The organism is Bradyrhizobium sp. BRP20, assembly GCF_020194215.1.
GTDB lineage: Bacteria > Pseudomonadota > Alphaproteobacteria > Rhizobiales > Xanthobacteraceae > Bradyrhizobium > Bradyrhizobium yuanmingense.
Map to the genome: position 1 here is coordinate 591,007 of NZ_JADYVY010000001.1, position 56,237 is coordinate 647,243.

The 56,237-nt window shown below is 64.7% G+C and carries 52 protein-coding genes (2 of these 52 only partly in view); 18 read left to right on the forward strand and 34 right to left on the reverse strand.

All coding sequences use genetic code 11. From position 1 onward, the window contains the following. The 3 genes from I6F33_RS02835 to I6F33_RS02845 all read right to left on the reverse strand — a co-directional run. Window positions 1-263, reverse strand: partial view of a glyoxalase superfamily protein gene (locus tag I6F33_RS02835; protein WP_249789814.1) — the 5' end (the start) only. Its footprint begins 595 nt before the window's first position; the window shows 263 of its 858 coding nt (coding positions 1-263); its start codon is at window positions 261-263; its stop codon lies off the left edge, out of view. A 207-nt stretch (window positions 264-470) separates the two neighbouring features. Then, window positions 471-947 (reverse strand): NUDIX hydrolase, encoded by a 477-nt coding sequence (locus tag I6F33_RS02840; protein ID WP_057028200.1) that lies wholly within the window; start codon window positions 945-947, stop codon window positions 471-473. 80 nt (window positions 948-1,027) lie between these two features. Next, a complete protein-coding gene (locus tag I6F33_RS02845; protein WP_225140999.1) occupies window positions 1,028-2,119 on the reverse strand; it encodes an enolase C-terminal domain-like protein in 1,092 nt (363 codons plus the stop codon). 192 nt (window positions 2,120-2,311) lie between these two features. Between I6F33_RS02845 and I6F33_RS02850 the strand changes: the two genes are divergently transcribed. Continuing rightward, window positions 2,312-3,874, forward strand: a complete 1,563-nt coding sequence (locus I6F33_RS02850) for an adenylate/guanylate cyclase domain-containing protein (protein ID WP_035997835.1) — start codon at window positions 2,312-2,314, stop codon at window positions 3,872-3,874. A gap of 201 nt (window positions 3,875-4,075) precedes the next feature. On the opposite strand, the gene I6F33_RS02855 is transcribed toward I6F33_RS02850, so the two are convergent. From I6F33_RS02855 to I6F33_RS02865, 3 genes are all read right to left on the reverse strand, one after another. Continuing rightward, entirely contained in the window at window positions 4,076-5,302 is a 1,227-nt protein-coding gene (locus I6F33_RS02855) for an ABC transporter substrate-binding protein (protein WP_225141001.1), read from the reverse strand. Between the two features lie 134 nt (window positions 5,303-5,436). Next, window positions 5,437-6,366 carry an alpha/beta hydrolase gene (locus tag I6F33_RS02860; RefSeq protein ID WP_225141003.1) on the reverse strand — a complete coding sequence of 310 codons (930 nt, stop codon included), beginning with the start codon at window positions 6,364-6,366 and terminating at the stop codon, window positions 5,437-5,439. Between the two features lie 229 nt (window positions 6,367-6,595). Beyond that, complete coding sequence (locus I6F33_RS02865; protein WP_074447687.1) at window positions 6,596-7,165, reverse strand: alpha-ketoglutarate-dependent dioxygenase AlkB; 570 nt, start codon at window positions 7,163-7,165, stop codon at window positions 6,596-6,598. A 79-nt stretch (window positions 7,166-7,244) separates the two neighbouring features. Between I6F33_RS02865 and I6F33_RS02870 the strand changes: the two genes are divergently transcribed. Further along, the gene (locus tag I6F33_RS02870) at window positions 7,245-7,385 is read left to right on the forward strand and encodes a hypothetical protein (RefSeq protein WP_167361649.1); all 141 of its coding nucleotides are present in this window, start codon (window positions 7,245-7,247) and stop codon (window positions 7,383-7,385) included. On the opposite strand, the gene I6F33_RS02875 is transcribed toward I6F33_RS02870, so the two are convergent. The 3 genes from I6F33_RS02875 to I6F33_RS02885 are packed head-to-tail and all read right to left on the reverse strand — an operon-like array spanning window position 7,382 to window position 11,194. Continuing rightward, window positions 7,382-8,968 carry an ATP-binding protein gene (locus I6F33_RS02875; RefSeq protein ID WP_225141006.1) on the reverse strand — a complete coding sequence of 529 codons (1,587 nt, stop codon included), beginning with the start codon at window positions 8,966-8,968 and terminating at the stop codon, window positions 7,382-7,384. The genes I6F33_RS02870 and I6F33_RS02875 overlap by 4 nt on opposite strands. Then, on the reverse strand, window positions 8,965-9,669 hold the full coding sequence (locus I6F33_RS02880; protein ID WP_225141008.1) for a response regulator: 705 nt from the start codon (window positions 9,667-9,669) through the stop codon (window positions 8,965-8,967). Before I6F33_RS02880 ends, I6F33_RS02875 begins: the two co-directional genes overlap by 4 nt. Before the next feature lie 19 nt (window positions 9,670-9,688). Next, window positions 9,689-11,194, reverse strand: a complete 1,506-nt coding sequence (locus I6F33_RS02885; protein WP_225141011.1) for a DUF4153 domain-containing protein — start codon at window positions 11,192-11,194, stop codon at window positions 9,689-9,691. 188 nt (window positions 11,195-11,382) lie between these two features. On the opposite strand from I6F33_RS02885, the gene I6F33_RS02890 reads away from it, so the two are divergent. Further along, window positions 11,383-12,726, forward strand: a complete 1,344-nt coding sequence (locus I6F33_RS02890; RefSeq protein WP_225141013.1) for a glycoside hydrolase family 3 N-terminal domain-containing protein — start codon at window positions 11,383-11,385, stop codon at window positions 12,724-12,726. Here I6F33_RS02890 and I6F33_RS02895 read toward each other — a convergent pair. From I6F33_RS02895 to I6F33_RS02910, 4 genes are all read right to left on the reverse strand, one after another. Then, window positions 12,723-14,345: an ABC transporter substrate-binding protein gene (locus I6F33_RS02895; RefSeq protein WP_225141015.1), complete on the reverse strand. Its 1,623-nt coding sequence runs from the start codon at window positions 14,343-14,345 to the stop codon at window positions 12,723-12,725. The genes I6F33_RS02890 and I6F33_RS02895 overlap by 4 nt on opposite strands. A gap of 127 nt (window positions 14,346-14,472) precedes the next feature. Further along, complete coding sequence (locus I6F33_RS02900; protein ID WP_225141017.1) at window positions 14,473-15,744, reverse strand: DUF892 family protein; 1,272 nt, start codon at window positions 15,742-15,744, stop codon at window positions 14,473-14,475. A 120-nt stretch (window positions 15,745-15,864) separates the two neighbouring features. Continuing rightward, window positions 15,865-17,319 carry a dihydropyrimidinase gene (gene hydA / locus I6F33_RS02905; protein WP_225141019.1) on the reverse strand — a complete coding sequence of 485 codons (1,455 nt, stop codon included), beginning with the start codon at window positions 17,317-17,319 and terminating at the stop codon, window positions 15,865-15,867. 70 nt (window positions 17,320-17,389) lie between these two features. Then, window positions 17,390-18,019 carry a TetR/AcrR family transcriptional regulator gene (locus I6F33_RS02910; RefSeq protein WP_074447688.1) on the reverse strand — a complete coding sequence of 210 codons (630 nt, stop codon included), beginning with the start codon at window positions 18,017-18,019 and terminating at the stop codon, window positions 17,390-17,392. 103 nt (window positions 18,020-18,122) lie between these two features. Here I6F33_RS02910 and I6F33_RS02915 point away from each other — a divergent pair, with 103 nt between their 5' ends. From I6F33_RS02915 to I6F33_RS02925, 3 genes are all read left to right on the forward strand, one after another. Then, window positions 18,123-18,818 carry a PspA/IM30 family protein gene (locus I6F33_RS02915; protein WP_225141021.1) on the forward strand — a complete coding sequence of 232 codons (696 nt, stop codon included), beginning with the start codon at window positions 18,123-18,125 and terminating at the stop codon, window positions 18,816-18,818. Between the two features lie 52 nt (window positions 18,819-18,870). Next, complete coding sequence (locus I6F33_RS02920; RefSeq protein ID WP_035997898.1) at window positions 18,871-19,146, forward strand: YiaA/YiaB family inner membrane protein; 276 nt, start codon at window positions 18,871-18,873, stop codon at window positions 19,144-19,146. A 119-nt stretch (window positions 19,147-19,265) separates the two neighbouring features. Beyond that, window positions 19,266-19,472, forward strand: a complete 207-nt coding sequence (locus I6F33_RS02925; protein WP_025033895.1) for a hypothetical protein — start codon at window positions 19,266-19,268, stop codon at window positions 19,470-19,472. Window positions 19,473-19,555: 83 nt separating this feature from the next. Here the strand turns inward: I6F33_RS02925 and I6F33_RS02930 are convergent, their stop codons facing one another. The 4 genes from I6F33_RS02930 to I6F33_RS02945 form a co-directional block, all read right to left on the reverse strand. Further along, a complete protein-coding gene (locus I6F33_RS02930) occupies window positions 19,556-20,017 on the reverse strand; it encodes a DUF3237 domain-containing protein (RefSeq protein ID WP_035997901.1) in 462 nt (153 codons plus the stop codon). A gap of 203 nt (window positions 20,018-20,220) precedes the next feature. Beyond that, entirely contained in the window at window positions 20,221-21,540 is a 1,320-nt protein-coding gene (locus tag I6F33_RS02935) for a TRAP transporter large permease (RefSeq protein ID WP_035997903.1), read from the reverse strand. A 2-nt stretch (window positions 21,541-21,542) separates the two neighbouring features. Next, entirely contained in the window at window positions 21,543-22,052 is a 510-nt protein-coding gene (locus I6F33_RS02940) for a TRAP transporter small permease (protein ID WP_036021501.1), read from the reverse strand. Between the two features lie 280 nt (window positions 22,053-22,332). After that, the gene (locus I6F33_RS02945; RefSeq protein ID WP_225141024.1) at window positions 22,333-23,349 is read right to left on the reverse strand and encodes a TRAP transporter substrate-binding protein; all 1,017 of its coding nucleotides are present in this window, start codon (window positions 23,347-23,349) and stop codon (window positions 22,333-22,335) included. Window positions 23,350-23,764: 415 nt separating this feature from the next. On the opposite strand from I6F33_RS02945, the gene I6F33_RS02950 reads away from it, so the two are divergent. Continuing rightward, window positions 23,765-24,184 (forward strand): PaaI family thioesterase, encoded by a 420-nt coding sequence (locus I6F33_RS02950; RefSeq protein ID WP_035997915.1) that lies wholly within the window; start codon window positions 23,765-23,767, stop codon window positions 24,182-24,184. Between the two features lie 55 nt (window positions 24,185-24,239). Here the strand turns inward: I6F33_RS02950 and I6F33_RS02955 are convergent, their stop codons facing one another. Then, complete coding sequence (locus I6F33_RS02955; protein WP_225141304.1) at window positions 24,240-25,124, reverse strand: LysR family transcriptional regulator; 885 nt, start codon at window positions 25,122-25,124, stop codon at window positions 24,240-24,242. Window positions 25,125-25,245: 121 nt separating this feature from the next. On the opposite strand from I6F33_RS02955, the gene I6F33_RS02960 reads away from it, so the two are divergent. Beyond that, on the forward strand, window positions 25,246-25,854 hold the full coding sequence (locus tag I6F33_RS02960; protein WP_225141026.1) for a pyridoxamine 5'-phosphate oxidase family protein: 609 nt from the start codon (window positions 25,246-25,248) through the stop codon (window positions 25,852-25,854). A 206-nt stretch (window positions 25,855-26,060) separates the two neighbouring features. Here the strand turns inward: I6F33_RS02960 and I6F33_RS02965 are convergent, their stop codons facing one another. The 3 genes from I6F33_RS02965 to I6F33_RS02975 are packed head-to-tail and all read right to left on the reverse strand — an operon-like array spanning window position 26,061 to window position 29,604. Further along, window positions 26,061-26,792, reverse strand: a complete 732-nt coding sequence (locus tag I6F33_RS02965) for an ABC transporter ATP-binding protein (protein WP_225141028.1) — start codon at window positions 26,790-26,792, stop codon at window positions 26,061-26,063. Beyond that, window positions 26,789-28,558, reverse strand: coding sequence for an ATP-binding cassette domain-containing protein (locus I6F33_RS02970; RefSeq protein WP_128264314.1), 1,770 nt, complete (start codon window positions 28,556-28,558; stop codon window positions 26,789-26,791). Before I6F33_RS02970 ends, I6F33_RS02965 begins: the two co-directional genes overlap by 4 nt. Window positions 28,559-28,563: 5 nt before the next feature. Continuing rightward, the gene (locus I6F33_RS02975) at window positions 28,564-29,604 is read right to left on the reverse strand and encodes a branched-chain amino acid ABC transporter permease (protein WP_225111654.1); all 1,041 of its coding nucleotides are present in this window, start codon (window positions 29,602-29,604) and stop codon (window positions 28,564-28,566) included. A gap of 173 nt (window positions 29,605-29,777) precedes the next feature. Between I6F33_RS02975 and I6F33_RS02980 the strand changes: the two genes are divergently transcribed. Further along, window positions 29,778-30,299, forward strand: coding sequence for a MarR family winged helix-turn-helix transcriptional regulator (locus tag I6F33_RS02980; protein ID WP_035997926.1), 522 nt, complete (start codon window positions 29,778-29,780; stop codon window positions 30,297-30,299). Between the two features lie 31 nt (window positions 30,300-30,330). On the opposite strand, the gene I6F33_RS02985 is transcribed toward I6F33_RS02980, so the two are convergent. From I6F33_RS02985 to I6F33_RS03030, 10 genes are all read right to left on the reverse strand, one after another. After that, the gene (locus tag I6F33_RS02985; RefSeq protein WP_225141030.1) at window positions 30,331-31,614 is read right to left on the reverse strand and encodes a glycerate kinase; all 1,284 of its coding nucleotides are present in this window, start codon (window positions 31,612-31,614) and stop codon (window positions 30,331-30,333) included. Window positions 31,615-31,803: 189 nt separating this feature from the next. Next, window positions 31,804-33,033: an ABC transporter substrate-binding protein gene (locus tag I6F33_RS02990; protein WP_035997932.1), complete on the reverse strand. Its 1,230-nt coding sequence runs from the start codon at window positions 33,031-33,033 to the stop codon at window positions 31,804-31,806. Window positions 33,034-33,211: 178 nt separating this feature from the next. Continuing rightward, window positions 33,212-34,441, reverse strand: a complete 1,230-nt coding sequence (locus I6F33_RS02995; protein WP_035997935.1) for an ABC transporter substrate-binding protein — start codon at window positions 34,439-34,441, stop codon at window positions 33,212-33,214. 248 nt (window positions 34,442-34,689) lie between these two features. After that, window positions 34,690-35,916, reverse strand: coding sequence for an ABC transporter substrate-binding protein (locus I6F33_RS03000; protein WP_109142407.1), 1,227 nt, complete (start codon window positions 35,914-35,916; stop codon window positions 34,690-34,692). A gap of 116 nt (window positions 35,917-36,032) precedes the next feature. Continuing rightward, complete coding sequence (locus I6F33_RS03005) at window positions 36,033-37,268, reverse strand: ABC transporter substrate-binding protein (protein ID WP_109142408.1); 1,236 nt, start codon at window positions 37,266-37,268, stop codon at window positions 36,033-36,035. Window positions 37,269-37,298: 30 nt separating this feature from the next. Further along, window positions 37,299-38,318, reverse strand: a complete 1,020-nt coding sequence (locus I6F33_RS03010; protein WP_036021517.1) for a branched-chain amino acid ABC transporter permease — start codon at window positions 38,316-38,318, stop codon at window positions 37,299-37,301. Window positions 38,319-38,320: 2 nt separating this feature from the next. Next, complete coding sequence (locus I6F33_RS03015; protein WP_035997949.1) at window positions 38,321-39,199, reverse strand: branched-chain amino acid ABC transporter permease; 879 nt, start codon at window positions 39,197-39,199, stop codon at window positions 38,321-38,323. 13 nt (window positions 39,200-39,212) lie between these two features. After that, the gene (locus tag I6F33_RS03020) at window positions 39,213-39,926 is read right to left on the reverse strand and encodes an ABC transporter ATP-binding protein (protein WP_035997952.1); all 714 of its coding nucleotides are present in this window, start codon (window positions 39,924-39,926) and stop codon (window positions 39,213-39,215) included. Then, window positions 39,923-40,720, reverse strand: coding sequence for an ABC transporter ATP-binding protein (locus I6F33_RS03025; protein ID WP_225141032.1), 798 nt, complete (start codon window positions 40,718-40,720; stop codon window positions 39,923-39,925). Before I6F33_RS03025 ends, I6F33_RS03020 begins: the two co-directional genes overlap by 4 nt. 66 nt (window positions 40,721-40,786) lie before the next feature. Beyond that, the gene (locus I6F33_RS03030) at window positions 40,787-41,653 is read right to left on the reverse strand and encodes an IclR family transcriptional regulator (RefSeq protein ID WP_035997958.1); all 867 of its coding nucleotides are present in this window, start codon (window positions 41,651-41,653) and stop codon (window positions 40,787-40,789) included. 130 nt (window positions 41,654-41,783) lie between these two features. Between I6F33_RS03030 and I6F33_RS03035 the strand changes: the two genes are divergently transcribed. From I6F33_RS03035 to I6F33_RS03065, 7 genes are all read left to right on the forward strand, one after another. Continuing rightward, window positions 41,784-43,880 (forward strand): 3-hydroxyacyl-CoA dehydrogenase NAD-binding domain-containing protein, encoded by a 2,097-nt coding sequence (locus I6F33_RS03035; RefSeq protein ID WP_225141034.1) that lies wholly within the window; start codon window positions 41,784-41,786, stop codon window positions 43,878-43,880. Between the two features lie 158 nt (window positions 43,881-44,038). Further along, entirely contained in the window at window positions 44,039-45,733 is a 1,695-nt protein-coding gene (gene pimA, locus I6F33_RS03040; RefSeq protein ID WP_225141036.1) for a dicarboxylate--CoA ligase PimA, read from the forward strand. A gap of 19 nt (window positions 45,734-45,752) precedes the next feature. Continuing rightward, a complete protein-coding gene (gene pimC, locus I6F33_RS03045; protein ID WP_035997966.1) occupies window positions 45,753-46,943 on the forward strand; it encodes a pimeloyl-CoA dehydrogenase large subunit in 1,191 nt (396 codons plus the stop codon). A gap of 183 nt (window positions 46,944-47,126) precedes the next feature. Further along, window positions 47,127-48,269, forward strand: coding sequence for a pimeloyl-CoA dehydrogenase small subunit (gene pimD, locus I6F33_RS03050; protein ID WP_225141038.1), 1,143 nt, complete (start codon window positions 47,127-47,129; stop codon window positions 48,267-48,269). A gap of 143 nt (window positions 48,270-48,412) precedes the next feature. After that, window positions 48,413-49,186, forward strand: a complete 774-nt coding sequence (locus I6F33_RS03055) for an SDR family NAD(P)-dependent oxidoreductase (RefSeq protein ID WP_225141039.1) — start codon at window positions 48,413-48,415, stop codon at window positions 49,184-49,186. A 275-nt stretch (window positions 49,187-49,461) separates the two neighbouring features. Beyond that, window positions 49,462-50,967 carry a glycerol kinase GlpK gene (gene glpK / locus I6F33_RS03060; RefSeq protein WP_035997987.1) on the forward strand — a complete coding sequence of 502 codons (1,506 nt, stop codon included), beginning with the start codon at window positions 49,462-49,464 and terminating at the stop codon, window positions 50,965-50,967. Window positions 50,968-51,229: 262 nt separating this feature from the next. Then, window positions 51,230-51,823 carry an N-acetyltransferase gene (locus tag I6F33_RS03065; protein WP_225141041.1) on the forward strand — a complete coding sequence of 198 codons (594 nt, stop codon included), beginning with the start codon at window positions 51,230-51,232 and terminating at the stop codon, window positions 51,821-51,823. A 132-nt stretch (window positions 51,824-51,955) separates the two neighbouring features. On the opposite strand, the gene I6F33_RS03070 is transcribed toward I6F33_RS03065, so the two are convergent. Both I6F33_RS03070 and I6F33_RS03075 read right to left on the reverse strand, forming a co-directional pair. After that, on the reverse strand, window positions 51,956-52,348 hold the full coding sequence (locus I6F33_RS03070; RefSeq protein WP_225141043.1) for a DUF6636 domain-containing protein: 393 nt from the start codon (window positions 52,346-52,348) through the stop codon (window positions 51,956-51,958). Between the two features lie 38 nt (window positions 52,349-52,386). Further along, entirely contained in the window at window positions 52,387-53,370 is a 984-nt protein-coding gene (locus I6F33_RS03075) for a threonine/serine dehydratase (protein WP_225141045.1), read from the reverse strand. Between the two features lie 27 nt (window positions 53,371-53,397). Between I6F33_RS03075 and I6F33_RS03080 the strand changes: the two genes are divergently transcribed. Then, window positions 53,398-53,700, forward strand: a complete 303-nt coding sequence (locus I6F33_RS03080; RefSeq protein ID WP_036021541.1) for a helix-turn-helix transcriptional regulator — start codon at window positions 53,398-53,400, stop codon at window positions 53,698-53,700. Between the two features lie 132 nt (window positions 53,701-53,832). Further along, entirely contained in the window at window positions 53,833-54,462 is a 630-nt protein-coding gene (locus I6F33_RS03085) for a glutathione S-transferase family protein (protein ID WP_225141047.1), read from the forward strand. A gap of 283 nt (window positions 54,463-54,745) precedes the next feature. On the opposite strand, the gene metH is transcribed toward I6F33_RS03085, so the two are convergent. After that, a protein-coding gene (gene metH, locus I6F33_RS03090) for a methionine synthase (protein ID WP_225141048.1) crosses the window boundary here: on the reverse strand, window positions 54,746-56,237 show its 3' end. Its footprint extends 2,351 nt past the window's final position; only the last 1,492 of its 3,843 coding nucleotides appear in the window; its start codon lies off the right edge, out of view — the gene reads right to left on this strand; it ends in the stop codon at window positions 54,746-54,748.

The following is a 56,237-nucleotide window of genomic DNA, read 5'->3' on the forward strand; positions in this document are numbered from 1 at the left end:
AGCACCGCCTGCGGCAACTGAATTTCTTTGGCTCTCGAGCGGAGCTGATCCGCAGCATCGGTCTTGGCACTTTCCTCGTTGCTGCGGCCCGAGCGGGCCTGCTCCGCGGAACGGATTCGGGCCGCCAGGACATTCCAATCGGCCAACCCGAACAACCTCGCGACGAGTTCGAGGCTCTCACTGACCGTGAGGGAGACCGATCGGGCGTTCAGGGAGTCGCGGAGCGTCTGCGCCATGGCTTTGGCGTCGCGGAAATCGCGCATACTCTGTTCCTTTGCAATATGAACGGAGAATGTCAGGGCTTGCGTTACTGACCCGTTCGCGTGAGCAAAGGAAGCGGGCGGCGGTCCGATACACTTCACCATACCCCGAAGGGCGCAAGCGGCCGGCGGTATCAACCTTTCGAAAAGTTGCTTGAGAGCGCCATGCTTGTCAACCGACGTCGTCGGCGTCTCGACAAGGATCACGCATCATTCTTCCGTTGATGCACGACGCGCAGGCTGCAGCAGCAAGTCCTTCAGCCCCGTCGGATAGAGCTTCGGCCCGCCGTCCAGGTCGAGATCGGCAAGGTCGAACCACCGCGCGACGATCTGCTCTCCATTGTCCTCGCGGAAGTCGATGCGCTCCCGGCCGGCGAATGCGCCATCCGGAAACGCGACCTCCGCGATGTACATCACCTCGTGCCCGGTCGATCCCTCGTGCACAAAGATGTTCTCCAGCATCAAGGGCTCACCCACGATGCCGACGTCGATGCCGAGCTCTTCGTTGAATTCCCGCACCAAGGCCGCGCGCCAGCTCTCGCCGAACTCGATCTCGCCGCCGAGCGGGCGCACGCCCTTGATCCGCCCCGCATCGTCGCGCACCTCGGCCGCCAGCAGCCGCCCGCCGCGCCAGTGCAGGCCGATCGCGACGACGCGGATGCGGGGATGTGGGCGCCATGTGGTCATGGCGGATCGTTAATCCGTGTCGCATGCTTTCGCAACGAGGGAGGAGATCGTGTGCTTGCGATGGCGAGATGAGAGACCCGTCACTCCACCAGATACTTTTTCACCGCCGCCTCGTCCCACGCGATCCCGTTGCCCGGCTCCTCGCTCGGCAGCGCAAAGCCGTCCTTGATCTGCAGCCGCGTTGCCAGCACCGCGTCGGCCCAGTCGACATATTCCAGCCAATGCGCGGTCGGCGTCACGCAGAGCAGATGCGCGCTGACTTCAGAGAACAGGTGCGACGACATCTCGATGCCGGCAGCATGGGCAAGCGAAGCGGCGCGGAGCCAGCCGGTGACGCCGCCGATGCGCTGGACATCAGGCATCACGTAGTCGCAGGCCTCTGCCGAGAGCGCGGCTTGCATGGAAAACGCGCTGTCAAAATTCTCGCCGATCTGGACCGGCGTCTGCAGCGCGTCGGCAATGCGGGCGCAGCCGGCATGATCGTCGTGGCGGATCGGCTCCTCGATCCAGCTGAGGCCCTCGTCGTCGAGCATCTCACCGCGGCGGATCGCTTCGGTGACCGTCAGCGCCTGGTTGTAGTCGCACATCAGCGTGACCTCGTCGCCGACGGCTTTGCGCACCGCGCGCACCACGGCGAGGTCCTCCCGCGCATCGCTTCTGCCGATGCGGATCTTTGCGGCGTGAAACCCCTCGGCCAGCAGCTTGTGGGCTTCCTCCACCGCGGCGCCCGCCGGCATGATGCCGAGCCCCTTCGAATTGTAGGCGCGCACCGGCTTCGGCGTGCCGCCGAGCAGGCGGGCGAGCGGCAGGCCGCGCGAGCGCGCCAGCGCGTCCCATGCCGCCATGTCGATGCCGGATTGCGCCAGCCGCTGCAGGCCGGCGAGGCCCAGCAGCGTGAAGCGCTGGCTCAGCTTGCGCTCGATCTCGAACGGCAGCAGCTCGTCGCCGGCGACGAGGTCCGACATTTCCGTGACCATCGCCGCCAGCGGCTTCAAGGCCGAGGGCGTGAGCGAGAACAGATAGGAATGACCTACCGCGCCGTGGTCGGTCTCGCAGTCGATCAGCACCAGCGGTGCCTTGGCGACCGCCCCGGTCGCGGTCTGGAGCGGCAGGTTCATCGGCACGATCACGGGACGTGCCTGGAAGCGCTTGATGCGGACGGTCTCGGTCATGGCTCTCTCCCGGCGGAGCGGATGCAGGTCGGCGCCGATCTTAAGCATCCGTGATCAAACGAAAAGGCGCTTGCTGCGACCACCATAAAATGGGGTTGCGCCGGCCGGCAATTCTTGGCTCTGTGCCGCCGCATGCATTGTCTCGGATTCTGGAAGGATTTGCGACAAAATCGCACAGAACGGAGCCACAGGGTGAAACAAGAGATCTCCGAACAACAGCGCAAGAGTGGCATTCTCACCGGCGCCGTGATCGTCTTCCTCCTGCTCGCCCTGCCGGTCGCGGTGTGGCTGGACCTGACCGAGCTCAGCAAGACGGCGCTGCGCCGGCAGGCGATCGATCTCAACTCGGTGATCACGAGCGTGCGCAGCTACTACGCCTCCAACGTGGTCGGCCGCGTGCTGGCCAATCCGAACGGCAGCACCAAGGTCGTTCACAACTACGAATCCGTGCCCGGCGCGATCCCGATCCCGGCGACGCTGTCGCTGGAGCTCGGCCGGGTGATCGGCGCCCAGCAGGAGAACATCACCTATCGCTTCGTCTCGGACTTCCCGTTCCAGAACCGCGCTCCGCACCAGCTCGACAAGTTCGAGAAGGACGCGCTCGATGCGCTGCGCCGGGATCCCGAGCAGAAGATCGTGGAGACCGAGACCTCGCTGTTCAACGACAAGGTCCGCCTGGTTGCGCCCGTCACGATGGGTCCGGCCTGCGTCAGCTGCCACAACAGCCACCCCGAGAGCCCGAAGAAGGACTGGAAGGTGGGGGATGTCCGCGGCATCCAGGAGGTGATCATCGCCCAGCCGATCGCCGCCAACATCTTCTCGTTCAAGTTCCTGCTGGCCTATTTCGTGATCGCCGCCGGGAGCGGACTGGCGTTCCTGTCATTGCAGCGACGTCAGGCGCGCCGCATCAAGAACATGAACAAGGAGCTCGAATCCGCCAACGACTTCCTGGCCTCGCTGTCGATGAAGATCTCGCGCTACATCCCGCCGCAGGTCTACAAGAGCATCTTCTCGGGCCAGAAGGACGTCACCATCCACACTGAGCGCAAGAAGCTCACCATCTTCTTCTCCGACATCCAGAACTTCACCGCCACCGCCGAGCGGCTGCAGCCGGAGCAGCTGACCCAGCTCCTCAACGAATATTTCACGGAAATGTCGGCGATCGCCCACGAATATGGCGGCACCATCGACAAGTTCATTGGCGATGCCATGCTGATCTTCTTCGGCGACCCCGAGACCAAGGGCGATCGCGCCGATGCACAGGCCTGTCTGCAGATGGCCTGGCGCATGCAGCAGCGCCTTGCCGAGCTCAATGCGAAATGGCGGGCGTCCGGCATCGAGCAGCCGTTCCGCTCGCGCATGGGCATCAACTCGGGCTATTGCAATGTCGGCAATTTCGGGAGCGCCGACCGTATGGACTACACCATCATCGGTGCGGAGGCGAACCTCGCCGCGCGCCTGCAATCGATCGCTGAGCCCGGCGGCATCGTCTTGAGCTACGAGACCTTCGCCCTCGTCAGCGACATCGTCCGCGCGCATGCGCTGCCGGCGATCACGATGAAGGGCATCAGCCGCGAGGTGATCCCCTATTCGGTGGATGCACTGAGCGACAAAGCTGCGGAGAACAGCGGCATCATCACCGAACGCGCGCCGGGCCTCGAGCTCTATCTCGATCCCGCCGTGGTGAAATCAGGCGACGCCGCACGCGTGCGCTCGCTGCTGGAGAACGCGCTGGCCTCGCTCAAGCCGGCGTGAGGGGAGCTTCTTACCCTCCCTGGAAGGGGAGGGTCGATCGCGCGTAGCGCGAGCGGGGTGGGGTGATCTCTCCCCTCGGGCGGTGTCGGATGTGGAGACACCGTCACCCCACCCCGCTACGCATTCCGCTTCGCTACATGCGTAGCGACCTACGGGCGAGCTACGCTCGTCCCGGACCCCTCCAGGGGAGGGTAAGTGACCTCACCTTGCCGCCCCTTCCGTGAACGCCGTCTCGATCACATCCCCAAACGGCTGCCACGACCGCCCGTCGAACTGCACCAGCCGCATCTGCCGGATCGGCAGGTAGCGACTGGGCGAGGTGTTCATCCTGATGTTGGGCAATGCGACCGAAGGCTGATAGTCCCTGAGCGAAGCCGCCTGGCGCATGATGTTGTCGCGTGAAAAATCGTCGCCGCATTGCTTCAGCACCTGCGTCAGCGCCTCGGCCGCGGCGTAGCCATAGACGGCCGCACTGTTGTTGGTGCTTTCGACCCGATGGTATTTGTCCATGAAGGCGAACCAGTCCTTCATGCCGGGATCGTCCTTCCAGGCGGGATCGCTCGGATCCTTCAAAAAGGCCGCCGAAATCACCCCGGCAGAGTTTTCCAGCCCCGCGGGCGCCATCGCGTTGGCGATCGAGGCGGAGGCATCGTTGACGATGAAGACCGGACGCCAATTCAGGGACGCTGCCAGCTTGATCACCTTGGATGCGGTCGAGGGCACGCCGAGGAAGACGAAGATGTCGGCGCCGGCGCGCTTGAGGATCGAGACGTGCCCGTCGAGATGCTCGTCGGCAAGGTCGAAGGCGATGTCGACCAGGACGTGACGGTTGAGATCGCCGAGGCCCTCCTGGATACCCTTGTAGAGCATGCGCCCGAACTGGTCGTTCTGCCAGAGCACGACGATCTTCTTCCTCGGGTAAGAGGCCTGGATGTAGTTGGCATAGATGCGCCCCTCCGACCGGAACGACGGCTGCCAGCCCATGGTCCAGGGAAACGCGCTCGGCTGGCTCAGCTCCTCGTCGCCGGAGGCGACGAACAGTTGCGGGATCTTCTTCTCGTTCAGGTACGAGCGCGTGACGAGATTACCGGGCGTGCCGAACGAGCCGAACATCAGGTGCACGCCGTCCTTCTCGACCAGCTTGCGCGTCAGCTCCAGCGCGGTCGCCGGATCGGAATTGTCGTCGCGGGTGATGAAGCGGATCTTGCGGCCATTGATGCCGCCGCGCGCGTTGACCATGTCGAAATAGGCCGCTTCCGCCTGGCCGATCGCGCCGAATTCCGAGAGCGGCCCCGAATACGGCATAACATTGCCGATGCGGATTTCCTGGTCGCTTGTGGGTTGATCCGAGTGCTGCTGCCGCGACATCGCGCCCAGCGATGCGATGGCAATCACGGAAACGAACAGCATCCTGCCGATGACGCGCATGTTCGATGCCTTGTGGTTGGCCCCCAACGAGGTCGGCTCAATCCCCACCAAGGCCGCTTGATCTAGGTCAAGCGTTTGGCAATCGTGTGGCTGTCGCGCTTCGATGAAAGCGGCAGGCGTGCTGCCGCAACGCGTTACGGCAACCCTCGCGCTTCCAGCTGACGCACCAGCAGCAGCGTCGGCTCCGCGAGGCTGTCGCCGGAACCATCGAGGCCGAAGGCGTTCGCGATGCCGTCGCGGCTGCGCAGCAGCGTGCTGCGCGGGCAATGGCCGGCGCCGCACAGCGTCTTCTTCAGCGTCTCGCCCTGCGTCACGAGGCCGGCGGAATCGTCCGCGGCCCAGGCCAGCACGATCGGCACGTCGACATTGAGGATGCCGGGGAATACCGAGCGCTTGTCGTACTGGGTGGCATCGCCGCCGAGATAGGCCTTCTCGCTGTCGCTCGCGTCCTTGCCGACGCGGTAGATCCCGGACACCAGCACCACACCCGCGACGTCGGCGCCCGCGGTCTGCAGCTCGGGATGCGCCAGCATGGTCGCGACGTGGAAGGCGCCGGCGCCGTAGCCGACCGCGACGATCTCGCGGGCATCGCCGTTGAAGAGGTCGATATTGCCATGAACCCAGGACAGCGCCGCGGCCACATCGGACGCGCCGGCCGGCCAGGTCGCCGCAGGCGCCAGGCGATAATTGACGCGGACCCCGATCATGCCGTTGCGCGCGGCAAAGCACATCGCCTGGTCCTGGATCTGGCGCGCCAGCTCCGGCGCTCCGCGGTCGCCGGTGAAGGTATCCCCCGTCACGAACAGCAGCACCGGCCGCGGCGTATCGGCCTTGGTCGCGCTGGCCGCGACATCGAGCACATTGGCCTCGCTCTCGCCATAACGCAGGCCGCGCGAGAAGGTGACCTGCTCGCATAGCCGTGCGGTGCCGCCTGCGGTGGTGTCGGAATCGGTGAGGCCCGCCTGCACGAGACCCGAGGGCGGCGGGAGCCGGCCCGGCACGGGTCCGTGCGCGAAGGCCGTGGTCATGGTCAGAAACAGGAAAAATGTCAGATAATTCTTCATGGATGTGGCGGCCTTGCGGGGCTCCATATCGGCTCGCTGATCTGGCCCGTCTTTTCAATTCATCTCATTAGTCAGCCGGCCTTGAGGCGAATTCGCGGCACCTTGGATGCGCAGCCGCCGTTTATCCCGATCCGTCAGGCCGTTGTCCAGCGCCGCCGAGGCTCGCGCCTGAAACGGCTTTCTACTGTGCATGGGGTTGTTTTCGCACCTTTTGTTTTGGCCTGGTCCGTCAGGCCCGCTTCATCGTCCGGAAGGTGATGGAATAGCGCCGCGCCGCGACCGGGGGGATGCTGTGCTCCCACTGCGACCGCGCCTCGCCGTCCATCATGTAGAGCGAGCGCGGCAGGGCGGTGAGCGTATGGCGCTCCCACTTGGCGCCGTTGCGGCGGCGGAAACGGAAAGCGCACGGCGAGCCCAGCGACAGGCCGAGCACCTTGTCGAAATGCGGCTTGTCGCGATGCCAGCCGATGCCGACGCCGACCTCGTATTCGGTGCACAGTACCTGCCGGACGCCGGCCTCCGGCAGCCCGGCCCAGGCCTCGACCTGGCGCGCGACCGGCCGCACCCAGTCCGGGATCGGATCGGCCTCGGCGAGACGCTGCAGCGTGTAGTCATAGCGATAGCCGAACGACGCCACCCGGCGGTTGCCCTCGAACGCGCCGAACTGAAAGCGCTGGAGCGGCAATGCTGCGATGCGGCCGATCAGATCCTGCTCGGCGGCATGATCGATAAAATCGTCCGTGTAGTGAAGGCCGGTCGGGCCTTCCTGCGGGTCGGCGAACAAACTTAGCTGCGTCATGCCTCGCATTTCCGTGATGGAACCTGTTGGCGGCTGATGCGACTTATCTATGACGCGGGAAGAAACGTGCGAGGCTGTCATGGCAGAGAAGCATACCGCCGATCCGGTTGAGATCATGCGGGCGACCGGTCATCCTGAGTTGGAATACGCCGCCGGTTGGACCATCGCCGGTCTCGCCACCATCGGCACCATCGTCGCCGTCTGGGTCTTTGCGATCTAGGCAACCGGAAACTGGAGCTCGAAGGCTGCGCCCTCGTCGGTCGGCTTAAGCCTGATCGAGCCGCCATGGCTCGCCATCACCGCGCGCGCGATCGCCAGCCCCATCCCGGTGCCGCCCTGATCGCGGCGCGTGGTGAAGAACGCATCGAAGATCCTGTCGCGGTTCGGCGCCGAGATCGGCTCGCCGTCATTGCTGACCGTCACGAGCACGGTCGTCCGTGCGTCGACCGCCTCCAGCCTGATTGTCCCGGCCTTGTGCCGCACCGCATTGTCGGCGATGTGCGACAGCACGATCAGCGCCTTCTCCGAGGACATTCCGATCGCCCGGTCGAGGCTGCCGCTGGCCTCGATCGCGCTTGCCGGAAACCGGCTTCTGAGATCGGCGATCACGGGCGCCAGCTCGGTGCGCTCGTTCTGCGGCAGGCTCTCGGCGCGGGCGAGCTCCCGCAGCCGCTGCGCCATCGCCTCCAGCCGCTGGGTATCCGACAGGATGTTGGCGATGAAGGTGTTCTGCTCGGCCGGCGTCAGGCCCTCGGCCTTGCCTTGCACCGAATCCTGCAACAGCTCGGCTGCGCCCTTGATCGAGGTCAGCGGCGATTTCAGCTCGTGGGTGAGATGGGCCGAAAAGGTCGCGATATAGTCGGAGCGCCGCGCCAGCTGCTCGGCCATGCCGAGGAAGCTGTGCGAGAGCTGGGCGAACTCGCGCGTGCCGTAATGCTTCAGCGGCTGGAACGCCTCCCGGTCGCCGCGGCCGATTCGGGCGGCGCGGTCGATCAGCTCGCGCATCGGCAGCGTGATGGTGCGTGAGAACACGAGGCCGATCGCGATGGTGCCGAGGATGACGGCAAGGCCGGCCAGCACGAACTTGGCCCGCTCCTGGTAAAGATGGTCGAAAATGTTGCTCGGCGTGCGCGTCGTGTAGATCACGCCGGCGACGCGGTTGTTGACGATGACGGGCATCGCCGAAAACACGTGCACGCCGAGGCCGCGGCTGAAGGAATAGATCGGCGGCGGCGGCTTGTCCGGCACGCGGTTGCGTAAAGTCGCGCGGTATTGCCCGTGCAGGGCGTCCGCGACTTCCTCGATATGGGCGAGCGACTGCCCGACCTCCTGCCGCCCGGCAATCACCACGCCTTGCGGATCGAGGATGCGAAAGCCGGCCAGCGTCACCTTCTGGGTCTCGCGGATGATCGGCGTCAGCCTGGCGCCGATCTCGACATAGGCTGGCTGCGGTGCTTGCGGCGCGGGCAACGCGTCGGGTCGCCGCCGCAGGAGATCGTTCGCGGTGAGGTCGAGCGCGGGGCGGATCGGCGTGACCTGGTCACCGGGATCGGGCAGCACGCCCGGCGGCACCTCGGCGCCGAGCACGAGGCCGCTGTCGAGCCGGGCCGTCACCTCCTGCGCATAGATCGTCGCCAGCACGCGGCTCTGTGCGATCAGCTCGGCCTGGGTCTGGCGGATCAGCTGGTTGTCGTAGAGACGGAAGAAGAATAGGCCGACCAGCGGCAATATGCCGACCGTCGCCAGCACCGTGAAGATCACGAGGGTGAGCGACGGCCGCCATTTGTCGGGCGCGGCGCTCATGCCTCTTTCTCGCAGCGGCCGAGCTTGAAGCCGACGCCGTGGATGGTCTCGATCACGTTGTCGCAAGCAAGCGCCGCCAGCTTGGCGCGGATGTTGCGGATATGGCTGTCGATGGTGCGGTCGGAGACCTGGATGTTGAGCTGGTAGGCCGCGCGCATCAGCTGCTCGCGGTTGAACACCAATGTCGGCCGGGTCAGGAACGCGCGCAGGATGCCGAACTCGATCGCGGTCAGCTTCAGCGGCGTGCCGGCAAAGGACGCGACATGCTGTTCGGGATCGATCAGCAGCCCGCCTTGCGTCAGCGCGGTGGGCCCGGCCTTGGCCTCGCCGTTGCGCGGGCTAAGGCGGCGCAGGATGACATTGACCCGCGCCACCAGCTCGCGCGGGCTGAACGGCTTCGTCACGTAGTCGTCGCCGCCGATCTCGAGGCCGAGGATGCGGTCGATCTCCTCGTCGCGCGCCGACAGGAACAGGATCGGCACGTCGGAGCCTTTGCGTATCTCGCGGCAGACGTCAAGGCCGTCGAACTCGGGCATGCCGATGTCCAGCACGATGAGATCGGGCCTGTCGGCGGCAAAGCGGAGAAGCGCCTCCTTGCCGTCGCGGGCCTCGATCACGTCCATGCCGGCCTTCTTCAGGGCGACGCGGATGACCTCGCGGATGTGGCCTTCGTCGTCGACGATGAGAATGCGATGCGCCAAGAAACTCTCCGTGTCCTCGTCAACTCGCCGGCTGGCTGCCGGCCTGAGCTTTCGCCTCGGCGTCCAGCCTGCGCTGGAGTCGCCAGTTGCGAAAGCCCCAGCTTCGCCAGGCCAGGTCCTGACGCTGCTGTTCTACAAGGCGGTCGCGGCGTGACACAAGGCAGCCCTCTTTGACGGCGGGCCGTAGCGCGATCGCCTTGTCGATGGCTGGCACCGCCTGCGGCCCGAGCATCAGGAGATAGTCGATGTCGATCTGCACGCCTTTTCCCGAAACTTCCCGGCTGTGGACGACATTGTAGTCGGCGATGAAGGCGTCGAAGTTCACGAGCGAGCAGCCATAGAGCACGATAGCCAATGCGGCGAGATTGGCGCCGATCAGCCATTGATTGGACCTGTCGAGCACGATGCGCGCGACGATCAGGATCAGGCCGATCGCTACCAGTCCCATCCAGACGAACGCTGCAATCCGCCAATAGGTCAGCATGTAGATGTCGACATAGAGATCGAGCCGGCGGATGGAGGAGACGACCAGCAGCACGTTCTGTCCGACCCAGAGATAGACCAGCGGCCGGATCACCTTCGATTTCTCGGCCGGCCCGCCCGGACGCATCGCCACCAGCACGAAGGCAGCGGCGAGGAGGGCGGTCGCGATCAGCGGATAGGCGCCGCGATGGGCGTAGGCCGCATAGGTCATGTTGTCGGGCAGCGCCGCGTGGCCCCAGAGATAGATGCCGTCGAGAATGGACTGTGCCGCGAACAGCAGGTTGAACAGGATCAGCGAGCGCAGGATGGTGGAGGCGCCGAGAAATTCCGCCGAGACCAGGGGCGGCTGCGGTGACACGGGGCCCTCGGCCACGGCGGCGGCGAAGATCGCCCTGCGCCGCCAGCGCACATGGATGAACGGCCAAACCAGAGCCAGCATCAAGGTCCAGAACAGGACGCGCCACATATTGACATGGTTGAAGATGACCTTGGGATTGAGCAGGGACACCCATTGCTCGATCACCGGATTGGCGGCGGCGAACAATGCGATGAAGAGGGTGCTGAGCGCAGCGGGCATCAGCCAGAGCGCGATGCCGCGGGTGAACGCCGACATGTTGAACATCTGGGGCGCCTCGAGGAAGAGCCTGAAGGGACCGACCAGGAGGAAATTGCACAGCGCGCGGGCGCGGTCGGTGACCCCGGTCGTATCAGGATTGGTCGCAAGCAACAGCGCAATCGTCAGCGACGCGACGAGGATCAGGAAGGACAGCGTGTTGAGCTCCTCCACGGCCGGCGCGAGGCCGGCGGCGACGATGGCCCCGCTGATCATCGCGCGCCGCCAGTCCAGGGCCGCGTGATTGAACAGCAACGAAACGCAGGCGGTCGCGATCGCAAACAGCGCCAGCGACAGCCCGATCCGCTGACCGTAGAACAGCCAGTCGGCGAGCCCGGCCAGCAGCAGCGCCATTGCGAGCTTGGCCGACAGTGCAGAAGGCCTGATCGGTTGGATGTCCGTCGTCGACGTCGAAGCCAGGCTCGTCATGTCCAGAAAGTCTCCGTGAATGGTGGCATCACGAACTCTGAACGGTGCTTGCGCAGAAGCCGCGGCCATCGTCTGCACGGTTTCAGGAGTCTTTTGCAGTTTTCGTGCAGGCGCGCTTTTGCCTCTCGCGCGGCGCGATTCGCCTTGCTAGGTGCGAAACATTCATCGCCCATCGCACCTGGTGCATCATGCAATTGCTCAACCGCATCGGTCTCGCCCTGCTCTGGCTCGCCGCGCCGCTCGCTGCATTTGTCGCCGCGAACAAGAACGATCCCTATCTGCTCGTGCTGCGTGGCGCCGGAAACATTTCCCTTGTCGTCGCAAGCATCGCAATCGTCGCTCTTCTGCTGCGCGGAGGTCACTGGCGCACCTTCGCCGGCAAGGCGCTCGTCGTGCTCTGGTGCGTGCCGCCTGTCTTGATGTCCGCCGCGCATCTGAAGTTCGAGCTGCGCAAGCATGACGTTCTCGGCGCCGGCGCCGCCGAAGCGCGGCAGCTCGGGCCGCACTTCATGGTCGGCTATTCCTCCTTTCCCGAGGTCGCGCGTCTCGCCAGGCAGGGCCTGATCGGCGGCGTCTATGTCACCCGGCACAACATCCGCGGCCGCGCCATCGAAACGTTGCGGGCCGAGATCGCGGCGCTGCAGGATCTCAGGCGCGCAGCCGGCCTGCCGCCACTGATCGTCGCCGCCGATCAGGAGGGCGGCATCGTCGGGCATCTTGCGCCGCCGCTGACGAAAGTGCCGGCGCTGGCGACGCTCACGGGACTGGCTTCCGATGAGCAGCAGGCCAAGGCCGAGGAGTTCGGCCGCATCCACGGCCGCGAGCTCGCCCACGTCGGCGTCAACCTCAATCTCGCGCCGGTGCTCGACCTCAAGCCGCCGGCGCGGCGCAACCGCCTCGATTTCCACACGCTGATCGGCCAGCGCGCGATTGCGAGCGATCCCGCCGTCGTCAGCACCATCGCGAGCGCCTATGTGCGCGGGCTGGAAGAGACGGGCGTCGGCGCCACGCTCAAGCATTTTCCCGGCATTGGCCGCGTGCGCGCCGACACGCATCACTTCAGCGCCAATCTCGACACGCCGGTGAAGGAGCTGGAGGCAACCGACTGGCTCCCGTTCCGCGAGGTGCTGTCGCATTCGCGCAGCGCCCTCATGGTCGGCCACGTCACGCTCACAGCCGTCGATCCCGATCGCGCCGCCTCGCATTCGAAGCGCGTCGTCGATGGGATCATTCGTGGGACGTGGGGTTACCAGGGCGTGGTGATGACCGACGACCTCATCATGGGCGCGATCTACCAGAACGACGTCTGCAAGGCCGTGGTCGAGGCGATCAATGCCGGCGTCGATCTGCTGCTGGTCGCCTATGACGGCGCGCAGTTCTACCGTGTCTTTACCTGCGCCCTGGAAGGATCGCGACAGGGCAGGCTCGACGCGGCGATGCTGCATGCGAGCAGCGCGCGCCTGGAGCGCGGCTTTTCGACCATGCAGGCACGAGCTGCCTCACGCGCCATCAGCGTCGCCCGGCAGAACTAGCCCTTCGCGAACTGGCGGTAGTCCGGTTCACGGTGAAACCAGAATTCGTAGCCGGAGATGCCCTTTTGCATGGCAACGTCGTGGATCGGCTGGTTGAGCGGAACCACGGGGACGTCGCGCATACAGAGCGCGATGAAATCCTTCACCGTCCTGTCGTATTCGGCGGCATCGGTGGTGAAGCGCGCCTTGTCGATCAGGGCGTCCATCTCCTTGTTCTTGTATGAGGAGATGTTGAAGATCGAGTTGTTGCCGTGGAAATTCCAGTAGAAGTAATATTCGGGATAATCGAGCCAGCCGCTGAAGCGGTTGAGCGCGAGCGGCAGCTCCTTCTTGTTCAGCGTCGTGCGCCAGTTCGCGCCGGGAATCTTTTCGATTGCCGCCTTGATGCCGATCTTGGCGAGATTCTCCTGGATCAGGATCGCGGTCGGCTCGCCGACGGTGGCGGTGCCTGTGTCCAGCGACAGCGTCGTCTCCAGGCCGGCTTCGAAGCCCGCTTCCTTCAGCAGAGCCTTGGCCTTGTCGAGATCGGTGACGTAAGGAAACGGTTGCGGCCACACCGGCTTTGAGACTTCGGCGGTGCCGCCATACATGGGAACGGCGCGGCCGAAGAAGGCGCTGGTCTGAATCTGCTCGTACGGCATGGCCCAGGCGATGGCCTGGCGCAGCTTGACATTGTCGAACGGCGGCTTGGCGGTGTTCAGCGCGACGTACCACAGCGCGTTCGGGATCGGCACGCCCGAGACCTTGACCTTGCCCTCCTTGATGATCTGCTCGAAATCGCGCGGGGCAAAGCCGCTGGAAATATCCGCATCGCCCCGCTCCAGCATGGCACGCCGCGTGCCGGCGGAGGGAACGTCGCGCGCGATCACGCGCTTGACCTTCGGCAGCGGCCCGCTCTTCCAGTCGTCGAAGCGCGTCAGCACGGTCTCGCTGCCTGGCTTCCAGCTCTCGATCTTGTAGGCGCCGCCGCCGGCCTCGTTGTTCTTCAGCCAGGCCAGCGCCCACGGGTCTTCCGGCGTCGCGTTCTTCCTGGCGAGCTCGGAATTGATGATGAAGGGCACGACGACGGCCACGTTGAACAGCAGCATCTTGTCCTTGCGGACATAGTCGATACGGAAAGTGTGGTCGTCGACCACCACGAACTGCTCCGGCTTTTCCAGCGATCCCGCCGACATCTGGAAGGTCGGAAAGCCGCCGACCTTCACGGCGCGGTCAAACGACCATTTGACGTCCTTGGCGGTCACAGGCGTGCCGTCGTGGAATTTTGCGTCCTTGCGAAGCTTGAAGGTGCAGGACATGCCGTCGGCGGCGACCTCCCAGCTCTCGGCGAGCTCGGGCGCGAGCTTCTCGCGGTCATACGACAACGTGCCGTCCGGCAGTGTCTTGGAGGCGTAGGTGAGCAGGCGGTCGTAGCAATTCCAGGACAGGCCGTTCACGGTCTGGTTGGAGCCGACGCCCTGCATGTCCAGCGAATTCGGCCCCAGCTCCTGCACCACCAGCAACGTCTCGCTGCGTCCCTGCGCCCAGGCAAGACGCGGCGCAAAGGCTGCCGTACCGGCGACACCGAGGCCGCCGAGCATGACGCTCCGGCGGTTCAAATCGAGGGGTGAAATGCTCAAGAGTGCCTCCCGTTCCGGAATTGTCCGGCATCGAGAGGCAAGCTGTATGCCAGAGCCAAGAAGCCCCAAGCCGCCCCGCGACAAGGCGAGGCGGCTTGGATCGATAGGTGTTGCGCGTCGGCGCGGACTACTCGGCCTGCTCCAGCGCGGCGGGCATCTTCGCCACCGACATCAGCGATCGCGCGATCTGGTTGAGCAGGAGATCGGCATTCTCTTCTTCCGCAAGGGATTTGGAGAGCAGGGCGACGATCGCGCTGTGGCGCAGCTGCTGCGCCAGGTTGCGCGCGGTGGTGTAGCCGGACATCTCGTAATGCTCGACGCGTTGCGCCGCAGAGATCAGCGCGAGGTCGGCGGCTGCATCCTCCTTCTCTTGGCTTTCCTTCATGACCTCCTGGCCTTCCTCGATCAGGCCCATCATGCCCTTGCAAGGCTTGGCGCGCGCGTTCTCGCCGAGCAGCTCGAAGCACTCGTTGATGCGCTCGACCTGATTTTCGGTCTCGGCCAGATGCTGCTCGAACAGTTCCCGCAACTGGTCGAAGCGGGCGGACTGCGCCATCTTCGGGAGCGCCTTGGTCAGCTGCTTCTCGGCATGGAGGATGTCACGCAGCTCATGGAGCAGCAGATCGGTCAGGCCGGCCTCGTCGACAGGCGGCGAGCTCTCCGTGACGATCGGGGTGGCAGCGCCGGGATCGGCGGATTGCAGCGCAGGCGATTCCGTGAACACCCAGTCCTCGCCCTCGTTCCACGGGCCGCGGGTGTCGATTTCGCCGTGGTCGCCGCTGCCGGTGGAATCGTTGAAGTACTGGTTCACGAGGCCGGGCGTCGGGGCAATCCGGCCGATGCTGAAGGCCGGCTTCGACAGGCTCTCGAGTGCGCGCGCGAACGCCTTCATATGCGTGATCTCGCGTGTCATCAGGAATTGCAGCGCGTCCTTGCTGCCGGCATCGTCGCAAAAATTGATCAGGCGCTCGTAGACGATCTTGGCACGCGCTTCGGCGGCGATGTTGCTGCGGAGATCGACGTCGAGCTCGCCCGTGATCTTGAGATAATCGGCGGTCCAGGGATTGCCTTGCGAGTTGAACAGATTGACGCCGCCTCCGCCGGCAATCGCGATCAGAGGATCGGCCTCCGCCGCCTGGCGGTCATTCCGCGAGGGCGCAAGATGCATCCGGGCGAGGCAACCGACGACCTCGAGATGGCTGAGCTCTTCGGTGCCGATATCCATCAAGAGGTCCTTGCGGTCGGGATCCTCGCAATTCAGTCCCTGAATCGAATATTGCATCGCAGCCGCAAGTTCGCCGTTGGCGCCGCCGAACTGCTCGAGGAGCATATTGCCGAAGCGCGGATCGGGTTCGTCGACGCGCACGGTGAACATCAGCTTCTTGACGTGGTGATACATGGGGAGACTCGCGTGCTGGAGAGAAACTACGCGACAACGAGGCCTCCAGCCGTTCGTTCCTAAGTCTCTCCAGGATCGAGGCTGTCGTTGCCCCGGACCTCTGCCAGGGAGCGCGATGGCTTACGGCGTCACCGCACTGCGCGCGACGGCGCGCGGGGCCGTCAGTTCCTTCCAGGTCGAATTTGCCACATGCACCGGCGAGAAGGCGGGACGTTCGACGTATCGCCCATCGCCGGCCTCGGCGCGCAGGTCGCCATCCGTCCAGACGATACGGCCGCGCGACAGGGTCGCGGCCGCACCGCCGGTGCAGGCAAAGCCCTCGAACACGTTGTAATCGATCCGGCTCATCTGCCGTTTGGCACTGATGGTCTTGCTCTGCTTGGGATCCCACACCACGATGTCGGCATCCGAGCCTATGACGACCGCGCCCTTGCGCGGATAGATGTTGAGGATGCGGGCGATGTTCGCCGAGGTCACCGCGACGAATTCCTCTTTGGTCAGCCGCCCCGTGGCGACGCCCGCGGTCCAGAGCAGCGCCAGGCGATCTTCGAGGCCGCCGGTGCCGTTCGGGATCTTCCTGAAATCGCCGCGCCCGAACCGCTTCTGCTCGGTGGTGAAGGCGCAATGATCGGTCGCAACCACCTGGAGCGAGCCGGCTTGCAGGCCGGCCCAGAGGCTGTCCTGATGCTGTTTGTCGCGGAACGGCGGCGACATCACGCGCTGTGCGGCATGATCCCAGTCCTTGTTCTGATATTCACGCTCATCCAGCAGCAGATGCTGGATCAGCGGCTCGCCATAGACGCGCTTGCCGGCGGCGCGTGCCCGCGCGATGGCCTCATGCGCCTCGCGGCAGCTGGTGTGCACGATATAGACCGGCGTGCCTGTCATATCGGCGATCATGATGGCGCGGTTGGTGGCTTCGCCCTCGACCTCCGGCGGCCGTGAATAGGCGTGGCCTTCCGGGCCCGTGACGCCGCGCGCGATCAGGGCGTCCTGCATCAGGGCGACGACGTCGCCGTTCTCAGCATGGACAACCGGCATGGCGCCGAGATGGGCGCAGCGCGCGAACGAATTGTAGAGCTCGTCGTCGTTCACCATCAGCGCGCCCTTGTAGGCCATGAAATGCTTGAAGGTGTTGATGCCGTAGGTTTTGACCACAATCTCCATCTCGTCATGGATCTGCTTCGACCATGACGTCACCGCCATGTGGAAGCCGTAGTCGCTGGCCGCCTTCTCGGATTTGTGCCGCCACTCCTGATATGCCGCGAGCATGGATTGGCCGGGATCGGGCAGGCAGAAATCCACCACCATCGTGGTGCCGCCGCTCAGCGCCGCCTTGGTTCCGGATTCGAAGTCGTCGGCGGTGACGGTGCCCATGAACGGCATTTCGAGATGGGTGTGCGGATCGATCCCGCCCGGGATGACGTAGGCGCCGCCTGCATCGATGACCTCGCTACCTGTCGGCGCATCGAGCGCTGCGCCGATCGCGACGATGGTCTCGCCGTCGATCAGCACGTCCGCGCGGCGCGAATGATCGTGATTGACGACGGTGCCGCCGCGGATGAGGAGGGGCATGAGGTGCTCCGAGAGGTGAAGGGACGGCTCGAAGGCTAAGCGCGCGACTGGCGATGCGACAGGTGAAATTTTAGTCAGCCGCCGCCGCTCCTTTCACGTCGTGCGCGATCAGCCCGTCGATCATCGCGCGCACGAGGCCCGTGATCTCCTTGCGCAGCGCCGGCAGCGGCACGGCCACCAGCTTCCGCTCCAGCCCGAGCGCCGCCATGCCATGCACGGCCGAGAACAGGCTGCGTGCGGTGATGCCGAGTTCCTCCGGGCTGCGCCCAGGAAACAGTGCGGCCAGCGGCTGGTAGATATGACGGAACAGCTGCATCTGGTCGTGCACGGACCAATCCGGCACCAGCTTGCCCGTCTCCATCCGGTGCTCGAACAGCGCGCGCCAGAGCTGGAGGTTTTCGGCGGCGAAATCGCAATAGGCGAGGGCGATGCGGACCAGGGATTCCCGTGGCGATGGCTCGCCGGCATTTGTTGCGAGAGTCAGCGTCTCGTCGAGCCGGAGCAGCGTGCGCGAGCCGACCCGCAGGATCAGTTCGTCGACATCAGCCACGAGATTGTAGACCGCGCCATTGGCGCAGCCGATCTCGCGGGCCAAATCGCGGGTCTTGAGACCCGCCAGCCCCCGCTCGGCGATCATCTGTTCGGCCGCCTGGATCAGGGCCGCACGCAATTTCTCTCGCCGTTCCAGGGCCTTAGTCATTCTTAACCAAATTCTTGAGCGTCGCTCAAAATAATATTGAACGATGTTCAAGGTTCCTGCTACAAACCATCTGTGAGCAACGCTCATAGACAGGGAGCAACCAATGTTCAAGACCGTCGTGACCCTCTTCCGCGGCAGCGTCGCCGCTGCGGGCGAGGGACTGGAAGATCGCACCGCCCTTCTGATCCTGGATCAGCAGATGCGCGATGCAGCCGCAGCCGTCGAGCGCAGCAAGCGCACGCTGGCGCTGGCGATCGCGCAGGACCAGCAGGAAGGCCGCAAGCTCGAGGCAACGAATGCGCGCATCGCCGATCTCGAGACCCGTGCCGTTGCGGCGCTGGATGGCGGCCGCGAGGACCTCGCCAAGGAGGCCGCCGAAGCCATTGCGGCGCTGGAGGCCGATCGCGATGCGGCCATGACGGCGCGCGCGCTGTTCGCGACCGAGATCATCAGGCTGAAGCGCCACGTCGCCAACGCGCAGGCCCGCATCACCGAGCTCGATCGCGGTCGCCGGATCGCCCGCGCCTCGGAAGCGGTGCGCTCGCTTCGCCGCAGCGGCATCGAGGCCGCGCGCCCCTATGAATCGACATTGCCGGAGGCGGAGGGGACGCTGAGGCGTCTGCGCGAGCGGCAGATGGAGGCTCAGGCGGCCGACGATGCCCTGGTCGAGCTCGACGCGGCCACCGGCCCGCTCGCCACCGCCGAACGACTCGCCGAGCAGGGCTTCGGCCCGCGGCTCAAGACGACCGCCGACGATGTGCTGGCGCGCTTGAAGTCCAGGCGCATGCCGGCGGCCTGATCTCAAGTTCCAATCCGAACGCAATCATCATTCCAATCGACAGGAGACCATCATGAACCAGAATGGCCAGCCCCACAGCGGCGCCTGGGTGAGCTTCACCTACGCGTCCTTCGCAGCTTCCGCCTTCCTCGTCGCCATCGGCATCTTCTTCCTGCCGATCGACCTCTGGATGAAGGGTTATCTCACCATGGGCATCGTGATGATGATCCAGACCTGCGTCACCCTGACCAAGACCGTGCGCGACAATCATGAGAGCAGCCGCCTCGTGAACCGCATCGAGGATGCCAAGGCCGAGCGGCTGCTGATGGAGGTCTCCAAGGCGGCGTAAGGCGAACGGTCGCAGCGCGCGCTCTGGGGCGACAGGGGCGCGCGCGGCAGGCAGGGTGCATTGTGCTTCGCGTGCAGGTGCGATATGGCTCTCGCGCTTTCCAGAGGCGGAGACGAGCTTTGTCGAAACAATCCCTGCGCGAGGAGGCCGAGCGCCTGATCCGCGAATCGATGGAAAAGAAGACCATCGTGGTCAAGCAGGGCACGACCCGCATCGAGGCTGTCTGCGGCAAGTGCGGAGCGCCGAACCGGGTGCAGGCGGAGAAGGGCCAGACCCGCGTCAAGTTCGCCTGCAAGAACTGCGGGCATAAGCAAGAGACGTTGTAGGCGTCTTCACCTCATCCGGGTCGCCCCCGGCGATGCGCAGCATCGTCCGGCGCGATCCGGCTAGAGGCCCTACGGCCTCTCCCTCACATCACCTGATGCACGTCGATCACGACGCGATCCGCATGGCGCGCCGCTGACGCCACGAAGATGTGCTCCATCAGCCAGCGGTACGTCTCGTGCCCGGTCTCGAACTTCGGCACGGTGCGGAAATAGATCAGCTTCGGATCGACCGGCTCGCCGCGCTTGAGCTTGTGCAACAGCTCGACCGGACCGAAGCGCATACCCTTGTTCTCGACGTAGACGGTCGCACCGTCGTCGGTCTCGAAGGCGTATTTCGCTTCGAGATCGATCAACTCGTTGGGCCGGATGGTCTGGAAGTCGGCGCCGAAGGGGAGCACCTTTCCGCTGACCGCGCCCGTCACCTCGCCGCCGATGATCGGAATGATGCGGCGGACGCCGATCCCGGTCTCGCCCGCGGTCACGACGTCGCCGATCCGCGCGGTGATGGTGAAAACGTATCTTGTTTCGAGGGTCGGGGTGGTCATGTCTGCCTCCAATCATCGACGAGCCTTCCCTTCTCCCCTTGTGGGAGAAGGTGGCGCGAAGCGCCGGATGAGGGGTCTATCTCCACAAGCGTGCTCGCGGAGAGAGATCCCTCACCCGTCTCGCCGCTATCGCGGCGAGCCACCCTTTCCCACAAGGGGAGAGGGGAAGCAGCCACGCCGTGCGGCATTCAATCTTGTCACCTCTAATGCGCCATCATCCGCGTCGGCAGCCAGGTTGCCAGCAGCGGGAAGGCGATCAGGATCACGAGGCGCACGAGGTCCGTTGCCACGAACGGGCTTACGCCCTTGAAGATGGTGGAGAAGGAGACGTCCTTCACCACGCTTTTTATGACGAAGACGTTCATGCCCACGGGCGGAGTGATCAGGCCGAGCTCGACGGTCACGACGATGATGATGCCGAACCAGATCGGATCGAACCCCAGATGCATGATCACCGGGAAGATGATCGGCACGGTCAGGATGATCATCGCCATGGCATCCATCAGGCAGCCGAGCACGAGATACATCACCATGATCAGCGCCAGCACGCCGTAGGGGCCGAGGCCGAGCCCGGTGAGGAATTCCGTCACCTTCTGCGGCGTCTGCGTCACCGTGAGGAAATAGCCGAAGATCAGCGCGCCGATCAGCACGGTGAACACCGCAGCCGCGGTGCGCGTCGCCTGCAGCAGCGAGGCCAGCACCTTCTCGCGGTCGAGCCGGCCGGTCAGCACGCCGATGATGAAGGCCCCGGTCGCGCCGACGCCGCCGGCCTCGGTCGGCGTGAAGCGCGGCAGGAAGGGCAGGCCGTAGAGGCCGCCGATGACGAAGATGAACAGCAGCACCGGTGCCCAGATCTCCTTCAATCCGGCAAAGCGCTCGCGCCACGGCGTCACCTTGCCCTTGGGCAGGAACTCGGGGCGGAAATAGCCGATCAGGGAGATCGTGATCATGTACATGGTCATCGCGAGCAGGCCCGGGATGATGCCGGCGATGAACAGCTTGCCGATGTCCTGCTCGGTGATGATGCCGTAGACCGCAAGAACAGTGGATGGCGGCAGCATCGCGCCCAGCGTGCCGCCGGCCGCGATCACGCCGGTGGCGAAGGATTGCGGATAGCCGAAGCGCCGCATCTCGGGATAGGCGACGGCGGAGAAGGTCGCCGCGGTCGCGACCGAGGAGCCGCAGATCGCGGCAAAGCCGCCGCAGGCGCCAACGGTGGCAATGCCGAGTCCGCCGCGCAAATGTCCGACGAAGCCGTTGGCGGCGCGGAATAGCTCGCGGCTCATGCCGGAATTGCTGACGAAGGAGCCCATCAGCAGGAACATCGGGATGACGCCGAAGGTGTAGTCGGTCACGGTGCGCATGGTGACCTGACCGACCATCTTCAGGGCCGGTGTCGAGCCCACGAGATAGCTGAAGCCGCACACGCCGACGAGGCCCATGGCCATGCCGACCGGCACGCGCAGCAGCATCAGGGCGAACAGGGCGACGAAGCCGATAACGGCGACGGCGTCGGTACTCATGGTTACTCCGTCACCTTGATGTTGGGTTCATGCATGTCTTCGGGGTGGAAGATCAGCCGGTACGTGCGGATCGCGATCAGCAGCACGGCGCAGACGTCGCCGATCCACGCGACGAGGAAGAACGGCCATGTCGGCATGTGCAGGTCGAAGGTCTGAACGTTGTCGTTGTAGGTCAGCCGGACCTTGTCGAACAGCGTCCAGGTCTGCACGGTGACGACGAACAGCAGCACCAGGGTCGCGAACACGTCGATCCAGCGCTGATGGCGCGGCCCGACATTGCCCCAGACCAGGTCGACGGTGATGTGGGTGCCGCGATAGGAGGTTGCCGCGATGCCCCAGAAAATGAGGATGCCGAGCAGCATTCGGCCGATGTCGAAGCTGTCGGGGATCGAATAGTTCAGCGTGTTGCGCAAGAGCACCGACAGGAAGATGTCGAGCGCGACGATGCCGACGAAGCCGGCCGCGATCCATTCGATCGAGTCGATCACGCGATCCATCCAGGAGCGCTTCATGGGTGTTTCCTAAGCACTGCTATTCTCATTCTCGGCTCTGGCGGCGGCACTTCGCCTCTCCCCGCTTGCGGGGAGAGGCCGACACGCGAAGCGTGGCGGGTGAGGGGGACTATCCACGCGTCCGATTGTCACCGTCCCTGCGGAGACTCCCCCCCACCCCAACCCTCTCCCCGCAAGCGGGGAGAGGGGGAAGAGACACGGTGCGCTCCTCACCTGCTCTCAGCTTGCAAGGCAACGGCGGCAGGACCAATCCCGCCGCCGCGTTTCCTTCGCCACCGCGTCACTCCGCCAGCGCGTTGTACTTCTTCAGCGAGGCCTTGAGCTCCGCGAGCGCCGCATCCGGTTCGGCGCCGGCCTTCTTGGCGCCGTCGCCCCAGGTCTTGACCAGCGGCTCGGCGGCCTTCTTCCAGGCGGCGATCTGCTCGGGCGTCAGCTTGTAGACCTCATGGCTGGATTCCGCCTTTACCTTGGCGATGCCGGCGTCCTCGAACTTGCCCCAATGCTCGCCGACCGCGCCTGCCATCTCGACCGTGCAGTTCTTGTCGATCGCGGCCTTCTGCTTGTCGGACATCGCATTGTACTTGGCCTTGTTGATCACGAACACGAAGGTCGTGGTGTAGAGCGGCGCCTCCATGTCGTATTTGGTCACCTTGTCGATGCCGAACAGCACCAGTGAGCCCCAGGGGAAGGTGACGCCGTCGGCGACGCCGCGCTCGATGATGTCGCGCACTTCCGGCGCCGAGGACTGCACATTGGTGCCGCCAAGCGAGGTGACGAAGTTCGCCATGGTAGCGTGCGCCGGGCGGATCTTCATGCCCTTCACGTCCTCGGGGTTGACGATCTTCTTGGTGCGGGAATGGAACGAGGAGGGCGAGTGGACGAAGGCGAGGCAGTATTTGACGTCCTTCATCTCCTTCTCGGCAAATTTGCGATACCACGCGTCGAGCCCCATCGAGCCGCCCTTGGCATCCGAGATCAGGAACGGCAATTCCCCGGCGCCGATGATCGGGAAGCGGCCGGGCTGGTAGCCGGGATTGACATAGGTGACGTCGGCGATGCCGTCGCGCGCCATGTCGTAATGGTCGAAGGCCTTGCCGAGCTGCTGGGCCGGAAACACCTTGCCGGTAATGGTGCCGCCGGAATCCTTGTTCACCGCAGCCACCCAGTCTTCCAGCGATTTCTGCAGCGGATGCGATGCCGGCACCCAGTGCGAGACCTTCAAGTCAAATGTCTTGTCCTGCGCGAGCGCGGGGCTCACGCTTGCTGCCAGCAGCAAGGCCAGACAGGCTTTCCTCATCACGCGTCTCTCCCTTTTGCGACGGCGGGCTTCGTTGGCCCGGTCTCGTTAATTAACATGTTATCTAATTCGCCGGCGCGTTCAAGCCGGAACTGAGGCCCGCCGTGTCGCGCCATCTACGTCAGTCATGTTGCATGGATTTGTCGCTGCTCGGGCGACCACCGCTCTCCCTTTGCGCAAACGTTATATGGTATAATTATCGCCTGCGAGCCTTTGCCACAAGCAGGCTGCGGCCAAAGCCTAACAGGATCGGAAGCAGCATGTATTGCGGACAAAGGTCGCAATCGTCGGGCCGTTGCGGCGATGGCGGGGCTCGTTTCAAACATCTGCACAAATTCCGTTTAAAGCTTTGTAGGTGATGCATTCCTCGCGTCATTCGCTTCCAATGCAGCCGAGGCAATGAAGCGAGACCGCCATGACCCGCACCGACATCCCCGCCGGCTACGAGCCACATTTCCGCAAAGCGCCGCTGACCGATCCCTGGGAGCCGCTCTATTCGAAGAAGACCGATAAGGGCGTCACCGTCGGACTGCGCCTGGCGACGCCGCACACCAACGCCCGCGGATTGATCCATGGCGGGCTGATCGCGGCGCTCGCTGACGCCGCCATGGGCTACAGCTGCGCCCAGGCGACGGGCTGGACCACGTCATTCGTCACCATCTCGCTGTCGGTCGACTATGTCGGCGCCGCCGAGATCGGCCAATGGCTGGCGGTCGAGGGCGAGGCGATCAAGACCGGGAACACGATCTGCTTCGCGCAGTGCCTGGTGAAGGCGGACGACGCCGTGATCGCGCGGGCCAGCGGCACGTTTCGGGTAGTGCCGAAGAAGGGGTGAGGCCCAACTCTCTCCGTCGTCATGCCCGGGTCAAGCCCGGCCATGACGGAAAAGATCACCCAAACCTCCACTCCGCCGTCTCCACCACGAGGTCGACGAACGCGCGCACCTTGGCCGAGAGCAGGCGCGAGGTCGGGTAGACGATGTGGATCGGCAACGCCGGCTGCTCGTATTGCGCCAGCACGATCTTCAGGCGCCCGCGCTTCAGGCCCTCGGCGGCCTGATAGGCCAGCACCCGCGTCACGCCGCCGCCGGCCTCGGCATATTGCAGGGCGGCGTCGGCGCTGTTGCTGATGAAGCGAGGCGACAGCGGCAGCCCGATATCGCGGCCGTCGCGCAGGAAGCGCCATTCGGACCAGGGGCCGAACTGGATGGTCTGGTGCGTGGCGAGCGCTTCCGGCGTCTTCGGCTCGCCGTTGCGCTTGAGATAACCGGGCGCGGCCACCACGATCCGCCGCATCTCGCCGACCTGGCGCGCCACAAGCGAGGAATCAGCGAGATGGCCGATCCGCACCGCGGCATCGACGGCGTCCTCGACGAGGTTGACGAGATGGTCGGACAGCCTGAGTTCGGCGGCGACCTCGGGATAGCGCTTGAGATAGGCGGTCATGAGAGGCCCGACATGCAGCCGGCCGAAGCCGACCGGCGCGGACACGACGAGACGCCCGCTCGGCCGATTGCGCTCCTCCCGCGCCGAGCCGTCAGCCTCCTCAACGTCGGCGAGGATGCGCCGCGCGCGCTCCAGGTAGCGCGTGCCGACGTCGGTCAGCGCCACCTGCCGCGTGGTCCGCTGCAGCAGCCGCGCGCCGAGATGCTCCTCCAGCGCCGCGATCGTCCGCGTCACCGCCGACGGCGACAGCCGCAGTTTGCGCGCGGCCGGCGCGAAGCCGCGCAGGTCGGCGACCGTGACGAAGACGTGCATGGCTTCCAGGCGGTCCATGGACATTATTGCATAAATCGCAATGATGAAGTGTCAAGCTGCTCAATTGTTTTAGACGCCGAAAGGTCCAGATTAGGCGCGGAAGACGCAGCAATGCGCCGGAATTTCAGGAGATGTTCCGATGACGGCAGTTCACACCTATGCCAGCGACGTGGCCTTTTCGCCGGCGGTGAAGACGATCCAGGCGCGCAAGGGCTCGCGCGAGGCCTATGCGCGCAGCGAGCAGCGCGGCTGGCGCACCGAGGTCGACGACAATCTCGCCGCGTTCCTGGCCGACGCCAACAGCTTCTATTTCGCCACGGCTTCAGCCGACGGCCAGCCCTACATCCAGCACCGCGGCGGCCCGAAGGGCTTTCTCAAGGTGCTGGACAAGCAGACGCTCGCCTTCGCCGACTACGCCGGCAACCAGCAGTTCATCACGCAAGGAAATCTCTCGGAGAATCCCAAGGCCTACATCTTCGTGATGGACTACGCCCACCGCCGCCGGGTGAAGATCTGGGGCGAGGCGCGCGTGGTCGAGAACGACGAAGCCCTGACCACGTCATTGATGCCGAAAGACTACCGCGCCCGGCCCGAGCAGGTGATCCTCTTCAAGATCGCAGCCTGGGACACCAACTGCCCGCAGCACATCCCGCAGAAGTTTGATGCAGCCGATGTCGCGGCCGCGCTCGCCGCGAGGGATCAGCGGATCGCAGAGCTGGAAGCGGAGGTTGCGGCGCTGAAGGGGTAGGCGGCGAGCTTAGCCTCTAACGAAAGCTGAAGCAGGCTGCGCGGTGCACCCTCTCCCCTTGTGGGAGAGGGTGGATTCGATGCGAAGCATCGAAGCCGGGTGAGGGGTTCTGTCCTCTCGGACGGTCTCACGCGCGGAGAGAACCCCTCATCCGGCGCTTCGCGCCACCTTCTCCCACAAGGGGAGGGAAGAAGAGCGCTGAATCGCTAAATCACACTCTCGCCTTCGTGCTGGAAGCCGAGATAGCTCGCGGCCACCCGTTCGTTGGCGGCGATGTCGCTGGCCTTGCCGCTGAGCACGAACTCGCCGAGCTCCATGACGTAGGCGTGGTCCGCGATCTTCAGCGCGGCCTGCGCGTTCTGCTCGACCAGCAGCACGGAGACGCCGGCGGCGCGGAGCTCGGTGACGATGCGGAAAATGTCGGTGACGATGATCGGGGCAAGGCCCAGGCTCGGCTCGTCCAGCATCAAGAGCTTCGGCTCGCCCATCAGCGCGCGGCCCATCGCGAGCATCTGCTGCTCGCCGCCGGAGAGTGTGCCGGCGAGCTGCTTGCGCCGCTCCTTCAGCCGCGGAAACAGCGCATAGACCCGCTCCATCGAGGCTTTGGCCTTGCTGCGCTCGATCCGGAACGCGCCCAGCTCGAGATTGTCCTCGACATTCATGGTCACGAACAATTCGCGATGCTCGGGAACGAGACCGAGCCCCATCGCGACGCGGTCCTCGATGTCGAGCCGGGCGAGATCCTGCCCGGCAAAGGCGACGCGGCCCTTCAGCGGCAGGATGCCCATGATGGCCGAGAGCAGCGTGGTCTTGCCGGCGCCGTTGGCGCCGACGATGGTGACGATCTCGTTGGCTCCGACCTCGAGCGAGACCGAACGCACTGCCTCGACCTTGCCATAGGCGACATGCGCGTCGGTGACGGACAACAGCGTGCTCATGCCGCCACTCCGAGATAGGCCTTGATCACTTCGGGATTGGTCTTGATCGTCGCCGGCGTGCCCTCCGCGATCTTGGTGCCGAAATCGAGCACCACGATGCGGTCGGCAAGGTTCATCACGAAGCCCATGTCGTGCTCGACCAAAAGGACGGACATCCCGCCGTCGCGCAGCTCGCGGAGCAGTGTTGCCAGCCGCTGCTTTTCCATGTGGCGCAGTCCGGCTGCCGGCTCGTCGAGCAGCAGCAGCATCGGATCGACGCAGAGCGCGCGGGCGATCTCGACGATGCGCTGCTGGCCGAGCGAGAGCGAGCCTGCCAGCTGGTGCATCTGCTCGGCGAGGCCGACGCGCTCGATCTGGCGGGCGGCCTCGGCGAGCAGCTTGGCCTCGTCAGCGCGGTCGAGCCGCAGCATCGAGGAGATTGGGCCGGAATGGCCGCGCAAATGTGCGCCAATCGCGACGTTCTCCAGCACGGTCATGTCGGGGACGAGCTTGACGTGCTGGAAGGTCCTGCTGATACCGAGCTTGACGATCTCCTGCGGCGGCGCGTTGTCGACCTTCCTGCCGAGCACCGAGATCGAGCCCGAGGTTGCCGACAGCACGCCGGTGATCAGGTTGAAGGTCGTGCTCTTGCCGGCGCCGTTCGGGCCGATCAGCGCGACGATCTCGCGGGCCTGCACGTCGAAGGACACGTTGTTCACCGCGACCACGCCGCCAAACTGCTTTCGCGCCTTCTCGACCTGAAGCAGGACGCCGGTCTCGGCGGGCGCGCGGGTGCGATGCTCCAGCTTCAGCGAGGTGTCCGGCTTCCTGCCGTCGGTGCGCTCGGGGAAGAACGACATCAGCCAGGGCCAGAGGCCGCCGGGCGCAAGCTGCAGCAGCGCCACCAGCATGATGCCGAACACGATGGTCTCGACCTGGCCGGAGCCCGGCAGGATCAGCGGCAGATAGCTCTGCAGCACCTCTTTCAGGATCACGACGATCGCCGCGCCCAGCACGCCGCCCCAGACATAGCCGGCGCCGCCGACCACTGCGATGAAGAGATATTCGATGCCCATATGCGCGCCGAACGGCGTCGGGTTCACGGCGCGCTGGAGATGGGCGTAGAGCCACCCGGACAGGCCGGCGAGCACCGCGGCGTGGATGAACACCAGCAGCTTTGCCCGCGGCGTGTGGACGCCGAACGCTTCGGCGGCGACATGGCCGCGGCGCAGCGCGCGGATGGCACGGCCGGTGCGGGAGTCCAAGAGGTTCATCGTCAGCAGGGCCGAGAGGATCACGGCGACCCAGATCGCGTAATAGATCGAGCCGGGCGAGAGCATCTTGAAGGCACCGATCGACAGCGGCGGGATCGCCGAGATGCCGTCGTTGCGTCCGAGAAACTCCAGCTTGCTGAACAGGTAGAACAGCCCGAGCCCCCAGGCGAGCGTGCCGAGCGGCAGATAATGCCCCGAGAGGCGCACGGTGATTAGCCCCAGCAGCACCGCGAGCGAGCCGCTGACCACGAGCGACAGCGGCAGCGTCAGCCAGGGCGACAGGCCATAGGCCGTCGTCAGCACGGCGGTGGTGTAGGCACCGAAACCGACGAAGGCGGCCTGCCCGAACGAGGTGAGGCCGCCGACGCCGGTCAGCAGCACGAGGCCCATCGCGACCAGCGCGGCAAGGCCGATATTGTCGAGCAGCACGATCCAGAACGGGGGCACGCCCGGGATGAGCGGGATCGCCGCCATGAGAATCGCAAAGACGAGGATGGGAAGCCGGCTCTGCATCGGGCTCAGTCCTTCTCTTCCTCGACCGCGGGCGCGGCGAGCGAGCGCAGCAGCAGCACGGGGATCAGCAGCATGAAGACGATCACCTCCTTGTAGTTGGAGGCATAGAAGGACGAGAACGCCTCGACGATGCCGACCACCAGCGCCGCGACGGCGGTGAGGGGATAGCTGACGAGGCCGCCGATGATCGCGGCAACGAAGCCCTTCAGCCCGATCAGGAAGCCGGAGTCGTAGTAGAGCGTCGTGATCGGCACGATCAGGATGCCGGAGAGTGCGCCGATCACGGAAGCTAGCAGGAAGGCGATCTGGCCCGACAGCGTGGTGCGGATGCCGGCAAGCCGCGCCCCAAGCCGGTTGACCGCGGTCGCGCGCAGCGCCTTGCCGTAGAGCGTCAGGCCGAAGAACAGCCAGAGGGCGACGATGAAGGCGATGGTGATGGCATAGACGGTGATGCTCTGGCCGGTGAAGCGCAATGCGCCGGCGGTGAAGGCGCCGGACAGCACGGCAGGCCCGCGCTGGCCTTCGGCGCCGAAGAACAACAGGCCGAGGCCCTGCAGCGCGAGGTGGACGCCGACCGAGGCGATCAGCAGCACCAGCACCGAAGTGTGCGCCAGCGGCTGGAAGGCGATGCGGTAGAGATAGAGGCCGATCATCGCCACGATCACCAGCGACAGCGCGATGCAGACCGCGACCGGCGCCTTCTGCGCGGCGAGGGACAGGGTCAGCGCCAACACGATCGCGGGCAGCACGACGTTGGCGATGAAGCTGCGGACGACCAGCCGCCCGTGCAGCGCCTTGCGCGCTACGAACAGGTCGAAGACGAAGGCGCCGATGCCGAGCGCCAGCGCCAGCTTTGCCGTGCCCGGCATCTGGCCGGCGGCCAGCGAGGCATAGGTCAGCGCGCCGTAGGTGACGAATTCGCCCTGGGGAATGAGGATGACGCGGGTGACGGCGAACACCAGCACCAGCGCCAGGCCGAGCAGCGCATAGATCGCGCCATTGGTGATGCCGTCCTGCACCAGGAACAGCATGATGGTGGTATTCAAGACCGGACGCTCCCCCTAATCCGGACCGGTCCCCTCGATTGCGGTGGACGGTCCGCTCACAGCCATTGAAAAACGCAGGCGATATTTGGTATGGTCCATAACAATTATCAAATATAACTTCAAGGGTGGGAACGACCCGCCCCGGAATTTAGCGGGATTACGAGCACGAGGCGATGACCGTTTCCAAAACCGCTGAAAAGTCCTCCGACAAGCCGGCCGACGCGGCCAAGGGCCGCAAGGAGGCAGGCGAGCCGCAGGCGGAGGCCCTCCAGCTCGGCGAGCTTTCCGAGCAGCTCGGCTATGTCCTGAAACGTGCGCAGCTCAAGGTGTTCGAGAATTTTCTGCGCTGCATGGCCTCGCTCCAGCTGACGCCGGCGCAGTTCTCGGTGCTGCTCCTGGTCGAGAAAAACCCCGGCCGTAACCAGACCGAGATCGCCTCCACGCTCGGCATCCTCAGGCCGAACTTCGTAGCCATGCTCGACAATCTGGAGAGCCGCGACCTCTGTGCGCGGATCCGCTCCACCAACGACCGGCGCTCGCACATCCTGGTCTTGACCGACAAGGGCAAGGCCGTGCTGGCGCGCGCCAAGAAGCTCGTCGCCACCAAGCACGAGGCCCGGCTGAACGATCTGCTCGGCCAGGCCAACCGCGAAGCCCTGATCGAGATGCTCGCGAAGATCGCCAACGAGTTTTGACTCTTACCCTCTAGGGGAGGGTAAGCGAACGTCAATCCACCAAAATCACCCTGATGTCGTTCACGTTGGTCAGCGTCGGTCCAGGCTGTAGCAGGTCGCCGGTCGCCTCGAAAAACGTGGTGGCGTCGTTGTTGGCGAGATAGGCCTGCGGCTCGAGCCCCAGCGCCTTCATCTTCGCGAACGTCGCCGCATCGATCAGCGCGCCGGCGGGGTCGGTCGGGTGGCCGGCGCCGCCATCGGCGCCGTCGGTGTCGCCGGCCAGCGCCGCGATGCCGGAAGTGTCCTTCAAGAGCGAGGCCAGGGCCAGCGCGTATTCCTGGTTCGGCCCGCCGCGCCCGTTGCCGCGCACGGTGACCGTGAGCTCGCCGCCGGAGAGAATCGCGACGCGCTTGCCCTGGCTGCGTGCCTGAAGCGCCAGCCTGGCGTGATCGGCGGCGACCTCGCGCGCCTCGCCTTCGAGATCGGCGCCGAGATCGATGGTCTCGTAGCCGGCCTCGCGCGCGAGCTTGACCGCAGCGTCCAGCGACTGCTTGGGCCGCGCGATCAGCTCGAACGACGCGTGCGCAAAGGCGGCGTCGCCCGGCTTACAGCTCTCGTTGTTGGGATCGTCGAGCGCGCGCCGCACCGCATCGTCGATGTCGAGCCTGTATTTCGCCACGATCGCGCGCGCATCCGCCAGCGTGGTCGGATCGGGCACGGTGGGGCCGGAGGCGATCGCGGACGGATCGTCATGCGGCACGTCGGAGATCGCGAGCGTCACGATCTCCGCGGCGTTGCTGCCAGCGCGGGCGAGGCGGCCGCCCTTGATCCGCGACAGGTGCTTGCGCACGACGTTCATCTCGCCGATCGGCGCGCCCGAGCGCAGCAGCGCCTTGTTGACCGCCTGCTTCTGCGCGAAGCTGATGCCGTCCACCGGCGCGATCCAGTTGGCCGAGCCGCCGCCGGTGAGCAGCACCAGCAGGAGATCGTCCGGCCCGGCCTCGCCCGCGAGTGCGAGCGTGTCGGCCGCGCCCTTCAGGCCCGCTTCGTCAGGCACGGGATGACCGGCCTCGACCACGCGAATGCTGCGCGTCGGCACGCCGTAGCCGTGGCGCGTGGTGGCGATGCCGACAAGGCGCTCCGGCGCCAATCCCAGCGCATCGAGATAATGCCGCTCCGCGGCTGCGGCCATTGCGCCGGCGCCCTTGCCGGCCGCAAGGCAGATCACGCGCCCTCTGGGCGCAGGCCGCAGGTGAGGGGCCAGCACCACGCTCGGATGGGCGGCAGCAACGGCAGTGTCGTAGAGCGCGCGGAGCAGGGGACGTCGGTCGGTCATGGACGATGGCCTTGCGCAGACTGGACTGGCGGCGACGAGGTCGCCGCCATCTGCCTACCGCATCGTGTGCCAAAGCGTAAGCGCCTTCGCCGTCATTCGATTGTGCAATCGCGTGATCATAATTGGCACACAAGCAAAAGCCCCCTGCGCGATCAGCGCAGGGGGCTCGTCGTCCGGGCTTTGAAGCTTCTAGCCGCCGGCGTCGGCGCTGATCACCTCGCCGAACAGGTCCCACTTGTCGCCCTTGAACTTCATCAGCTGCAGCGAGCTGATCGGTGCGAAGTCGTTCGGCCCGGTACTGATCTTGATGCCGGGCAGCAGCACTTCGGTGCGGAAGTCCTTCAGGCTCGCCGCCTGCTTCATGACGTTCTCGCGCGTGAGATTGTCGCCGCATTTCTTCAGCACTTCGACCAGCGTCTGCGCGACGCCGTAGCCGACGATGGTGCCGCCGTCGAGCTTGTCGCCCTCGGGGAAGTACTTCGTCATGAACTCCAGGAACGCCTTCATGCCGGCGTCGTCCTTCCACTGCGGATCGGAGACGTCCTTCAGATAGGCGGCCGAGATGATGTCCTGCGAATTCTCGAAGCCGGCGGGCTTGATCACGCTGCCGACCGAGGCCGAGACGTTGTTGAGGAAGTGGGTCGGCTTCCAGCCGATCTCGGAGATCTTCTTGATCGCCTGCGCCGCGAACTTCGGCGTGGTGATGTTGATGAAGACGTCGGCGCCGGTGGCTTTCAGCTTGACGATGTGGTTGTCGATGGTCGGCTCCGACGTCTCGTAGCTTTCCTCCAGCACGATCATGCTCGCGGCCTTGGCCCCCAAGCCGTCCTTAAGGCCCTTCAGGTAATCCTTGCCGTAATCGTCGTTCTGGTAGAGCACGCCGATCTTGGCGTTCGGCATGGCCTTGAGGATGTATTTCGCGTAGATCTGCGTCTCGCTCTGGTAGTTGGGTTGCCAGCCCATGGTCCACGGGAAGTTCTGCGGATCGTTCCACTTGGTAGCGCCGGTGGCGACGAACAGCTGCGGCACCTTCTTCGAGTTCATGTATTTCTGGATCGCGGAGTTCGGCGGCGTGCCGAGCGAGTTGAAGACGAGCAGCACCTCGTCGCTCTCGACCAGCTTGCGCGCCTGCTCCACCGTCTTCGGCGGCGAGTAGGCGTCGTCGTAGGAGACGAAATTGATCTTGCGGCCGTTGATGCCGCCCTCTTCGTTGATCTTCTTGAAATAGGCGGCTTCGGTGCGACCTATGATGCCGTAGGCGGAGGCCGGTCCGCTGTAGGGCATGATGTTGCCGATCTTGATCTCGGTGTCGGTCGCACCGGTATCGTATTTTTTTTGGGCCGTTGCGGTTGAGGCCGAGGCCGCGATGAGCGCGAGCGCCAATGATGCGGCCGCAAGCTTGCCGGTGACAGCAGGCATTCCAATCTCCCTGTTTTTTCTTTGTGTGTGCGTCCCTTTTCTTGTCTCGTTTTTCTTCGCGACGCGGCCGCAATTCAATACGATTTGCCTGAACGCTTCAAGGAAAAGCCCCTGCGGCATGGCCGCAGGGGCTGCGTCTTTAGTCGATTTGGCTACATCTTGAGCAAGTGGTTAATGGTCAGCCGCCGACGTCGCCGCTCAGCACCTCGCCAAATGGCACCCAATGCTCGCCCTTGAACCGGATCAGTTGCAGCTGCGACAGCGGCGCGAAGTCGGTGGCCGAGGTGTTGACCTTGATGCCTGGCAACAGGCCCGCCGGCTCGAAGTCCTTGATGTTGGCGGCCTGCTTCATGATGTTTTCGCGGGTCAGATTGTCGCCGCAGGCCTTGAGCACGTGAACGAGGCCTTGGGCGACTATGTAGCCGTACATCACCGAGGCATCGGCGCGGTTCGCTTCCGGATAGTACTTATCCAGGAATTCGTTCCAGGCGATCATCGCCTTGTCGTTTTTCCACTGCGCGTCGGTCGGATCCTTGAAATATTGCGACGAGATGATGTCCTGCGCGTTCTCGAATCCGGCCGGCTTGATTACGCTGCCGATCGAGGCCGAGACGTTGTTGAGGAAGTGCAGCGGCTTCCAGCCGATCTCGGCGTTCTTCTTGATCGCCTGTGCCGCGAATTTCGGCGTCGTGATGTTGAAGAACACGTCGGCGTTGGTCGACTTCATCTTGACGATGTGGGAGTCGATGGTCGGCTCGGAGACTTCGTAGCTGTCCTCGATGACGATCATCGAGGCGGCCTTGGCTCCGAGCCCGTCCTTGAACCCCTTCAGATAGTCCTTGCCGTAATCGTCGTTCTGGTAGAGCACGGCGATCTTGGCGTTCGGATGGTTCTTCAGGATGTACTTGGCGTAGATGATCGACTCGATCTGGTAGTTGGGTTGCCAGCCCATCGTCCACGGGAAGGTCTGCGGGTCGTTCCACTTCGTGGCGCCGGTGGCGACGAACAGCTGCGGAACCTTCTTCTGGTTCATGTACTTCTGGATCGCCGAGTTCGGCGGGGTGCCGAGCGAGTTGAAGATCAGCAGCACCTCGTCGCTCTCGACCAGCTTGCGCGCCTGCTCCACGGTCTTCGGCGGGGAATAGGCGTCGTCATAGGTGATGAAGTTGATCTTGCGGCCGTTAATGCCGCCTTCTGCGTTGATCTTGCGGAAATAGGCCTCTTCGGTCTTGCCGATCACGCCGTAGGCGGACGCGGGACCGCTATAGGGCATGATGTTGCCGATCTTGATCTCCGTGTCGGATGCGCCGGTGTCGTATTTCTTCTGCGCGAGCGCTGTCGTGGACAGCGTGGCGGCTAGCACGAGGGCAGCCGAGAAGGCCCCCAATCGCACATGCATTGCAGGCATTTTGATCTCCCTGGACAGGATTGAATGTGTCGTTTGTTCTTATTGGGAGCGATCGTTGCGCGTCGCTCCGTCACGCATTCAATACCTATCCACGGCCGTCAGCAAGAAGAACGCCTGCACGGGCCTCGCGCAGGCGGCGATCTCGTCGAAGGCGGTGCTGAATATTCCGGCGCGTGAGATTCTTTTTGCGGGGCAAACTCACCGCTTGAGTTGCTTTACGAGAAGGCGGCTATTTTGAATTGCGTCGTTCAGTGGCTCATCTCGCTCGAGATGATGTCGCCGAACAGCTCCCATTTCCTGCCCTTGAAGCGCATCATCTGCAGCTGCTCGATCGGGGCGAAATCGTCGGGCGCGGTGTTGATCTTGATGCCTGGCAGCAGCGTGTCGGGTGCGAAGTCCTTCAGGCTGGCGGCCTGCTTCATGACGTTCTCGCGGGTGAGATCGTCGCCGCACATCTGCAGCACCTTCACGATGGTCTGTGCGGCGGCATAGCCGTACACGACGCCGGCATCGAGCTTGTTGGCCCTGGGCTCGTATTGCGCGAGGAAACTGTAGAACTTCTTCATGCCGTCGTCGGCATTCCACTGCGGGTCGGAGCCGTCCTTGGTGTAGGTCGCCGACAGGATGCCTTGCGAGACTTCAATGCCCGCCGGCTCCAATACGCCGCTGACCGAAGCCGAGACGTTGGAGATGATGTGCATCGGATGCCAGTTGATCTCCGCGGCTTTCTTGATTCCCTGCGCGGCGAATTTCTGGTTGGTGAGGCTGATGAAGATATCGGCGCCGGCCGCCTTCAGCTTCACGACTCGCTCGTCGATTGCGGGCTCGGACGTGTCGTAGGCTTCCTCCCGCACGATCATCGAAGCCTTGGCGCCGAGGCCCTCCTTCAACCCGTTTAGATAGTCCTTGCCGAAATCGTCGTTCTGGTAGAGCACGCCGATCTTTCCGTTTGGCTTCTCCTTCATGATGTATTTGGCATAGATCCGGGCCTCGCTGACGTAGCTCGGCTGCCAGCCCATGGTCCAGGGATATTGCTTGGGGTCGTTCCATTTCGAGGCGCCGCTCGCCACGAACAATTGCGGCACCTTCTTCTCGTTCATGTACTTGCGGATGGCGCTGTTGGTGGAGGTGCCGAGCGAGCCGAAGATCAGCAGCACGTTGTCGCTCTCGACCAGTTTTCGCGCCTGTTCCACCGTCTTCGGCGGCGAATAGCCGTCGTCATAGGAGATGAATCTGATCTTGCGGCCGTTGATGCCGCCCTCGGCATTGATCTTGTTGAAGTAGGCTTCCTCGGTCCTGCCGATCGCAGCATAGCCGGAGGCCGGACCGCTGTAGGGCATGATGTTACCGATCTTGATCTCGGTATCGGACGCGCCGCTGTCGTATTTCTTCTGCGCCAGCGCCTCGCCGCTCATTGCAGTGCACAAGGCAAGCGCGGCCCAGAGCGTCGCAACCTGGGAACGAACGGCGGCCATTGCTCTCCTACCCCGGGATGGATCGATCGCATTGAACAAGATTGGCGCCTGTCGTCAACAAAAAGCCCCCGCGACTGTCCGCGGGGGCTCCTCGTCCTCGATCATCGCGTCACGCGTCACTCGGAGGCGACGTCACCGCTGATGATCTCGCCGAATAGTTCCCACTTCTCGCCCTTGAAGCGCATCATCTGCAGCTGCGCGATCGGAGCGAAGTCGGTGGCGCTGGTGTTGATCCTGACACCGGGCAGCAGCGTATCCGGAGCAAAGTCCTTCAACGAGGCAGCCTGCTTCATGATGTTGGCGCGGGTGAGATCGTCACCGCACATCTCCAGCACCTTGGCCAGCGTCGAGGCGGCGCCATAGCCATAAACCATGCTGGTGTCCGACTTGTCGGCACCCGGCATGTACTTGTCGACGAACTCGTTCCACTTCTTCATGCCGGGGTCGTTGGCCCATTGCGGATCCGTGGAGTCCTTGGCGTAGGCGGCCGACAGCACGCCCTGCGCGTTCTCGAAGCCGGCCGGCTTCATCACGCTACCGACCGAGATCGACACGTTGGTGAGGATCTGGAGCGGCTTCCAGCTGAGCTCGGCGGTCTTCTTGATGGTCTGGGCCGCGAACTTCGGCGTGGTGTAGATCAGGAGCACGTCGGGATTGGCGGCCTTGATCTTGACGATATGGCCGTCGATCGACGGCTCGGAGACCTCGTAGCTCTCCTCCATGACGATCATGGACGAGGCCTTGGCGCCGAGGCCGTCCTTGGTGCCCTTGAGGTAGTCTTTGCCGAAATCGTCGTTCTGGTAGAGGATTGCGATCTTGGCGTCCGGCTTCTCCTTCATCAGCCATTTCGCGTAGATCTGCGCTTCGCTCTGGTAGGAGGGCTGCCAGCCCATGGTCCAGGGGAAGTTCTTCGGGTCGTTCCACTTGGTGGCGCCGGTCGCGACGAAGAGCTGCGGGATCTTCTTGGAGTTGAGATACTTCTGGATCGCACTGTTCGAGGGCGTGCCGAGCGGGTTAAAAACGACCAGCACCTCGTCGCTCTCGACCAGCTTGCGAACCTGCTCGACAGCCTTCGGCGGCGAATAGCCGTCGTCATAGGTGACGAAGTTGATCTTGCGGCCGTTGATGCCGCCCTTGTCGTTGATCATCTTGAAATAGGCTTCTTCGGTCTTGCCGATGATGCCATAGGCCGACGCCGGACCGCTGTACGGCATGATGTTGCCGATCTTGATCTCGGTATCGGACGCGCCGGTGTCGTATTTCTTTTGGGCGAGTGCAGCGCCGGAGGTGAGAGTGATGGCCGCCGTTGCCGTGATCAGCGCGGCGGCTCGCAGTGTTCTTCCAAAATACAATTCGGTCTCCTTGGTTAATTCAACGGGTCTTCAGTTCTTCCTGAGCTTGCCGACGAGTTGCTGGCCCAGGATCGCGACCTGCCTTGCGCCATGCGGCACGAGGTAGATGACGAGGAACAGCAGCACGCCGAACACTGCGCCGGAGAGGCCCTTGGAGATGCTCTCCGCCATGTTCGGCACGAAGATGATGAAGGCCGCGCCGACGAACGAGCCGGGCAGCCAGCCGACGCCGCCGACCACCATGCCGAGGAACAGCGAGATCGCGAGCGTGATGGTGTAGCTGTCGGGCGCGACGAACTGCACCGCGATGGCGCCGAGCGAGCCGGCAACGCCGGTGATGCCGGCGGATACGCCGAAGGCCAGCGTCTTGTACAGCGCGACGTTGACGCCCATGGAGGAGGCCGCGATCTCGTTGTCGCGGATCGCCATGAAGGCGCGGCCCGAGCGGGAGCGCAACAGGTTCACCGAGAAGATGTAGATCGCGACCGTCACGGCAAGCGTGAAGTAGTACAGCCACATGTCCTGCGACATCGGCAAGCCGAACGGTGCGTCTGGCTTGGTGACGACGAGGCCCTGCACGCCGCCGGTCCAGTGCTCGAGGAAGTTCAGCTTGAGCAACTGCGGCATCGCGGTCGCGAGCGCAAAGGTCGCGAGCGCGAGATAGATGCCCGATAGCCGCAGCGCCGGCTTGCCGAACAGGTAACCGAATCCGAAGCAAATCACGGCGGAGATCGGAATGGTCAGCGCGTAGTTGACGTTGGCATGTTCCATCAGCACCGCAGACACATAGGCGCCGACGGCGTAGAACGCGCTCTGGCCGAGCGAGAACTGGCCGCTTCCGCCGGTCAGGATGTTCAGCGCCAGCACCGCGAGCCCGTAGATCAGGAGCATCGTCATCTGGAAGATGATGAAGTTCTTGACGAACATCGGCACGATCAACAGCGCGGCCAGCACCACCAGCGACGTGCCGGTGCCCAGCGTCATGGCCCGCTTCGGAACCGCCTCGACCGCCTCGTGGCCCTCGGCGACGACTTCTTCTGCTGCGCTCATGATCAAACTCGCTTGACGATATGCCGGCCGAACAGACCAGCGGGTTTGACGACCAGGACGGAGATGATCAGCGCGAGCGCGATCGGGAGTTTCAGCTCATTGCCGACGCCGGGGATGTAGGTACCGGCGAGGTTCTCGAACACGCCGACCAGGAAGCCGCCGACCACGGCGCCGAACGGGCTCGACAGCCCGCCGAGCACCGCCGCGGCGAAGCCGTAGATCAGCACGCCGCCCATCATGTTCGGCTCGAGGAATACGACAGGCGCGATCAGCATGCCGGCGATCGAGCCGATCGCGGTCGCCATGCCCCAGCCGAGCGCGATCATCCAGCTCGTGTTGATGCCCACGAGGCGGGCCGATTCGGGCACCGACGCTGCGGCTCGCATCGCAAGGCCGATGCGCGTGTACTGGAAGAAGAAATAGAGCGCGAGCAGCAGCGCCACGGTGACGCCGATCATGCCGGCCTGGTGCGTCGAGATCAGCTGGCTGCCGAGGAACGGTGCGGAGCCGAACGGGGTCGGATATTGCTTGATCGTGAAGTCCCAGATCAGGCCCGCCGAGGAGTTGATGATCGCAAACAGCGCGATGAAGCCGGCGACGTTGGTGAGCACCGGCGCCTTGACGAGCGGCTTGAATAGGATGCGCTCGATCGCGATGCCGGCAACGAAAGAAAATGCCAGCGTGATCAGGAAGGCAGCCCAATAAGACACGCCCCACTGCATCAGCTGCCATGAGATGAAAGTCGAGAACATCGCCATCTCGCCTTGCGCGAAGTTGAGATGGTCGATGGCCTGGTAGATCATGACCACGGCGAGCGCCATGCAGGCATAGATCGCCCCCGTGGCGATGCCGGCCAGGACCTGGTTGGTGAACAGCTCCATTGTGCCGGCTCCCTCAGTAACCCAGATAGGATTTGCGGATTTCTTCGTTGTTCGCGATGTCCTTGGCCTTGCCCGACATCACGATGCGCCCGGTCTCGATCACATAGGCCTGGTCGGCGAGCTCGAGCGCGAGCTGGGCGTTCTGCTCGACCACCAGGATCGAGACCTTGTCCTCGCGGTTGATCTTGCCGAGGATGCCGAACAGGTCGCGCACCACCAGCGGCGCGAGGCCGAAGGAGGGCTCGTCGAGCAGCATCAGCCGCGGCCGCAGCATCAGCGCGCGGGCGACCGCGAGCATCTGCTGCTCGCCGCCGGAGAGTGTGCCGGCCTGCTGGGTATGGCGCTGCTTCAACACCGGGAAATGCGCGTACATGCGCTCGATGTCGGAGACGATGCCGGCGCGGTCCTTGCGGGTGATGGCCCCGAGCTGGAGGTTCTCTTCCACCGTCATGTTGGTGAAGGTGCCGCGGCCCTGCGGCACGTGGGCGATGCCGAACCGCACGATGCTCTCGGTCGAACGGTTGTTCAGCGGCTTGCCTTCGAACTCGACGCCGCCGGTGGAGCGCACCATGTTGCAGATCGCGCGCAGTGTGGTGGTCTTGCCGGCGCCGTTGGCGCCCAGCAGCGTCACGAGCGAGCCCTCGTTGAGCGAGAAGGAAAGGCCATGGAGCGCCTGGACCTGGCCGTAATAAGCGCGCAGGTCCTTGACGTTGAGCAGTGGCGTCATTGATCCTTGCTCCCGAGATAGGCCTTGATGACGTCCGGGTCCGCCTGCACCTGGGCGGGCGTGCCTTCCGCGAGCTTCTTGCCGAAATTCAGCGCGACGACATGGTCGGCGATCGACATCACGAGGCCCATGTGATGCTCGACCAGGAGCACGGTCATATGGCGCTCGTCGCGGATTTTGCGGATGAGATCGCCGAGCACATGAACTTCCTCGTGGTTGAGGCCGCCGGCGGGTTCGTCGAGCAGCAGGATCTTCGGATCGGCCGCCAGCGCACGCGCCAGCTCGACCCGCTTCTGCGTACCGAACGGTAGGCCGGACACGACGGTGTGGGCGACGTCCTCGAGGTCGAGGTAAGCAAGGATCTCGTGCACCTTCTTGTTGATGTTGGTCTCGCTGCGCCGGACCCAGGCAAGCTTCAGGGAGTCGCTGATAATGTCGCTCGAGGTCTTCGAATGGGCGCCGACGCGGACGTTGTCCATCACCGAAAGGTTGGGAAACAGCGCCACGTTCTGGAAGGTGCGGCCGATGCCGATCTCGGCGATCCGGTGCGGCGGCCGCGTCAGGATGCTCACGCCGTCCATCAAGATGTCGCCGGACGACGGCTGGTACAGCCGCGACAGGCAGTTGAAGAGCGTGGTCTTGCCGGCGCCGTTCGGGCCGATCAATCCGAGGATGGCTCCCTTGTGCATGTCGAAGGACACGCCGTTGAGCGCGACGATGCCGCCGAACACGACGCTGACGTCGCGAACCGCGAGCAGGGGCGATCTACCCTGCGCGAGCTGTGCCTGCGTCATCTCGTCTCGCTCACGTCGTTCAGTGAGCGATGGGGCGATGCGAGCCGCTCCCGATGATGACAAAGGCTATCTGAATCCCTCGGCCACACGCGCAACTTTTCCTCCTGATTTCAGCTTTTTGCTGATGTCTTTTTTTGAATGCGGCATCAGACCCCCGAGCGCCGCCTCGATGTTCCTTACCATCGCTAAGAGACGCGGTCCAATGTCGTTGATCAAACGCTCTTCCGTGAAACGGAATGCGGGCGCGCCGCAATTGAATGCGTAAGGCCCGGTTCCGTCGTTGAGCTTGAGCGCGACGCCGGCGGCGCCGATGTCGTCGTGCCAATCGCCGACCGAAATCGCAAAGCCGTATTTCGCGACCGTCTCGCCGGAACGTTCCAAGCCCTCGCGCATCTTCGGCCAGCGGCTGCCGTAATGTTCGCGCAGGATGCGCGACACTTCGGCGCGACCTTCGTCATCGAGTGCCCAGAAATAGGCGCGGCCCATCGCACTGGTTGCAATCGGCACGCGCGAGCCGACGTCAAGTTGAACACCGACGGTCTCGCTGCCGCGGCTCTGCCCGAAATAGATCATGCTGTGGCGGTCACGGCCGCCGACGGCGACGGCGCCGCCGGTCGCGCGCATCACCTCTTCGCGGAACGGCTCGGACAAATGCCGAACGCCCAGATTGGCCAGCGCCGCGTAGCCGAGCGACATCGCTGCCGGGGCGAGCTGGTACTTCTCGAAGCGAGGAACCGGCGTCAGATAGCCAAGCTTGGTCAGCGTGTAGGTCAGCCGCGACACGGTGGGCTTGGGCAGATTGGTGCGGGACGCAATCTCCTGATTGCCCAGCAGGCCGTCATTGGGTTGGAACGCGCGCAATACTTCCAGTCCGCGGGAAAGCGCGACGACGAAATTCCGATCGGTCGCGGTCTTCTTTCCTGTACGCTTCATCCCTGATCTGCTTCTTGCGCGGAGTCGTTGACAACGTCCGTGCTTCAAAATAACCCTGCCGTCAAGATGCGGAATTAAATTCCGCAATGCGAAATCGAATAAAAGTAAATCCCCACCAAGGAGGGACACCGTGAGCGAAGTGGTCAAGCTTGAGCGTCATGATGAAGTCGGGATCGTCACGGTCAACAGCCCGCCGGTCAATGCGCTGAGTGCCGCAGTCCGCGGCGGCATCCTCGAGTGCATCAAAGCCGCAATCGCCGATCCCGCCATCAAGGGCATCGTGCTGACCTGCGCCGGTCGCACCTTCATTGCCGGTGCCGACATCACCGAGTTCGGCAAGCCGCCGAAGCCGCCCGCGCTCAACGACGTGCTGTCCGAGATCGAAAACTCTCCCAAGCCGGTCGTTGCCGCGATCCACGGCACCGCGCTCGGCGGCGGCCTCGAGGTCGCGCTGGCCTGCCATTTCCGCGTCGCGGTGAAAGAGGCCAAGCTCGGCCTGCCCGAGGTGAAGCTCGGACTTCTGCCCGGCGCCGGTGGCACCCAGCGCCTGCCCCGTGCGGTGGGCCCGGAGCTTGCGGTCAAGATGATCGTCGGCGGCGACCCGATCGGGGCGGCGGAGGCGCTGAAGAACGGCCTGATCGAGGAGATCGTCGAGGGCCCGGCCTCCGGCGGCGAGGCCTTCGTGCGCAAGCTGCTCGCGGAGAAGCGCCCGCTGCGCCGCCTGCGCGACGACGATTCCAAGCTCGCAGCCGCCAAGGCCGACCGCTCGATCTTTACCAATGCGGTCGCCGCCATGACCAAGAAGTCGCGCGGCCTCGAGGCGCCGTTCGCCGCCGCCGATGCCGTCGGCTACGCCATCGACCTGCCGTTCGACGAAGGCCTGAAGAAGGAGCGCGAGGGCTTCCTCAAGCTCGTCGCCAGCGACCAGTCCAAGGCGCAGCGCTACGCCTTCTTCGCCGAGCGCGAGGCCAACAAGATCGCCGGCGTTCCTGAAGGCACCAAGCCGCGGCCGGTGAACCGCGTCGCCATTCTCGGCGCCGGCACCATGGGCGGCGGCATCGCGATGTCCTTCGCCAATGCCGGCATTCCCGTCACCCTGATCGAGACCGGCGAGGAGCAGCTCAAGCGCGGCATGGGCGTGATGCAGAAGAACTGGGAAGCGACCGCCGCGCGCGGCGGCATCCCGGCCGATGCGCCCGCCAAGCGCATGGCGCTGATCAACGGCGTCGTCGGCATCGAGAATGTCGGCGATGCCGATCTCGTCATCGAGGCCGTGTTCGAGACCATGGCGGTCAAGAAGGAGGTGTTCGGCAAGCTCGACCAGTACGCCAAGCCGGGCGCCGTGCTCGCCTCCAACACCTCGTATCTCAATATCGACGAGATCGCGAAGTCGACCAAGCGTCCGCAGGACGTGCTCGGCATGCACTTCTTCTCGCCGGCGAACGTCATGAAGCTGTGCGAGATCGTGCGCGCCGACAAGACCGCGCCGGATGCGCTGGTGACTGCGGTGACCATCGCGCGAAAAATCGCGAAGGTGCCGGCCGTGGTCGGCGTCTGCGATGGCTTCGTCGGCAACCGCATGCTGGCCCAGCGCGGCAAGCAGTCGGAAAAGCTGCTGTTCGAGGGCGCGCTGCCGCAGCAGGTCGATGCCGTCGTCACCAAGTTCGGCATGCCGATGGGGCCGTTCGCGATGAGCGATCTCGCCGGCCTCGATATCGGCTGGCGCTCGCGGAAAGATCGCGGCATCAAGTCGGAGATCGCGGACGCGCTGTGCGAGGCCGGCCGCTTCGGCCAGAAGACCGGCAAGGGCTATTACAAGTACGAGCAGGGTTCTCGTGCGCCGCTGCCCGACCCTGATGTCGAGAAGCTGATTGACGAGACCTTGCTGCGTCTCGGCCGCAAGAAGCGCATCGTCAGCGACGAGGAGATCCTCGAGCGCATGATGTATCCGATGATCAACGAGGGCGCGAAGATCCTGGAAGAGGGTATCGCCGCGCGTCCCAGCGACATCGACGTGGTCTGGCTCTACGGCTATGGCTGGCCGATCTACCGTGGCGGCCCGATGTTCTGGGCCGACAGCGTCGGCCTCAAGCACATCGCCGATCGTCTGGCCTTCTACGCTAAGGAGACCAACGATCCGAGCCTCGAGCCCGCCCCGCTGCTGAAGAAGCTCGCCGCGGAGGGCAAGACGTTCGCCTCGCTGGCTGCGGAGTCGAAAGCAGCGTGATCGGGGCTTCGTCCCAACCTTCGTCATTCCGGGATGCGCCGCAAGGCGCAGGCCCGGAATCCATAACCCCAGCTGGTGGTTATGGATTCCGGGCTCGCGACTTCGTCGCGCCCCGGAATGACGGTCTGTGTTAGTTGTTCGCTCGAGCAATCAGGAAAATGACCCATCCCGGCGAACAGTTTTATCCCGAGGGCGTGCGGTGGGACGACACCATCGTCCAGGGCACGCTGCCGGACCTTCTCGCCAAGGCCGCCGCCGATTACGGCCCGCGCACCGCGCTGGAATTCCGCGACCGGCCGATCAGCTACACCGAGCTCGCAAGCTTGGCCGATCGCGCCGCCGCGGCGTTCCTGCGCGCTGGCATCGGCAGGAACAGCTCGGTCGCGCTGTTCCTCGGCAACACGCCCGATCATCCCGTCAGCTTCTTCGGCGCGCTGAAGGCCGGGGGCCGCGTCGCGCATCTGTCGCCGCTCGACGGCGAGATCGCGCTGACGCACAAGATCACCGATTCCGGCTCGCGCCTGCTCGTCACCTCCAACCTCCAGGCCCTGCTGCCGACCGCGCTGAAATTCCTGGAGAAGGGCCTGATCGACAAGCTCGTCGTCTGCGAGGACGATCATTGGGGCAAGGTCGGCACGCCGCAGGCGGCAATCCCCGACGATCCCCGCATCGTCACCTTCGCGGCTTTCGTCGAGGGCGCCGCCGCGCCGGCGCAATGGCCTGTCGTCGCGGCCGACGACGTCGCGCTGCTGCAATATACCGGCGGCACCACCGGCCTGCCGAAGGGCGCGATGCTCACGCACGGCAATCTCACCTCGGCGGTGTCGATCTACGACGTCTGGGGCAAGCCGGCCCGTGCCGCCCGCGGCGAGACAATCGAGCGCGTGATCTGCGTGCTGCCGCTGTTCCACATCTACGCGCTCACCGTGGTGCTGCTGTCCTCGCTCCGCCGCGGCAATCTGATCTCGCTGCATCAGCGCTTCGACGTCGAAGCCGTGATGCGCGACATCGAGGTCAAGCGTGCGACGTATTTCCCAGGCGTGCCGACGATGTGGATCGCGATCGCCGCGCTGCCCGATCTCGACAAACGCGATTTCTCCTCGCTGGTCACCATCGGCTCCGGCGGCGCGCCGCTGCCGGTGGAGATCGCCAGCTTCTTCGAGCGCAAAGTCGGCAAGAAGCTGAAGAGCGGCTGGGGCATGACCGAGACTTGCTCGCCCGGCACCGGCCATCCGCCCGAGGGCCCCGAGAAACCGGGCTCGATCGGCCTGACGCTGCCCGGCATCGAGCTCGACGTCGTCGCGCTCGACGATCCCAGACGCGTGCTGCCGCCGGGCGAAATCGGCGAGATCCGCATCAAGGGCCCGAACGTCACCAAGGGCTACTGGAACAAGCCGGAGGGATCGACCGAGGCCTTCGTCGATGGCCGCTTTCTCACCGGCGACATCGGCTATGTCGATGCCGACGGCTACTTCTTCCTGGTCGACCGCAAGAAGGACATGATCATCTCCGGCGGCTTCAACGTCTACCCGCAGATGATCGAGCAGGCGATCTACACCATTCCGGGCGTGCACGAGGTGATCGTGCTCGGCATTCCCGACCCCTATCGCGGCGAAGCCGCCAAGGCCTTCATCAAGTTGAGGCCCGAGGCAAAGCCGTTCACGCTCGACGAGCTGCGCGCGCAGCTTGCCGGCAAGCTCGGCAGGCACGAATTGCCGGCCGCGGTCGAGTTCGTCGACGACCTGCCGCGGACGCCGGTCGGGAAATTGTCGCGCCACGAATTGCGCCAGCAGCAGAAACCGCTATCCGGGATTCGCGCTGCTGATGCCCCCGCAATGACGAAAATGAAGTAACGTTTCACAGGAGGATCCAATGGATCTCGCATTCACTAGAGAAGAGCAGGCGTTTCGCGACGAAGTGCGGCAGTTCTTCCGCGACAACGTGCCGCCGGATACGCGGCGCAAGCTGGTCGAGGGCCGCCACCTCTCCAAGGACGAGATGGTGACGTGGTGGCGCATCCTCAACAAGAAGGGCTGGGGCGTCAGCCATTGGCCGAAGGAATATGGCGGCACCGGCTGGACCTCGGTGCAGCACTACATCTTCAACGAGGAGCTGCAGTCCTATCCGGCGCCGCAGCCGCTCGCCTTCGGCGTTAGCATGGTCGGCCCCGTCATCTACACCTTCGGCAACGAGGAGCAGAAGAAGAAATACCTGCCGCGCATCGCAAATGTCGACGATTGGTGGTGCCAGGGCTTTTCGGAGCCCGGCTCCGGCTCCGACCTCGCCTCGCTCAAGACCAAGGCCGAGCGCCGTGGCGACAAATGGATCATCAACGGCCAGAAGACCTGGACCACGCTCGCCCAGCACGCCGACATGATCTTCTGCCTCTGTCGCACCGACAACAACGCCAAGAAGCAGATGGGCATCTCCTTCATCGTGTTCTCGATGAAGTCGAAGGGCGTCACCGTGCGCCCGATCCAGACCATCGACGGCGGCCGTGAGGTCAACGAGGTCTTCTTCGATGACGTCGAGGTTCCCTACGAGAACCTGATCGGCGAGGAGAACAAGGGTTGGGACTACGCCAAGTTCCTGCTCGGCAATGAGCGCACCGGCATCGCCCGCGTCGGCGTCTCCAAGGAGCGCATCCGCCGCATCAAGGATCTGGCCTCGAAGGTCGAATCCGCCGGCAAGCCGATCATCCAGGATCCCGCCTTCCGTGAGAAGCTGGCGGCCTGCGAGATTGAGCTGAAGGCGCTCGAGCTCACCCAGCTGCGCGTCGTCGCCGACGAAGGCAAGCACGGCAAGGGCAAGCCCAATCCGGCCTCGTCGGTGCTGAAGATCAAGGGCTCCGAGATCCAGCAGACCACCACCGAGCTGCTGATGGAAGTGATCGGCCCGTTCGCCGCGCCTTACGACGTGCACGGCGACGACGGCTCGAACGAAGCCATGGACTGGACCGCCCAGATCGCGCCGAGCTACTTCAACAACCGCAAGGTCTCGATCTACGGCGGCTCCAACGAGATCCAGCGCAACATCATCGCCAAGGCGGTGCTGGGGCTGTGATCTGCCACCTCTCCGCGACCGCGGGGAGGGCAATATTTCCACCGTCATTCCGGGGCGCGACGAAGTCGCGAACCCGGAATCCATCGGGCCCATACGCTGAGGCGAAATGGATTCCGGGCCTGGCCCTTCGGGCCATCCCGGAATGACGAAGTCAAATAAGTCCGGGTACGAGGAACCAAAGAAATGGATTTTGATCTGTCCGAGGAGCAGCGGCTTCTCAAGGAAAGCATCGACGGCCTGCTGACCGATTCCTACGATTTCGAGCAGCGCAAGAAGTACATGGCGGAGAAGGGCGGCTGGAGCAAAACGGTCTGGCTCAAGCTCGCCGAGCAGGGCCTGCTCGGTCTGCCCTTCGCAGAAGCCGATGGCGGCTTCGGCGCCGGCGGCGTCGAGACCATGATCGTGATGGAAGCGCTCGGCAAGGCGCTGGTGCTCGAGCCCTATCTGGCGACGGTGGTGATCGGCGGCGGCTTCCTGCGCCATGCCGGCACCGATGCGCAGAAGGCCGCGCACGTGCCCGGCATCATCGACGGCAGCAAGACGCTGGCCTTCGCCCAGCTCGAGAAGAACTCGCGCTACGATCTGTTCGACGTCGCCACGACTGCGAAGAAGAAGGGCGATGCCTACGTGATCGACGGCGAGAAGTTCGTCGTGCTGAACGGCGAGAATGCGGATACCCTGATCGTTACCGCGCGCACCAAGGGCGACCGCCGCGACAAGTCAGGCATCGGCGTGTTCCTGGTCCCGGCCAACGCCAAGGGCGTCGCGAAAAAGTCCTATCCGACCCAGGACGGCCTGCACGCCGCCGACATCACCTTCACCGGTGTCGAGGTCGGTCCCGACGCCGTGCTCGGCAATCCCGAGGATTCGCTCGCGCTGATCGAGCGCGTTGTCGATGAAGCCCGCGTCGCGCTCTGCGCCGAGGCGGTCGGCCTAATGGACGAATCGCTCAAGACCACGGTCGAGTACATCAAGACGCGCAAACAGTTTGGCGTCGCGATCGGCTCGTTCCAGTCGCTGCAGCACCGCGCCTCCGACATGTTCGTCGCCACCGAGCAGGCGCGCTCGATGTCGATGTTCGCGACCATGGCGAACGACTTCGAGGACGCCAAGGAGCGCAGCAACGCGATCGCCGCGGCCAAGGTGCAGATCGGCAAGTCGCTGAAGTTCGTCGGCCAGCAGTCGATCCAGCTTCACGGCGGCATCGGCATGACCGTGGAGGCCAAGATCGGCCACTACTTCAAGCGCCTCACCATGATCGAGAACACCTTTGGCGACACCGACTACCACCAGCGCCGCGTCGCGGATGCGGGCGGGTTGATCTGACCTGTCATCCCGGGGCGCGCGAAGCGCGAGCCCGGGATCCATCGGGCGGCAATACGTGCGGTGAAATGGATTCTCAGATGCGCAATTGCGCATCGTAGTTCGCGCTATGCGCGCCCCGGAATGACCAGGAGGAGGCAACAACAATGAAGAACACCCCGTTCGATCTCACCGGCAAGGTCGCCGTGGTCACCGGCTCCAGCCGCGGCATCGGCCGCTCCTCCGCCGAGTTGCTCGCCAAGTTAGGCGCCAAGGTGGTTGTCTCCTCGCGCAAGGCCGACGCTTGCAAGGAAGTCGCCGACGGCATCAATGCCGCTGGCGGCGATGCCATCGTCATCCCCTGCAACATCGCGCGCAAGAACGAGGTCGAGGCGCTGATCGCGGGCGCGACGAAGCATTGCGGCAAGATCGACATTCTCGTCTGCAACGCCGCGGTCAACCCGTATTACGGCCCGCTGCTCGACATATCGGATGAAGCCTTCGACAAGATCATGGGCTCGAACGTCAAGAGCAACATCTGGCTCTCCGCGCTGGCGATCCCGCAAATGGCCGAGCGCGGCGAGGGCTCGGTGATCATCATCTCCTCGATCGGGGGCCTGCGCGGCTCCACCGTGATTGGCGCCTACGGCATCTCCAAGGCCGCCGACTTCGCGCTGTGCCGTTCGCTCGCCGGCGAATGGGGTCCGAAAGGCGTCCGCGTCAACTGCATCGCGCCCGGCCTGGTCAAGACCGACTTCGCCCGCGCGCTCTGGGAAGACGAAGCCAATCTGAAGCGCCGCACCGCCACCACGCCGCTCCGCCGCATCGGCGAGCCCGACGAAATCGCCGGCGCCGTCGCCTACCTCGCCTCCGACGCCTCGAGCTTCATGACCGGCCAGACCATCGTCATCGACGGCGGCGTGACGACCGCGGCGGTGTAGGGTTCTTCCCCTCTCCCCTTGCGGGAGAGGGTGGATCGCCGCGAAGCGGCGAGACGGGCAAGGGGTCTCTATCCGCACGTGACCCTCTCTCGTAATACTCTTTGCCGACAGAATCCCTCATCCGGCGCTTCGCGCCACCTTCTCCCACAAGGAAGGGAAGGGCGCCGCGGCACCGCATCCAAACCTTGACCTTGCCGCCCTAATCCGCTCCCTTTGGCGCGACACAATGACCCCTCCAGGGAAGACGCCCAAAGAAAACGCCAAGGTAAGCCGCCATGTCTTTCGTCCTCGCCATCGACCAGGGCACCACCTCTTCGCGCGCGATCGTGTTTCGCGGCGATATTTCCATCGCGGCGAAGGCGCAGGCCGAGTTTCCGCAGCATTTTCCGGCCTCCGGCTGGGTCGAGCACGAGCCGGAGGACATCTGGACCTCGACCGTGATGGTCTGCCGCGAAGCGATCGAGCATGCCGGGATCACCGCAAAGGACATCGCCGCGATCGGCATCACCAACCAGCGCGAGACCACCGTGGTGTGGGACCGCGCCACCGGCCAGGCCGTGCACCGCGCCATTGTCTGGCAGGACCGCCGCACCGCCGACATCTGCGCCAAGCTCAAGGCAGAAGGCCGCGAGCCCGTGATCTCTGAGAAGACCGGCCTGATCATCGATCCCTATTTCTCCGGAACCAAAGTCGCCTGGATCCTCGATCACGTCCCCGGTGCCCGCGCCCGCGCCGCGCGCGGCGAACTGATGTTCGGCACCATCGATTGCTATCTGCTCTGGCGCCTCACCGGCGGCAAGGTGCACGCCACCGACGCCACCAACGCCTCGCGCACGCTGCTGTTCAACATCCACACCGGCGCGTGGGACGACGAGCTCCTGGAGATCATCGGCGTGCCACGCTCGATGCTGCCCGAGGTGAAGGATTCCTCCGCCCGCTTCGGCGAGAGCACGCCGGACCTGTTCGGCGGCCCCATCGTCATCGCCGGCATCGCCGGCGACCAGCAGGCCGCCACCATCGGCCAGGCCTGCTTCCGCCCGGGCATGATGAAGTCGACCTACGGCACCGGTTGTTTCGCGCTGCTCAACACCGGCACCACGCCCGTCGTCTCCAAGAACAAGCTGCTCACCACCGTCGCCTATCAGCTCGATGGCAAACGCACCTACGCGCTGGAAGGCTCGATCTTCGTCGCCGGCTCCGCCGTGCAATGGCTGCGCGACGGCCTCGGCATCATCAAGCATGCCGCCGAAACCGGACCGCTTGCCGATCAGTCGGACTCCATGCAGAGCGTCTACCTGGTCCCCGCCTTCGTCGGCATGGGCGCGCCCTATTGGAATCCGCGCGTCCGCGGCGCGCTGTTCGGCCTCACCCGCAACACCGGCCCCGCCGAGCTCGCCCATGCCGCGCTGGAAAGCGTCTGCTACCAGACCTTCGATCTCTGGGCCGCAATGCGCGCGGACTGGCCGAGTTCGGAAACCGCAAGCGTCGTGCTCCGCGTCGACGGGGGCATGACCGCCTCCGACTGGACCATGCAGCGCCTCGCCGATCTCCTGGATGCCCCGGTCGACCGCCCCGTGATCCAGGAGACCACCGCGCTGGGCGCCGCCTATCTCGCCGGCCTCCAGGCGGGCGTCTATCCCGAGCCGACCAAATTCGCCGACAATTGGCGTCTGGAGCACCGCTTCAAGCCGAACATGAGCCAGGCCACGCGCGAGCGGAAGCTCGCGGGCTGGGCGAGGGCGGTGAAGGGCGTGCTGGCGAGCGACGAGGGGGAGGGGTAGCGGCAAATGTCGTAGCCCGGATGGAGCGCAGCGTAATCCGGGTCCGCTGTCGATGGTGGCACAAATCCCGGATTGCGCTGCGCTCCATCCGGGCTACACCACCGCCTCTACACCGTCATTGCGAGGAGCCCTTGCGACGAAGCAATCCAGGCTGCCTCCCCGGAAAGATTCTGGATTGCTTCGCTGCGCTCGCAATGACGAAGTGCGGGGCCGCTGCTGTTCCTCAAATCGGCATAGCCTCTAACAAAAGAAGAAACCAAGCATGATCGTCCCCGACGGCTATTCCGACGTCCCCAACGGCAAGATCGCCGCAATCGTCACCCATCTGGAGATGACTGCACCGCCCGCGCGCCGCGATGATCCGCCCGGCGCCTGGACCTTGCGCAAGGTCGATGCTCCCGCGCTTCCTTGGTATCGCGATCTCTTCCGCCGCGTCGGCGAGGGCTGGCTGTGGTTCTCGCGCGCGCGCATGACCGACGCCGAGCTCGCCGCGATCATCCATGCGCCTGGAATCGAGGTCTATGCCCTCGTCCTCGACGGCCGAGACGAAGGCCTGCTCGAGCTCGACTTCCGCGAGCCCGGCCAGTGCGAACTGACCTATTTCGGCGTCACCGCTGGCCTCATCGGCACCGGCGCCGCCCGCTTCCTGATGAACCGCTCGCTGGAGCGCGCCTGGTCGCGCGACGTCCGCCGCGTCTGGGTCCACACCTGCACGCTCGACCATCCCTCCGCCGTCGCGTTCTATCAACGCTCCGGCTTCCGCGCGTTTCGCCGCCAGATCGAAGTGGCGGATGATCCGCGGCTTGATGGCACGGCGCCGCGCGATGCAGCGCCGCATGTGCCGATCATCGAATAGTGCGCGACTGCCTCCTCGCCGTCATTGCGAGGAGCCCTTGCGACGAAGCAATCCAGAGTGTCCGCACGGAGAGATTCTGGATTGCTTCGCTGCGCTCGCAATGACGGGAGTCTGCGCTGCCGTTCTACGATCTCAAAACACCTCCTGCTTCCCCCGCGCCAGCGAAAACCCCCGCTGCATCGCATTGAAGCACGTCAACCCCATCTGCTCCGACCGGCAGGTGAATCCCCCGCGCTGCCACACCTCGCCGTAGGCCAGCACCGGCAGCGAAGGGTCCATCACGGTGTCGCCGGCGCAAATGCGGCCAGCGGCGCCCTTCGCGCTCATCTCGAAGGCGTGGCCCCAGTCGAGCTCGCAATCGGCGGGCCGGCGCGGGCGCGCGTCCATGTTCATGATGTCGCAGCGGAGGACGCCCTGACCGTTGTCGGTGAAGAACTGGCAGGCGATGTTCTTCGACGGTGTCAGAAAGCCGATCGGGCGCTCCTGGGATTGGGCGGCGCCGATCATCGGCAGCAGGATCGCCATCAGGATCAGTCCGCGCCGTGCCGTCATGTCATTCCCGCTCAGCTCTCGAAATTCACCGCCGTCGTGTTTGCCCCGCAGACCAGAACTGCGACGCGCTCGGTAGGTGAGGGACGATAGCGGCCGGAGAGCACCGCGGCAAATGCAGCTGCGCCGCCGGGCTCGGCCACGAGGCGCAAGTGCGACCACAGCGCGGCCTGGGCCTGCCGGATCGCATCGTCGCTGACCAGAACGACGCGCTCGACATGGGCCCGCGCGACCGGAAACATCAGCTCGCCGACGCGCCGCGGCGCCAGGCTGTCGGCGGCGATGCCACCGGCCGGCGCATCGACCGGCGCGCCCGCCTCGAACGCTTTGTGAAGGGTCGGCGATTGCTCCGGCTCGACCGCGACGATGCGTGTCCGGCCGCCGTACCACGCCGCAATGCCGCCGATCAGCCCGCCGCCGCCGACCGCCACCAGCAGCGTGTCGATGCCGGGCGCATCCTGCTCAAGCTCCAGCCCGACGCTGCCCTGGCCGAGCAGGGTTTCGGCTTGATCGTAGGCATGGACGGCCAGCGCGCCGGTCTGCGCGACATGCGCCTCGCTCGCGGCGAGCGCATCGGCGTAGCGGCTGCCGGCGATCACGAGCTTTGCGCCATAGGTCCTGATCCGCTCGGCCTTGGCCGGCGAGGTGATGTCGGGCACGAAGATCGTGGCGGGAATGCCGAGCCGATGCGCGGCATAGGCAACGGCGGCGCCGTGATTGCCGCCGGACGCGGCGACCACACCGGCCTGCGGCACCTGCCGCAGCAGCAGATTGGCGAAGGCGCCGCGCGCCTTGAACGATCCGGAATGCTGCAGCATCTCGAGCTTGAACGTGACCGGCGCGGCCGGCAGGCCGAAATCGGCGAGGTCGGCCTGAACAAGCGGCGTGCGCCTGATATGCGGACGGATGACCGGCTCGGTCGCCGCAATCCGCTCCCGTGTGATGTCCATTGTCGCTGTCATGATGCCGTCCAGGATAACCCAACTGAGAGTTGACATCAATTAGGTAATTAGCAAAATGGCTAAATGAAATTTGCCGTCGCCCTGCGCGCGCTCGCCAACGAACGTCGCCTGCAGATCCTGGAATGGCTGCGGGATCCGCGGAAGCATTTTCGCGAGCAGGAAGACGGCGACCTGGTCGAGGACGGTGTCTGCGGATTGCTGATCGCCGAAAAGCTCGGGGTCAGCGCGCCGACATTGAGCGAGCACATGCGGGTGCTGACGGCAGCCAAGCTGGTGCGCGCCAAGCGGATCAAGCAGTGGACGATGTACAAGCGCAACGAGACCGCCATTGCCGCGATCAAGCGCTCGATCCAGGACGGCCTCTGAGCGCAAGGCCATCGCGGGCGTCGTTGCGGCCGGCGCAATGCTCCCTTTCCGAGATATTTGTTGCGCCGCGCCGAGCTGGTCGTGGAGACTGATCGGCCCTGTCGTGTTCAATGATCGAGAAGAGCGAGAACCATGTTCCTGATCGGCCAATATGATTCCCCCTTCGTCCGCCGCGTCGCGATTGCGCTCCGGCTTTACGGGCTCGCCTTCGAGCACAGGCCATGGTCGACCTTCGGCGATGCCGACAAGATCGCGCCGTACAATCCGCTCCGCCGCGTGCCAACGCTGGTGCTCGACGACGGTGAGGCCCTGATCGAGAGCACGATCATCCTCGATTATCTCGATGACCTCGTCGGCGCGGACAAGGCCATGCTGCCGCGCGGCGGCACCGAGCGGCGCAAGCATTTGCGCATCTGCGCGCTCGCTTCCGGCCTCGGCGACAAGGCGGTGAGCCTGCTCTACGAGCGCGTGCTGCGGAAGGAGCAGCTCGCGCTGTGGGTCAAGCGTTGCCAGGCGCAGATCGCGGACGTGCTGAAAGTGCTCGAGGCCGAGCGCGCCAAGGTGACGACGCCGTATTGGCTGGGTGACCGCATCGGCCACGCAGACGTTGCCGTCGCCTGCGTCGTCCGCTTCACCCGCGAAGCGCATCCCGACCTGTTCGATGCCTCGCGCTATCCGGCGCTCGCGGCCCATAGCGAGCGTTGCGAGGCGCTGGCGCCGTTCAAGGAGATCGTGCAGCCGCTGTCCCCGCCGAAGGGGTGAAGCGCTCTGTCATTCCGGGGCGCGCGAAGCGCGAGCCCGGAATCCGTGCAGCGGATGATGTGGAGCAATGGATTCCGGGCTCGCGCCAAGAGGCGCGCCCCGGAATGACAGCGCGGGGCCTGGCGAGAGTATCGGACGGCCACCGCAGCCCGATGATGCCACAATACCCCTGTTTTGCCCGACGCCGCAACCGCGTTTTCGGCAAGTCAGAAAACGTCAAGCCTTTTCAACCCCATCGCTACTGTGCATGGGGTTGTTTTTCACGTTTGTGTTTCGGCGGCGTCTACCCCGCGCCGGCGCGCTTCTTCTGCCAGACCAAGTGCACCGCGCAGGTGCAGCCTGGCGGATGCGAGGCGAGGTCTTTCGGCATCTCGTCGTTCGCCGGCGTGGCGGCGAAGGTCTTGTCCTGCGACGGGATGTAGTTCAGCACCGGCGCGAGCCAGCGCTCGGCTTCCGCCACGCTCATGCCCTTGCGCGCCGCATAGTCCTCGACCTGGTCGCGCTCGATCTTGCCGACGCCGAAATAGTAGCTCTCGGGGCTGGCGAAATAGAGCCCGGAGACCGACGAGCCCGGCCACATCGCAAAGCTCTCGGTCAGCTTCACGCCAGCGGTCGCCTCCGCATCGAGCAGCTCGAACAGCGTCGCCTTCTCAGTGTGATCAGGCTGGGCGGGATAGCCAGGCGCGGGACGGATGCCCTGATATTTCTCCAGGATCAGCTCCTCGTTCGAGAGCGTCTCGTCCGGCGCATAGGCCCAGAACTCGCGGCGGACGCGGGCATGCATGCGTTCGGCGAAGGCCTCGGCGAGGCGGTCGGCCAGCGCCTTGCACAGGATCGAGGAATAGTCGTCGTTCGCCATCTTGAAGCGGTCGGCGACCGCGTCTTCGCCGATCCCTGCGGTGACGACGAAGCCGCCGATGTAATCGGGCACGCCGGCAGGCGCGATGAAGTCGGAGAGCGCAGCGTTGAAGCGGCCCTCGCGCTTCTCCAGTTGCTGACGCAGCGTATGCAGCGTCGCGATGCTCTTGGTCCTGTTATCGTCGGCATAGAGCACGATGTCGTCACCTTGCGCGTTCGCCGGCCAGAAGCCGATCGTCGCGCGCGCCCGGAACCACTTCTCCTTGACGATGGTGTCGAGCATCTTGCGCGCATCGTCATAGAGCGAGCGCGCGACCTCGCCGACCTTGGAATCGTCGAGGATGGCGGGGAAGCGTCCGGCGAGCTCCCAGGTCTGGAAGAACGGCGTCCAGTCGATGCAGTCGACGAGCTCGGCGAGATCGTAATCGTCGAAGCTCTTGATGCCGAGGAAGGTCGGCTTCACGGGCTTGCTCTTGGCAAAATCGACTGGCACGCGGTTGGCACGCGCGTCAGCCAGCTTCAGCCGCTTCTTGTCGGCCTGTGCGCGCAGATGCGCCTCCGAGATCTTGGCGTATTCGGCCCGCACCTCGGCCGCATAGGCCTCGCGCTTCTCCGGCGAGAGCAGCGCGGAGGCGACGCCGACCGCGCGGCTGGCGTCGTTGACATGCACGACGGGACCGGCGCGATAGCTCGGGTCGATCTTGACGGCCGTATGCACGCGGCTGGTGGTGGCGCCGCCGATCAAGAGCGGCAGCCTCAAGCCTTCGCGCTGCAACTCGCCGGCGAAGAACGCCATCTCGTCGAGCGAGGGCGTGATCAGGCCGGACAGGCCGACGATGTCGGCCTTCTCGGCCTTCACGGTCTCGACGATCTTCGCCGCCGGCACCATCACGCCGAGATCGATCACCTCGAAATTG

What these genes read in the sequence shown, in the direction of transcription:
- I6F33_RS02840 (WP_057028200.1), bottom strand. Translation starts at nt 947, where the DNA reads ATGACCACATGGCGCCCACATCCCCGCATCCGCGTCGTCGCGATCGGC.
- I6F33_RS02845 (WP_225140999.1), bottom strand. Translation starts at nt 2,119, where the DNA reads ATGACCGAGACCGTCCGCATCAAGCGCTTCCAGGCACGTCCCGTGATC.
- I6F33_RS02855 (WP_225141001.1), bottom strand. Translation starts at nt 5,302, where the DNA reads ATGCGCGTCATCGGCAGGATGCTGTTCGTTTCCGTGATTGCCATCGCA.
- I6F33_RS02860 (WP_225141003.1), bottom strand. Translation starts at nt 6,366, where the DNA reads ATGAAGAATTATCTGACATTTTTCCTGTTTCTGACCATGACCACGGCC.
- I6F33_RS02865 (WP_074447687.1), bottom strand. Translation starts at nt 7,165, where the DNA reads ATGACGCAGCTAAGTTTGTTCGCCGACCCGCAGGAAGGCCCGACCGGC.
- I6F33_RS02870 (WP_167361649.1), top strand. Translation starts at nt 7,245, where the DNA reads ATGGCAGAGAAGCATACCGCCGATCCGGTTGAGATCATGCGGGCGACC.
- I6F33_RS02875 (WP_225141006.1), bottom strand. Translation starts at nt 8,968, where the DNA reads ATGAGCGCCGCGCCCGACAAATGGCGGCCGTCGCTCACCCTCGTGATC.
- I6F33_RS02885 (WP_225141011.1), bottom strand. Translation starts at nt 11,194, where the DNA reads ATGACGAGCCTGGCTTCGACGTCGACGACGGACATCCAACCGATCAGG.
- I6F33_RS02890 (WP_225141013.1), top strand. Translation starts at nt 11,383, where the DNA reads ATGCAATTGCTCAACCGCATCGGTCTCGCCCTGCTCTGGCTCGCCGCG.
- I6F33_RS02900 (WP_225141017.1), bottom strand. Translation starts at nt 15,744, where the DNA reads ATGTATCACCACGTCAAGAAGCTGATGTTCACCGTGCGCGTCGACGAA.
- hydA (WP_225141019.1), bottom strand. Translation starts at nt 17,319, where the DNA reads ATGCCCCTCCTCATCCGCGGCGGCACCGTCGTCAATCACGATCATTCG.
- I6F33_RS02910 (WP_074447688.1), bottom strand. Translation starts at nt 18,019, where the DNA reads ATGACTAAGGCCCTGGAACGGCGAGAGAAATTGCGTGCGGCCCTGATC.
- I6F33_RS02915 (WP_225141021.1), top strand. Translation starts at nt 18,123, where the DNA reads ATGTTCAAGACCGTCGTGACCCTCTTCCGCGGCAGCGTCGCCGCTGCG.
- I6F33_RS02920 (WP_035997898.1), top strand. Translation starts at nt 18,871, where the DNA reads ATGAACCAGAATGGCCAGCCCCACAGCGGCGCCTGGGTGAGCTTCACC.
- I6F33_RS02930 (WP_035997901.1), bottom strand. Translation starts at nt 20,017, where the DNA reads ATGACCACCCCGACCCTCGAAACAAGATACGTTTTCACCATCACCGCG.
- I6F33_RS02935 (WP_035997903.1), bottom strand. Translation starts at nt 21,540, where the DNA reads ATGAGTACCGACGCCGTCGCCGTTATCGGCTTCGTCGCCCTGTTCGCC.
- I6F33_RS02940 (WP_036021501.1), bottom strand. Translation starts at nt 22,052, where the DNA reads ATGAAGCGCTCCTGGATGGATCGCGTGATCGACTCGATCGAATGGATC.
- I6F33_RS02945 (WP_225141024.1), bottom strand. Translation starts at nt 23,349, where the DNA reads ATGAGGAAAGCCTGTCTGGCCTTGCTGCTGGCAGCAAGCGTGAGCCCC.
- I6F33_RS02950 (WP_035997915.1), top strand. Translation starts at nt 23,765, where the DNA reads ATGACCCGCACCGACATCCCCGCCGGCTACGAGCCACATTTCCGCAAA.
- I6F33_RS02955 (WP_225141304.1), bottom strand. Translation starts at nt 25,124, where the DNA reads ATGGACCGCCTGGAAGCCATGCACGTCTTCGTCACGGTCGCCGACCTG.
- I6F33_RS02960 (WP_225141026.1), top strand. Translation starts at nt 25,246, where the DNA reads ATGACGGCAGTTCACACCTATGCCAGCGACGTGGCCTTTTCGCCGGCG.
- I6F33_RS02965 (WP_225141028.1), bottom strand. Translation starts at nt 26,792, where the DNA reads ATGAGCACGCTGTTGTCCGTCACCGACGCGCATGTCGCCTATGGCAAG.
- I6F33_RS02970 (WP_128264314.1), bottom strand. Translation starts at nt 28,558, where the DNA reads ATGCAGAGCCGGCTTCCCATCCTCGTCTTTGCGATTCTCATGGCGGCG.
- I6F33_RS02980 (WP_035997926.1), top strand. Translation starts at nt 29,778, where the DNA reads ATGACCGTTTCCAAAACCGCTGAAAAGTCCTCCGACAAGCCGGCCGAC.
- I6F33_RS02985 (WP_225141030.1), bottom strand. Translation starts at nt 31,614, where the DNA reads ATGACCGACCGACGTCCCCTGCTCCGCGCGCTCTACGACACTGCCGTT.
- I6F33_RS02990 (WP_035997932.1), bottom strand. Translation starts at nt 33,033, where the DNA reads ATGCCTGCTGTCACCGGCAAGCTTGCGGCCGCATCATTGGCGCTCGCG.
- I6F33_RS02995 (WP_035997935.1), bottom strand. Translation starts at nt 34,441, where the DNA reads ATGCCTGCAATGCATGTGCGATTGGGGGCCTTCTCGGCTGCCCTCGTG.
- I6F33_RS03000 (WP_109142407.1), bottom strand. Translation starts at nt 35,916, where the DNA reads ATGGCCGCCGTTCGTTCCCAGGTTGCGACGCTCTGGGCCGCGCTTGCC.
- I6F33_RS03010 (WP_036021517.1), bottom strand. Translation starts at nt 38,318, where the DNA reads ATGAGCGCAGCAGAAGAAGTCGTCGCCGAGGGCCACGAGGCGGTCGAG.
- I6F33_RS03015 (WP_035997949.1), bottom strand. Translation starts at nt 39,199, where the DNA reads ATGGAGCTGTTCACCAACCAGGTCCTGGCCGGCATCGCCACGGGGGCG.
- I6F33_RS03020 (WP_035997952.1), bottom strand. Translation starts at nt 39,926, where the DNA reads ATGACGCCACTGCTCAACGTCAAGGACCTGCGCGCTTATTACGGCCAG.
- I6F33_RS03025 (WP_225141032.1), bottom strand. Translation starts at nt 40,720, where the DNA reads ATGACGCAGGCACAGCTCGCGCAGGGTAGATCGCCCCTGCTCGCGGTT.
- I6F33_RS03030 (WP_035997958.1), bottom strand. Translation starts at nt 41,653, where the DNA reads ATGAAGCGTACAGGAAAGAAGACCGCGACCGATCGGAATTTCGTCGTC.
- pimA (WP_225141036.1), top strand. Translation starts at nt 44,039, where the DNA reads ATGACCCATCCCGGCGAACAGTTTTATCCCGAGGGCGTGCGGTGGGAC.
- pimC (WP_035997966.1), top strand. Translation starts at nt 45,753, where the DNA reads ATGGATCTCGCATTCACTAGAGAAGAGCAGGCGTTTCGCGACGAAGTG.
- pimD (WP_225141038.1), top strand. Translation starts at nt 47,127, where the DNA reads ATGGATTTTGATCTGTCCGAGGAGCAGCGGCTTCTCAAGGAAAGCATC.
- I6F33_RS03055 (WP_225141039.1), top strand. Translation starts at nt 48,413, where the DNA reads ATGAAGAACACCCCGTTCGATCTCACCGGCAAGGTCGCCGTGGTCACC.
- glpK (WP_035997987.1), top strand. Translation starts at nt 49,462, where the DNA reads ATGTCTTTCGTCCTCGCCATCGACCAGGGCACCACCTCTTCGCGCGCG.
- I6F33_RS03065 (WP_225141041.1), top strand. Translation starts at nt 51,230, where the DNA reads ATGATCGTCCCCGACGGCTATTCCGACGTCCCCAACGGCAAGATCGCC.
- I6F33_RS03070 (WP_225141043.1), bottom strand. Translation starts at nt 52,348, where the DNA reads ATGGCGATCCTGCTGCCGATGATCGGCGCCGCCCAATCCCAGGAGCGC.
- I6F33_RS03075 (WP_225141045.1), bottom strand. Translation starts at nt 53,370, where the DNA reads ATGTCAACTCTCAGTTGGGTTATCCTGGACGGCATCATGACAGCGACA.
- I6F33_RS03080 (WP_036021541.1), top strand. Translation starts at nt 53,398, where the DNA reads ATGAAATTTGCCGTCGCCCTGCGCGCGCTCGCCAACGAACGTCGCCTG.
- I6F33_RS03085 (WP_225141047.1), top strand. Translation starts at nt 53,833, where the DNA reads ATGTTCCTGATCGGCCAATATGATTCCCCCTTCGTCCGCCGCGTCGCG.